The 57,671-nt window shown below is 58.5% G+C and carries 49 protein-coding genes, 1 tRNA gene and 4 pseudogenes (2 of these 54 only partly in view); 27 read left to right on the top strand and 27 right to left on the bottom strand.

From position 1 onward, the window contains the following. The 3 genes in view from FH041_RS03325 to FH041_RS03315 are tightly spaced (at most 2 nt apart) and all read left to right on the top strand, a layout consistent with a single transcriptional unit that may run on beyond the window. Window positions 1–1,914, top strand: the 3' portion of a protein-coding gene (locus FH041_RS03325) for a T6SS effector BTH_I2691 family protein (protein ID WP_140174176.1). The gene continues 1,074 nt to the left of window position 1, outside the view; the window shows 1,914 of its 2,988 coding nt (coding positions 1,075–2,988); its start codon lies beyond the left edge, outside the window; its stop codon occupies window positions 1,912–1,914. A gap of 2 nt (window positions 1,915–1,916) precedes the next feature. Further along, a complete protein-coding gene (locus FH041_RS03320) occupies window positions 1,917–2,810 on the top strand; it encodes a DUF6708 domain-containing protein (protein ID WP_125922167.1) in 894 nt (297 codons plus the stop codon). Further along, window positions 2,807–3,064, top strand: a complete 258-nt coding sequence (locus FH041_RS03315; RefSeq protein ID WP_088523579.1) for a PAAR domain-containing protein — start codon at window positions 2,807–2,809, stop codon at window positions 3,062–3,064. Before FH041_RS03320 ends, FH041_RS03315 begins: the two co-directional genes overlap by 4 nt. A 354-nt stretch (window positions 3,065–3,418) precedes the next feature. Here FH041_RS03315 and FH041_RS03310 read toward each other — a convergent pair whose 3' ends face one another. Next, a complete protein-coding gene (locus FH041_RS03310; RefSeq protein WP_088523580.1) occupies window positions 3,419–4,669 on the bottom strand; it encodes a glycosyltransferase family 2 protein in 1,251 nt (416 codons plus the stop codon). A gap of 312 nt (window positions 4,670–4,981) precedes the next feature. Beyond that, the gene (locus FH041_RS03305) at window positions 4,982–5,236 is read right to left on the bottom strand and encodes a hypothetical protein (RefSeq protein ID WP_088523581.1); all 255 of its coding nucleotides are present in this window, start codon (window positions 5,234–5,236) and stop codon (window positions 4,982–4,984) included. Window position 5,237: 1 nt separating this feature from the next. Between FH041_RS03305 and FH041_RS03300 the strand changes: the two are divergent. Further along, a pseudogene (locus tag FH041_RS03300) lies at window positions 5,238–5,528 on the top strand (IS5/IS1182 family transposase); the annotation flags it as partial. A 619-nt stretch (window positions 5,529–6,147) separates the two neighbouring features. On the opposite strand, the gene FH041_RS03295 reads toward FH041_RS03300, so the two are convergent. From FH041_RS03295 to vasI, 5 genes are all read right to left on the bottom strand, one after another. Then, window positions 6,148–6,411 (bottom strand): HPr family phosphocarrier protein, encoded by a 264-nt coding sequence (locus FH041_RS03295; RefSeq protein ID WP_088523582.1) that lies wholly within the window; start codon window positions 6,409–6,411, stop codon window positions 6,148–6,150. Between the two features lie 1,646 nt (window positions 6,412–8,057). After that, the gene (locus FH041_RS03285; protein WP_088523583.1) at window positions 8,058–8,504 is read right to left on the bottom strand and encodes a hypothetical protein; all 447 of its coding nucleotides are present in this window, start codon (window positions 8,502–8,504) and stop codon (window positions 8,058–8,060) included. Between the two features lie 10 nt (window positions 8,505–8,514). Next, window positions 8,515–12,132: a type VI secretion system membrane subunit TssM gene (gene tssM, locus FH041_RS03280; RefSeq protein WP_125922164.1), complete on the bottom strand. Its 3,618-nt coding sequence runs from the start codon at window positions 12,130–12,132 to the stop codon at window positions 8,515–8,517. Window positions 12,133–12,140: 8 nt separating this feature from the next. Beyond that, window positions 12,141–13,589, bottom strand: coding sequence for a type VI secretion system protein TssA (tssA, locus tag FH041_RS03275; protein WP_088523585.1), 1,449 nt, complete (start codon window positions 13,587–13,589; stop codon window positions 12,141–12,143). Further along, a complete protein-coding gene (vasI, locus tag FH041_RS03270) occupies window positions 13,577–14,158 on the bottom strand; it encodes a type VI secretion system-associated protein VasI (RefSeq protein ID WP_080992829.1) in 582 nt (193 codons plus the stop codon). Before vasI ends, tssA begins: the two co-directional genes overlap by 13 nt. A gap of 368 nt (window positions 14,159–14,526) precedes the next feature. On the opposite strand from vasI, the gene tssB reads away from it, so the two are divergent. From tssB to FH041_RS03210, 12 genes and pseudogenes are all read left to right on the top strand, one after another. Further along, the gene (tssB, locus tag FH041_RS03265; protein ID WP_140174175.1) at window positions 14,527–15,030 is read left to right on the top strand and encodes a type VI secretion system contractile sheath small subunit; all 504 of its coding nucleotides are present in this window, start codon (window positions 14,527–14,529) and stop codon (window positions 15,028–15,030) included. Between the two features lie 17 nt (window positions 15,031–15,047). Next, window positions 15,048–16,538, top strand: coding sequence for a type VI secretion system contractile sheath large subunit (gene tssC, locus FH041_RS03260; protein ID WP_049695720.1), 1,491 nt, complete (start codon window positions 15,048–15,050; stop codon window positions 16,536–16,538). Continuing rightward, window positions 16,535–16,945: a type VI secretion system baseplate subunit TssE gene (tssE, locus tag FH041_RS03255; protein ID WP_049695719.1), complete on the top strand. Its 411-nt coding sequence runs from the start codon at window positions 16,535–16,537 to the stop codon at window positions 16,943–16,945. Before tssC ends, tssE begins: the two co-directional genes overlap by 4 nt. A 3-nt stretch (window positions 16,946–16,948) precedes the next feature. Then, a complete protein-coding gene (gene tssF, locus FH041_RS03250) occupies window positions 16,949–18,715 on the top strand; it encodes a type VI secretion system baseplate subunit TssF (protein ID WP_140174174.1) in 1,767 nt (588 codons plus the stop codon). Continuing rightward, entirely contained in the window at window positions 18,679–19,695 is a 1,017-nt protein-coding gene (tssG, locus tag FH041_RS03245) for a type VI secretion system baseplate subunit TssG (protein WP_049695717.1), read from the top strand. Before tssF ends, tssG begins: the two co-directional genes overlap by 37 nt. Beyond that, window positions 19,692–20,249, top strand: a complete 558-nt coding sequence (locus tag FH041_RS03240) for an FHA domain-containing protein (protein WP_049695716.1) — start codon at window positions 19,692–19,694, stop codon at window positions 20,247–20,249. The genes tssG and FH041_RS03240 overlap by 4 nt, the downstream gene beginning before the upstream one ends. After that, entirely contained in the window at window positions 20,246–21,040 is a 795-nt protein-coding gene (gene tssJ / locus FH041_RS03235; RefSeq protein ID WP_049695715.1) for a type VI secretion system lipoprotein TssJ, read from the top strand. The genes FH041_RS03240 and tssJ overlap by 4 nt, the downstream gene beginning before the upstream one ends. Window positions 21,041–21,086: 46 nt before the next feature. Continuing rightward, on the top strand, window positions 21,087–22,424 hold the full coding sequence (tssK, locus tag FH041_RS03230) for a type VI secretion system baseplate subunit TssK (RefSeq protein WP_104926354.1): 1,338 nt from the start codon (window positions 21,087–21,089) through the stop codon (window positions 22,422–22,424). A 1-nt stretch (window position 22,425) separates the two neighbouring features. Then, window positions 22,426–23,280 (top strand): type IVB secretion system protein IcmH/DotU, encoded by an 855-nt coding sequence (icmH, locus tag FH041_RS03225; RefSeq protein WP_049695713.1) that lies wholly within the window; start codon window positions 22,426–22,428, stop codon window positions 23,278–23,280. A gap of 134 nt (window positions 23,281–23,414) precedes the next feature. After that, the gene (locus FH041_RS03220) at window positions 23,415–23,930 is read left to right on the top strand and encodes an Hcp family type VI secretion system effector (RefSeq protein ID WP_049695712.1); all 516 of its coding nucleotides are present in this window, start codon (window positions 23,415–23,417) and stop codon (window positions 23,928–23,930) included. 72 nt (window positions 23,931–24,002) lie between these two features. Then, window positions 24,003–25,049: pseudogene (locus FH041_RS03215) on the top strand (type VI secretion system Vgr family protein); the annotation flags it as partial. Window positions 25,050–25,355: 306 nt separating this feature from the next. After that, complete coding sequence (locus tag FH041_RS03210; RefSeq protein WP_176417803.1) at window positions 25,356–25,523, top strand: hypothetical protein; 168 nt, start codon at window positions 25,356–25,358, stop codon at window positions 25,521–25,523. On the opposite strand, the pseudogene FH041_RS03205 reads toward FH041_RS03210, so the two are convergent. Beyond that, window positions 25,488–26,196 (bottom strand): annotated as a pseudogene (locus tag FH041_RS03205) (IS5 family transposase); the annotation flags it as partial. The gene FH041_RS03210 and the pseudogene FH041_RS03205 overlap by 36 nt on opposite strands. Before the next feature lie 63 nt (window positions 26,197–26,259). Between FH041_RS03205 and FH041_RS22890 the strand changes: the two are divergent. Beyond that, window positions 26,260–26,460 carry a conjugal transfer nickase/helicase domain-containing protein gene (locus FH041_RS22890; RefSeq protein ID WP_257225316.1) on the top strand — a complete coding sequence of 67 codons (201 nt, stop codon included), beginning with the start codon at window positions 26,260–26,262 and terminating at the stop codon, window positions 26,458–26,460. Here the strand turns inward: FH041_RS22890 and FH041_RS03195 are convergent. Then, window positions 26,429–26,956 carry a hypothetical protein gene (locus FH041_RS03195; RefSeq protein WP_049695709.1) on the bottom strand — a complete coding sequence of 176 codons (528 nt, stop codon included), beginning with the start codon at window positions 26,954–26,956 and terminating at the stop codon, window positions 26,429–26,431. The two genes, FH041_RS22890 and FH041_RS03195, sit on opposite strands and share 32 nt — an antisense overlap. Before the next feature lie 549 nt (window positions 26,957–27,505). Here FH041_RS03195 and FH041_RS03190 point away from each other — a divergent pair. Then, window positions 27,506–27,748, top strand: coding sequence for a hypothetical protein (locus FH041_RS03190; RefSeq protein ID WP_104926356.1), 243 nt, complete (start codon window positions 27,506–27,508; stop codon window positions 27,746–27,748). A 145-nt stretch (window positions 27,749–27,893) separates the two neighbouring features. Beyond that, window positions 27,894–28,052 carry a hypothetical protein gene (locus tag FH041_RS22635; RefSeq protein ID WP_157852853.1) on the top strand — a complete coding sequence of 53 codons (159 nt, stop codon included), beginning with the start codon at window positions 27,894–27,896 and terminating at the stop codon, window positions 28,050–28,052. A 115-nt stretch (window positions 28,053–28,167) separates the two neighbouring features. Here FH041_RS22635 and FH041_RS22885 read toward each other — a convergent pair. The 9 genes and pseudogenes from FH041_RS22885 to FH041_RS03135 all read right to left on the bottom strand — a co-directional run. Next, window positions 28,168–29,451: pseudogene (locus tag FH041_RS22885) on the bottom strand (tyrosine-type recombinase/integrase); the annotation flags it as partial. Window positions 29,452–29,690: 239 nt separating this feature from the next. After that, window positions 29,691–29,766 (bottom strand) — tRNA-Gly (locus FH041_RS03170). 64 nt (window positions 29,767–29,830) lie between these two features. Then, complete coding sequence (gene pgsA / locus FH041_RS03165; protein WP_023534788.1) at window positions 29,831–30,391, bottom strand: CDP-diacylglycerol--glycerol-3-phosphate 3-phosphatidyltransferase; 561 nt, start codon at window positions 30,389–30,391, stop codon at window positions 29,831–29,833. A 33-nt stretch (window positions 30,392–30,424) separates the two neighbouring features. Beyond that, window positions 30,425–32,248 (bottom strand): excinuclease ABC subunit UvrC, encoded by a 1,824-nt coding sequence (gene uvrC / locus FH041_RS03160; protein WP_027916238.1) that lies wholly within the window; start codon window positions 32,246–32,248, stop codon window positions 30,425–30,427. A gap of 5 nt (window positions 32,249–32,253) precedes the next feature. Beyond that, the gene (gene uvrY / locus FH041_RS03155; RefSeq protein WP_027916239.1) at window positions 32,254–32,892 is read right to left on the bottom strand and encodes a UvrY/SirA/GacA family response regulator transcription factor; all 639 of its coding nucleotides are present in this window, start codon (window positions 32,890–32,892) and stop codon (window positions 32,254–32,256) included. Window positions 32,893–32,955: 63 nt separating this feature from the next. Then, window positions 32,956–33,345 (bottom strand): helix-turn-helix domain-containing protein, encoded by a 390-nt coding sequence (locus tag FH041_RS03150; protein ID WP_110606571.1) that lies wholly within the window; start codon window positions 33,343–33,345, stop codon window positions 32,956–32,958. Between the two features lie 109 nt (window positions 33,346–33,454). Continuing rightward, window positions 33,455–33,898: a GNAT family N-acetyltransferase gene (locus FH041_RS03145; protein ID WP_027916240.1), complete on the bottom strand. Its 444-nt coding sequence runs from the start codon at window positions 33,896–33,898 to the stop codon at window positions 33,455–33,457. A gap of 37 nt (window positions 33,899–33,935) precedes the next feature. Continuing rightward, window positions 33,936–34,433, bottom strand: coding sequence for a PaaI family thioesterase (locus tag FH041_RS03140; protein ID WP_027916241.1), 498 nt, complete (start codon window positions 34,431–34,433; stop codon window positions 33,936–33,938). A gap of 57 nt (window positions 34,434–34,490) precedes the next feature. Further along, window positions 34,491–35,873, bottom strand: coding sequence for an amino acid permease (locus FH041_RS03135; RefSeq protein WP_028686566.1), 1,383 nt, complete (start codon window positions 35,871–35,873; stop codon window positions 34,491–34,493). A 333-nt stretch (window positions 35,874–36,206) separates the two neighbouring features. Between FH041_RS03135 and FH041_RS03130 the strand changes: the two genes are divergently transcribed. Continuing rightward, entirely contained in the window at window positions 36,207–37,457 is a 1,251-nt protein-coding gene (locus FH041_RS03130) for an aspartate aminotransferase family protein (protein ID WP_088523595.1), read from the top strand. Between the two features lie 135 nt (window positions 37,458–37,592). Here the strand turns inward: FH041_RS03130 and FH041_RS03125 are convergent, their stop codons facing one another. The 5 genes from FH041_RS03125 to FH041_RS03105 form a co-directional block, all read right to left on the bottom strand. Further along, window positions 37,593–38,450 carry an Ig-like domain-containing protein gene (locus tag FH041_RS03125; protein WP_128610359.1) on the bottom strand — a complete coding sequence of 286 codons (858 nt, stop codon included), beginning with the start codon at window positions 38,448–38,450 and terminating at the stop codon, window positions 37,593–37,595. A gap of 62 nt (window positions 38,451–38,512) precedes the next feature. Then, entirely contained in the window at window positions 38,513–42,403 is a 3,891-nt protein-coding gene (locus tag FH041_RS03120) for a hypothetical protein (protein ID WP_140174171.1), read from the bottom strand. A 106-nt stretch (window positions 42,404–42,509) separates the two neighbouring features. Next, window positions 42,510–43,811 carry a hypothetical protein gene (locus FH041_RS03115; protein ID WP_140174170.1) on the bottom strand — a complete coding sequence of 434 codons (1,302 nt, stop codon included), beginning with the start codon at window positions 43,809–43,811 and terminating at the stop codon, window positions 42,510–42,512. Between the two features lie 113 nt (window positions 43,812–43,924). Continuing rightward, window positions 43,925–45,232, bottom strand: a complete 1,308-nt coding sequence (locus tag FH041_RS03110) for a DUF2599 domain-containing protein (RefSeq protein WP_088523599.1) — start codon at window positions 45,230–45,232, stop codon at window positions 43,925–43,927. Window positions 45,233–45,372: 140 nt separating this feature from the next. Beyond that, window positions 45,373–45,675, bottom strand: a complete 303-nt coding sequence (locus FH041_RS03105; RefSeq protein ID WP_023534858.1) for a hypothetical protein — start codon at window positions 45,673–45,675, stop codon at window positions 45,373–45,375. A 177-nt stretch (window positions 45,676–45,852) separates the two neighbouring features. Here FH041_RS03105 and FH041_RS03100 point away from each other — a divergent pair, with 177 nt between their 5' ends. Further along, the gene (locus FH041_RS03100) at window positions 45,853–46,278 is read left to right on the top strand and encodes a hypothetical protein (protein WP_028686568.1); all 426 of its coding nucleotides are present in this window, start codon (window positions 45,853–45,855) and stop codon (window positions 46,276–46,278) included. A gap of 36 nt (window positions 46,279–46,314) precedes the next feature. Here FH041_RS03100 and FH041_RS03095 read toward each other — a convergent pair whose 3' ends face one another. Beyond that, complete coding sequence (locus FH041_RS03095) at window positions 46,315–47,757, bottom strand: SulP family inorganic anion transporter (RefSeq protein ID WP_049695699.1); 1,443 nt, start codon at window positions 47,755–47,757, stop codon at window positions 46,315–46,317. An 85-nt stretch (window positions 47,758–47,842) separates the two neighbouring features. After that, window positions 47,843–49,549, bottom strand: coding sequence for a S8/S53 family peptidase (locus FH041_RS03090; RefSeq protein WP_140174169.1), 1,707 nt, complete (start codon window positions 49,547–49,549; stop codon window positions 47,843–47,845). Between the two features lie 208 nt (window positions 49,550–49,757). On the opposite strand from FH041_RS03090, the gene FH041_RS03085 reads away from it, so the two are divergent. From FH041_RS03085 to FH041_RS03075, 3 genes are all read left to right on the top strand, one after another. Further along, window positions 49,758–50,492, top strand: coding sequence for a secretin N-terminal domain-containing protein (locus tag FH041_RS03085; protein WP_028686571.1), 735 nt, complete (start codon window positions 49,758–49,760; stop codon window positions 50,490–50,492). Between the two features lie 484 nt (window positions 50,493–50,976). Further along, window positions 50,977–52,302 (top strand): isocitrate lyase, encoded by a 1,326-nt coding sequence (gene aceA / locus FH041_RS03080; protein WP_023534769.1) that lies wholly within the window; start codon window positions 50,977–50,979, stop codon window positions 52,300–52,302. 240 nt (window positions 52,303–52,542) lie between these two features. Then, the gene (locus tag FH041_RS03075) at window positions 52,543–53,814 is read left to right on the top strand and encodes a hypothetical protein (RefSeq protein ID WP_140174168.1); all 1,272 of its coding nucleotides are present in this window, start codon (window positions 52,543–52,545) and stop codon (window positions 53,812–53,814) included. A gap of 176 nt (window positions 53,815–53,990) precedes the next feature. Here FH041_RS03075 and FH041_RS03070 read toward each other — a convergent pair whose 3' ends face one another. After that, complete coding sequence (locus FH041_RS03070; protein WP_140174167.1) at window positions 53,991–54,254, bottom strand: DUF3077 domain-containing protein; 264 nt, start codon at window positions 54,252–54,254, stop codon at window positions 53,991–53,993. Between the two features lie 153 nt (window positions 54,255–54,407). After that, complete coding sequence (locus tag FH041_RS03065; protein ID WP_140174166.1) at window positions 54,408–54,650, bottom strand: hypothetical protein; 243 nt, start codon at window positions 54,648–54,650, stop codon at window positions 54,408–54,410. A gap of 900 nt (window positions 54,651–55,550) precedes the next feature. Here FH041_RS03065 and FH041_RS03060 point away from each other — a divergent pair. The 3 genes from FH041_RS03060 to nuoC form a co-directional block, all read left to right on the top strand. After that, window positions 55,551–55,964: an NADH-quinone oxidoreductase subunit A gene (locus FH041_RS03060; RefSeq protein ID WP_008096178.1), complete on the top strand. Its 414-nt coding sequence runs from the start codon at window positions 55,551–55,553 to the stop codon at window positions 55,962–55,964. Window positions 55,965–55,973: 9 nt separating this feature from the next. Continuing rightward, window positions 55,974–56,651: an NADH-quinone oxidoreductase subunit B family protein gene (locus FH041_RS03055; protein WP_023534774.1), complete on the top strand. Its 678-nt coding sequence runs from the start codon at window positions 55,974–55,976 to the stop codon at window positions 56,649–56,651. Between the two features lie 79 nt (window positions 56,652–56,730). Next, window positions 56,731–57,671, top strand: partial view of an NADH-quinone oxidoreductase subunit C/D gene (gene nuoC, locus FH041_RS03050; protein ID WP_023534867.1) — the 5' portion only. The gene runs 841 nt beyond the window's last position; only the first 941 of its 1,782 coding nucleotides appear in the window; it begins with the start codon at window positions 56,731–56,733; the stop codon falls past the right edge of the window.

Below are 57,671 nucleotides of genomic sequence, written 5' to 3'. Positions count from 1 at the left end.
GGGGCACGTCTGGGCCTGCGCATCGATACCCGAAAATACCTGCAATTCCTCGATGAGCGTGATGCGCTGGAGCAGCGCATGGCACACCTGCGTGACCTTGCCCTGCAAGCCAGCCACGATCACGACGCCTGGCTGGCCACTGCTGAGCCAGGGCATCTCGATGACCCTTACAGCCTGGCTGCCGCTTTGGCCTGCTACGACCGGGACGATCTGACGTCCGCCCGTGGACTGGAAATCGTCCTGGCGCTGTTGATTCACCCCATGGGCCAACCCACACCCGGTACCGAGGACCAAGACCCGCGGTTCAGGCGCCTGGAGCAGTGGCTCGATAGGCACGATAGCCCACTGTACACCGCCGTCACCCCATTTAACCCGTTCAAGGACAAAGCCGATGCGGTCGGCAGCCTGTTGGGCGCCGCCGACAACGTGATCGAAGGCCTGGCCGGCCGCTTCCCGGCGAGCGCCGGCATCACCGAACTCACCGCACAAACTGTCACAACCGTGGTGCTCAAGCGCCTGCGTGGCAATACGCGCTGGGACGCCAGCAAGGGCTTGCGTCAGCAAGTGCTGGCAGCGGCGCGTGAGGCCAATGCCGAGAAGGCACTGGGGTTGCTGGCGGCGCGATATCAGATCACCGATAAGATCATTCGTGATAACCCGTTCAGCAAAGCCGTTGAACAGTACTTGAACAAAGGCATGGCTCAAGTTGAGGAGATCAAGCAACTGCGCATCTCAGGCAGCCGCACGATAGCGATCGAGTTGACCACCAGGGCGCATCTAAAACCCAACATTATTGGCTTGCTCACGTCGGGCAGTGGCGGCGTGTTGAACGCGGGGATGTTGTGGTTCAACGTGATTTCACTGAAAGCCGCTTATAGCAGCTTGCAGAAGAATGCTGCGCCGGAAGACGCGCTGGGGTTTGCGTCGTCGATATTTGGAGTGATGGGGGCGGCTGCAGCGACGGTGGTCAGCGCTCGGGCGATGCAGAAGGCGGTGATGCTGAGATTGATGCCGACGGTGCCTGGGATGGCTTTTGGGAACAGCTTGATAAAATTCTTGGGCAGTAATCTTTTCGCGCGATTAGTTGGTTATCCTGCAATAGTCTCGGGGATAGTCTCAGACAGTCTCAAGATAGCGCGCCAAATTTCAAATGGCAGCTTAACGGCAGCCGGATATACAGCTGCTGCAGCGACCAATACGGCAATCGGATCCATTATAGTTTTAGAGGCTGGACTTGCGGTTGCGGGAGCTACGTCTCTGATACCTTTCGCTGGGTGGGGCGCAGCTGCACTTGTGCTTGCGGGTATAGCCATCATTGCTGGAGGCGTCTATCTACATTCAAAAGCATATGCGCAGCTCCATAGCCCGATTGAGCTATGGGCAGCCCGCAGCATCTTTGGCAACCGAATCAATGATGGAGAAATTCGGCCTGATATAGTCTTGGATAACGAAAAAAAACTTCCTAACTTCACGACGTTATTGGCGGAAATTGCGGCGTGGCACAATGAACATTACGCACCTAAAGCTATATCAAATGAACAAGCCTTGAAACTCGGCATAGCCAACCTTGACACTAAATGGCACAACAACCTTCAATCAGTAACTGTAAATCCAATTACCACCAATACCAACGCAAGCCTAATTGGAAGGATAGCAGAATTCACAATTTATTTACCGGGCTTTTTAGTAGGAAGCAGCGAATGGTCGGCGACCTTGAGCTCCACCCGCAATGATTTAGGAGTAGAGGTGCCTGCAATAAATCCAGTTGTTTACCTAGTCAAAAGCGGCTTGATACTGAATTTCAAACATTCGGCAGCAAATCAGAAACGCATTTCACTTCGTCTAGCCTATCGCGTCAATGGAGAATTGATGAAAGATATTGAACTCAACTCAACCTTCTATCTCGAGCCCTGACCATGGCAACCTTGTGGATATTTCAACCCAACTCAAAATCCGGCTATCAATCAGCTATAAACGGACAACTTTTAAGTAAGTCTGAGCGTGTATTGTCGCTACGCAACCCATGGGTGACGGACTCTGTCTTCATGGGAAAACTTTATTGCGCAATGACAATTATGGTAACGACCGGCTTTTACCCACCTCTATTCTCCGCTTTAAGCTGGAGTGACTTCAGATCTGAACCCTTATTAGTTTTCGGGATAGCGCTTATTCCCTTCATTTTCCTCCCATTTCTTTGCTATAGAGTATGGTTTATCAAAGGCTTATCAAGTATTTACTTTAATCGCTCCACAAAAAAAATATATTACAAACGCTTGAGCAAGACTTTAGTTTTTGACTGGCACAACACGGGCGGGGGCGTTTTCCAACGCACCGAATTTGGCGGCTCGTCTTTCAGCACCAGCTACGCACTTGCCTTCGCCCCCCGCCGCGCAGACGGCAGCCTCCATCAGAAAGATTGCCTGTGGGTCGACAGCAATGAACCAACCGACCCAGACATCAAGCACGTCGCAGAAGTGTGGGAATACCTGCGCCACTTCATGGACTACGGCCCAGACAAACTACCGCCACCCGGCGAGGCGAACTGGTGGCACCGACCACTGCATGCTATCTGCCTGACCCCGGCAGAGGCCTGGCGTCATTACGCGCCTTGGCGAACTGGGGAGCCCGGGGAACTACAAGGCAAGAAAAACTGGCAGCTGCCGTTCTGGGCCGTGCTGTTCCCCTACAACCTCACGGTCGCTCTCTGCTGGTGTGGCGTCTGCTGGTTGTTCAACGTCCGGGCTGCGCCGCCACCGCCGGAGGCGTTCGAGCAAGCCCCTCCACAGCCAGATAAAAGGAGACCCAATTGAGATCCATCGTCCTTATCGGCCATGCCCATGACTGCCCACTGCATGGAGCCGGCACGGTAGAAACTGGTGCAAGCGCGACATTCGTGAATGGCAAGGCCGTTGCGCGGGTGGGCGACCGCATCAGTTGCGGGGCCATTATCGAGACCGGCGCAAACTGCACGCTCATCGAAGGCCAACCTGCTGCCAGAGCGGGCGACACTACCAGTCACGGTGGGACGTTGGTCGAGGGGTATCCCGGTTGGCTTATTGACTAACTGTAAAAAGCGGACATTAGGCTAGCCGACTCTGCGCTTGGCCTCATAGTCAAATTGAATGCTTCGTCGGCGGCCTGTCAAGAAACCCGGAACTGTCTGGAAACGATAGAGGGGGAGACCTAGGTACTGCACGAAATAGGGCGATGTCGACACCGCATGGAGCAAGCCAGCGAGACCATCGCTGGCATCAATTTCTTGCGCGCTTGTCGAAACGCGTCACGCGGGGGCGATTGTCTTTAAGACGGCCGAACAACCTAGGCAGCCTGGCTTAGGCTTGCGCTTCATCGAGCGCATCGGAATGACGGGGCCTCTGCGGAAGCGGCCGCAATCGAGCACAAACGCGCTTTGCACGACCTACTCTCGCCTGACATTCGACAACTGCACATCACCCCGTCGGTTCAACTTGCCCCAACCCGTCGTCTTACCGAATAGAAACCGTAACAGTCCGTTCCATGTGGCGATGCACCCAAGCATCGATATCAGCGTATGCACGACTCCACCGTTAAGATGCCCGCACCATGATTCGGCACATTGACTATCCCCTACCCGTGCAGCGTATCTTCTGCATCCCCGCCAAACTGACCAGCAGCAGCCAAACACAAAAAGCGATAGCAGGAACAGCCAATTGAACACACCAGCACGGCACACTTCGATAACAAGGCAAGATAAAGCCACCGCAAAAGTCGGAATGATCAGCAGCGGAGCGATGCAGTGGCTGATTAATACATAAAGCCATATCTTGAATGCCCACCCCCCTTTTCGCCAGAATTGTCGAGAAAGCAAAGCGACCACTTGCAGCTTTCCAGTACTCCATCGCAACCGCTGCGCATATAGCTGGGACCATGCCGTAGGAATCTCCGTCACTGCTAACGCCGCTGGCTGATAGAGCGTTCCGTAGGCTTGCGAAAGAAGGCACATCGTAAGCTCTGTATCTTCAGCCAATGTTTGCTTACTGAAACCTCCTACTGCCCTTACCCGATCAGTTAAAAACGCCGATATTGCACCAGGTACAACGGGCACACTGTAAAACCTGGAAAACGCACGCCGTTCAATCTCATTTGCAATTTGATATTCAATGCGCTGACCTCGGCAAATGAGCGCATCACTGAACCCTCCTCCTCCAGCAATCATATTCCCTGAAACCGCTGCAATATTTTGCACAGAAAGAGAATTCACCAAGAGCTTCAGCGTATCAGGAAAAACGAGCGTATCAGCATCAATGCAGACGAAGCTGGCTGTATGAACTTCCCTCAAACCTCGATTAAGCGCCATTGCTTTTCCTGCATTGCTTTGAGAAAGAACCTTGAACGCGTCGCCATACTTATTTTTTAATGTTCGAGCGAGATTTAGCGTTCTGTCGGTCGATCCGTCATCGACGCAGATTACCGAATGAAACTTAACGCCACGGGAGTCAAAAATCGCAGCGACCGTTGCTTCCAGAACCCGCTCCTCATTGAAGCAAGGTATCAGAACACTCACGAGGGGCGACGGGCTCATATCAATGTCTTCAGCCTGCCCAGTGCCGGCCCACATCAGAAGCACAATACTTTTAACAGAATGCGCCATCAAAATCACAAGAGAAGCAGCCAACATCCACTCGTTCATAACTCACCCTGATCGGTTCAACAATCTCCTCTTGCAGTAAATCAAAATTCAAGAGACTACTCACCTAGCAGAATTGATAGGCACATCTAAGGCTGTAGTCCAAACAATTAATACCCTGAGACAATCCACAGAACTCCCTACATAACATCACCGGCTGTACGGCTCCGGAGTGCAAGGGTGCAGATTAATGTTAAAGGGCGTGCCATCGTTAGGCCGTGAGGTGTCTGGCTAAATTGTAAGCCGTCACGAAGGCACAGTATGTGCGCCTCCATCCCAGCGTAGTCGGGATCGTGGTATCGTTGATCGCTTGGTTTAGGTCTTGGTCAGTCGATGTTTGATGACGCGCTCGTGGCAGACGCGATTGAGAATGGATCCACCAGACCGATTGGCCGCGCCGTTGCGGCACCTGGGCTGCTCGGTGAAAGCCTCACCGTTGTCAGTCAGGGCGGTGTAGATCTTGGATGTAAATGCCTGCATGACCTGACGTAGATAGACGGCGCTATTACGCTTGGTCGAGGCGGCGGAGAGCGCGACATAGGTGAGCGTTGTGACGCGATCAATCGGCATGGACAGGTGCTATGACGCCGAAGCGCTGCGCCTTCACCGCGATCAATATCGAATACAGCCCGTTATCCCACTGCACTCAATTAAGCGCCAGCCCAAGCCTGGCTTACCCAGACTGTTTAACGGGCCCCCAAAAAATCGACGGCGCAACATCATCAAGCGCATGTTTAGCTGGCTGGAAGATAACCGCAGGATCGTGACACGCTTCGACAAACTGGCGACAAGCTATGCCGCCATCGTCTCACTGGCTTGCTCCATGCGGCGTCTGCGACATCTCTTTTCGTACAGAGCTTAGCCTTGGCCATTACGGAACCATAAGAAAAAGCCGCCCGTCATGTGGCAATACGGCATCAGCTAACCCAATGCTGCTATCCGCATCGCCTAGGACATTGATCAGGCCCGCGGCATTGAACCGCTGCAGTTGGACCTGCCAGGAGGGGCATCATGCGCAAATGGATAAGTACAACCGCCGTGAAGTGTGCGGTATGGGGCGTTATCCGATTCCAGTTGCGATACTGGCTCGACTGGCTGTGTCGCTAACGGATCAGGGACGAGGCATTGGTATAGGTCTTCGGAAAGATGCCATCCGTCATACATTACTTGCCGCGGATCAGGTAGGGTTCGACCCAGACTGACTCATCCGATTGATAAGAGCCAGTGCGCTTCTAATGTTAGACTCGGCTTTGAGCCATTGGGCGATCACCAGCTTTCGCTTTTGCTCAAAGATGCCCGAAAGCTCTTAGTCTCATCACACTCTCAATAAGCGCCCTAGTGGGCGCCTGTGTTTTTGACCAACATTTCTTCCTCGACTCCTGCCGGCCCGTTTCACACGAACCACAGCGCTCAGCACCCAAGCCACATGAGTGATAGTGTAGATGGATATAAAGAGATGGCCTTCAAGTGTGCGCCAGCACTCACGCAACGAATTCAGACTTTACCATGTTTGCGAGCTCTTCTACCGCCTGTTGTTCGTCATCCCCGTCCGCGATGATTCTTATGATATCATTTTTCTTAATCTCTAGACTTAGGACACTCACCAGATTTTTTCCATTAACCCTTCTTTCTGAGCGCTCAATCCAGACTGACGATGAGTAGTCATTTGCTTTATTTACAAATTGAGTGGCCGGGCGGGACTGCACACCCACAATGTTTGTTACGGTAACCTCAGAATAGAACATGTCAATAACCCCTATGAAGTCGTGGCTTATCCAAAATCAGGCTAACGTTCAATGCGGTGTACGTCTACTGGTAAAAATACCAGGGAATTAAAAGTGCCTTCACCTGATATGCAGGGCGAGGTGGCACTCCGTTTGCGTAGCACCTTAAAAATACAGAATCCTGACTCATTCGAGAATAAGCGTAGGAAATGCTTGCATCCCTGTCCAAACCCAAGTTGGATGGAAAAATACTAATGATTGGCCCTCTACACTGGCAAAAATAATAGCCTACCCGCGCAGGTTCGCGACCTCCACTGAGATTCCGGTGGGACACCTGCCAAGAATGTAAAGCTTGTCCGTGCCTATTGTTTAATCTTCGCCTGATCCAATCGCCAGCATCCACGTTCGCAGGATGTGATCATGGTCGCACTTCGTTCTCTCGCCCTTCGCCGCAGTCTACTGGCAGGGTCTTCTCAGCCTCCCAGCCGCTTCGATGGCGCTCAGCACAGCTGACATCACAGCTTCGACTACCTCCCCCGAATGTCTGGCCTACCGCTTTGTCGGCATCTGCCAACGCGGTGCACCACCACTACGACAACCTCTGTCGCCTGATCAGCGTCAACGACATTCGCAAGGGAATGTGCGAATTGCGTTATAACCCGCTGGATCGGCTTATAGCCGCACGTGGGGCTGGGCGGAAGGTGGTGACCGAATACCGGTGTGACTGTCAGTCACCTATTGAGTGAAGTGCTGCTGCCAAATGGGCAGGTGGCCAAGCATAGGTGCGACAACCGACGGAAGGCGATCCACTAATTGAATACGGCCTCGAAGGCATGATCACTGGAGAAGCGAACTGCAAGACGCTGTTACGTGCGTTGCTCGCTCGGATGGGTGCCTTGGGCTATCAACGCTCGTGCTTCATCCCGCTTGGTGTGGGCCTCCCGGAGCCCGAGCTGAGAACTAACTGCCGAACGACATGCGCTTCTGCTTGCCAGCCTAGTCGTACCCGAAATGCCAGACCTTTCCGGTGACTCGGGCGCGAAAAAACCGGTACTATCCGGGCATTTTTAGGGCCAGATTTGAGGCCAGAATTGGAAATGCCCCAATTCGCTTTTCCGGTGGAGCTTGGTGGGGTACGAGACGAGCATTTGGTCTCTGACAGGTCCAGGAGGTCACCATGGCACTCTCGGAGCTGGCGATTCAGCGCGCTTCCCACTGGAACGAAAGAAGGCCCTAAGGGCCTTTTTTCGTCGACTTACAGACTTCCATGGAACTCTGTGGATCTATAACTGAAGCGGGAAGCGAGACACTTGATAGGCATCTATCCCCCTGAAATTATTAGCTTTTTTTCAGGCTAGCCCCGCTTCAGTGGATGAGCTTATGGACTGCATGCCAGAGCGTGGCAAGCACCATTTTTCACTGTACTCCATCAGCGTTCACGAACATCCGATCACGCCCGTTGACAGGCATCTCCAAGTCTCGTCGCTCCCCCTTCCTCGTAGATTTGGACACGGGCTGCCTCTCTCCAGGACTGACCAACATCTGGCGCCCCCGGCGCTTAGGTACAGTCATCGAGCGCATGCTCAGGCACCAGCGGCACCACCACCGACACCTCGCTACGAACGGCCGCACGAATCTCTTCCAAGACCTTCTTTGAAAGGAGGCGCTTAGCATGGCGCACGAACAGCGCTTGCTCGGATAGCTGAGTCAGCAGCGTCAACCTGCGCCGCTCCTCCTTCTGCTGATACTGAGCCAAACCACGATCCACTCGAAGGCCGGCTAACGCTTTTATTGCGCATGATGATGGCGTAGTTGAGTCTCCTGAGCCATGGAACGTCCAGCTTTTTACGCCCTGCGTGAGCATCCTGCCGAGCAAGCTTGAGCTGCGCCCTCATAGAAGCAATTTCCGAGACCAAGGTGGCTTCTCGGCTGAGCATTTCCTCCACTTGAATACCTCGCGCCTCCAATAGCCCGAAATCCGCGAATTCATTCTTGTGGGGAATAAACAACCCATCGCCGGGCATATCCTTATGCACCGTACGCATGCCCCCCTCCAGCTGCTCGATGGCCTGCCTGCAATGGTGCAGGGGCTGAACTCGCTCTTCCTTTGGCATCACCCCTTCCTTATATAGTTTGTCCGTCGTCCTGCCTGGCCTTCATCGCCTTGAGCGGCTGCTGTAGCAACCCACGAGGCAACCGGAAACCCTTGAACGGTTCTTGGGTAATGGGGTTAAAGGCCTTCTCAGCGCTTAGCCGGTAACGCATCACGCCATCCCCGGTCCTGAAGCTAAGGTCTACACTGGTAGCCGTCCGTCCATTGAGCGAACCGCGGCTGAGCAAACGGAACATCGACCATGGGCCTCGGTACTCCAGGCTGCTGCTGTTGCCGTTCTGCCTGAGCAGGGTCAGGTTGCTCCGCACGTGTTGCCCAAGCGTATTGGGCCAGATGATGCCGGTGATCTGGCGCGGGCCATGGGTGTAGGAAATCAGCTGGCCATCAAGGTCCAGCAGGCTGGTGCGTTGGTTAGTACTCAGGCCCAACGGCTCGATACTGAACTGAACACTCAGATTGCCGCGCTGATCGAAGAAGGTTTCGCGAATGCGGTCTGCCAGCTCCAACTGTTCGATCACATCGTTGCGGATCAGCGACTGTCCCTGCTGCCCGGCTTGTAGGGCTTCGAGGTTGTCCTTCAGGAACACGTTCAAGTACTGATCATTGAACTGCCGCAACCGCCCCTTCGGCCCGAAGAACGCCTCGAAGTCTTCCAGGGACGCGTCGGGTGCTCTGGCCACAAAGGGATAGCGCCCAGCAAGGCGCTGCTGGAAGAAGCTGTACACCTCGGCGTCCCAACGCCGCTCCAGCTCGCGCAAGGCTTCAACGTTCAGCACCTGTGCCGTTTGATCAGCCACTTTTCGGACCTGCTGATTGATCGGCTCAGGCAAGCCAGACGAAACCCGCTGCAAGGTGCCGATGGGGTCATGCCCTGTCATCGCGAAGCGCTGATGCACTGCCTGCAACGCGGCCTTGCCTCGATCAGGGCTACCCTGTACAGACTTGGCATAGTCGTGCACTGCCGCTATGGCGCTAAGCGTCTCATCGTAATAGCTCGACTTCTCACCCGCTGCCTGCAACATGGCGCTCATCCCTGCAAAGGCACGCTGGATAGCCCAAGCCGGTTGTTGCTCTGCCTTGCTGCCTTTGGGCATCACCGCCTTGGCTTCGTCTCTTTCGTCGAAAACTTCAGTCGATGAAAGCGAGGTATTGTCCTTCACCGTATCCAGCAGCCGATGCAACGGCGCCGCAGGGCCGCTCAACTGCTGCAGGATCGTGACACCGTGATCCAGGTCGCGAAAGTCTGCTACCGAGAAGGCATTCAAGGCACGGCGCCAACTGTCAATGTAATCGGCGCTGTACAAGTTGCGCAGGCGTTCACTCAGTGCCTCCCGGTCGGCGTCCGAGTAATCGAGCTGGCTACGCTCGCCCAGCGCCCATTGGTCGATCATCGCCATATCAGCGAAGCTCTGACTGCGCGGCTCGAAGTACTCCTTGAACCCTTTGGCCGTGAGCATCGCTGCCAACCGGACATCATCGCCCTTCCTAGCACCCATGGACGGCTGATACACCACGTCGAAGGCCGGCCCGACCTGATGACGCAAGTCCAACCCGGTGTGCAATTGCTCCCCCGCTTGCTGTTTGAGGGCAGCATAAACCCGCTCGGCTAACGGGACTTTGCGTAAAGCCTCCTGCACCACGGCGATACGCTGGGTGTACTGCGGCAGGTCGGCATCGGCATAGGCCAAGGCGTATCTCAGGTGCCGCATGAGATCGCGTTGCAGTTGGCCCTGGCCAGGAAACTTCTGCTGCCATTGACGGGCCATCCACTCTTCGACCCATGCTGGGCGGCGGTTCTGGCGGTCCTCCAGCATGCGGTAAACCCTGAGGGCAGCCATCTGCTGCTCGCTGCCTGGCGGCGCTGAATCCATGGCATCAATCACGCCACTGGCCAAGGCAGGCAAAAAACGCTTGGAGAGTAAGCTCAGGTAGGCCTCATCGACGCGCGGGCCGATAGCACGGCCCTGATACAGGCCAAAATCGGAAACACCTGGCCATGCCGCACGATAGTCGCCAAATACTGATACCGCATCGCGGATCTGGTTCAGCGGCTCCAGTAGGTTACGCCCGGTCGGATCCAGGCGCAGATCCACTTCGTGATGGCTGTACTCCCTACTTTTAGCGAGTACGTTGGCAGCTTTGGCGCCATTGATATCGGAGTAGCGTTGCCAACTGGCAATGGCGACACAAAAAGCCAGAGTGCCTACCCCGGAACCGACCCATAGTAACTGACGCTTGCTGCGCGCCACTTTGATGTTGTCCCCGGCAAGCCCGGCTTCCTTATAGATGACACGCCCGAACGCGTGCTGGATGAAGTACGCCAGCGCCTTGCCTTGTGCCTTACCCTCAAGCAACGGAAGCTCTGTCTTGTACGGCTGGGCTGCCTCGCGCACGAATGCATTGAACATGTCACCTTGCTGAATGACCGAGGACCAGTACACGCCCCGCACCAGAGCCGGCGTGGTGTAGCGATCGCTTGCCAACGCTTCTTTCAAGAACCCCAGCAGTATCGGGCGCAAGCCGATCAACTGGGCCAGTAGTGAGAACAGCCGCGCTCGCTGCGAAGCGCTGCTTAAGGTGTCGAGTCGGTCCACCACCTGCTCAAACAGCTGGCTGATCAACTGCTCGTAGTGATCACCATATTCCTCCAGCCAGGCGTCGAACGTACCGACCGCGTCCAGCTTGAACGTGAAGCCGAGCAGTTTTTCCCGCATGGCTACGGAAAGGCCGGCATAGAGCTGGTCGAAACCGTCCAATAGATCGAACTTGGTCAGTACCACATACAGCGGCAGGCGCGAGCCCAACTGGCTGCTGATCTCGTACAGACGGGTGCGCAAGACGTGCGCTAGTGCAACGCGTTGCTCAGGCGTGCCATGCAGCAGCGCAGGTAGGTCAACAACCAGCAACACGCCGTTGAGGGCTCTCTGGCTGCGGTTGCGCAATAGCCAGTCCAACAGATGCTGCCACAGCCTGGCCGGAGTTTCAGGTGGTAGTTGCGGTGTGCCTGAGTCGTTAGTGGCCGAGTCTGCATTCGACGCCTGCCTGATGAAGGCCCCTGGCGGATCGATGATCACCGCATCGCTGCTGACCCACCAGCCTATGGGAAAGGCCAGCGCCTGCGCCTGCCTGCCCCGCGCCTGCGCCTTATCGATGCGGGTCAGTGAAAAGCTTTGTTCCGTACGGTCGATGAAGCTGGACTTGCCGGCATGCTGGTCGCCTATTACCAAGTACCAGGGCAACCGGTACAAGGCACGCCGCCCTCCTGCGCTGTCAACAAATCGCGAGAGCCCTTGGTCCAAGGCTTTTTCTTGTGCTCGAACCAACGGCAGTACGCTGTCCAGTTCAGCGGCTACCGCGTGCTTGCGCGCTGCCTCCAGGCGAACGTACCGCCTGCGCAGCACAACCAGCCAGCACAGCAGCGGCACCAGCACGAGCACCAGGCTGGCGAGGCTACGATGCGCCATGCTGGCCAGCGGATGCTGTTCGCGCCACGTCCACTGGGGCCCGAGCCACCAGATGGCAAACAGCACCAGTACGGTCCCCAGTCCAAGCAGCAGTGGCATGGCTAGGCCGATCCGAGTCAACAGGGGCAAACCCCAACGTTTCAATAGCTTCCATAGTTGATTCATGGAGGGTTCTAGTCCTTGTTTTGATCGGCCAATGCATGGGGGGAGGCATACTGTTGCAGTCGTTGAAACACATCAGGTTCCCAGGCACTGGCGGTGGTTTGTCGCATGGTCCGAGCGACGCTGGTACACAGGTCCTGGGCCAGCCAGGAGACACCGCGTGCGGCCAGCAGATCGGCCGCAATGATGGTGGTATGGCAGCGCTCGCGCGGAGCACGAAGGTCGGCCTGCATCGCCTGCAGCCTGAGCAAAACCGGCTCTACCCCGCCGGTTTCCAATTGACTGACGAGTTCTTCGCGCAAGCCCACAAACTCGTGGGCAGGTTCGGCTTGGGATTGTTCATCTGTGGCCTTGAGCCAAGCCAGGCATTGATCGTCCAGGAACGCCCGGCCGTCGCTGAAGCACAATTGCTGCAGCGCAGGCATTCGCTGGACGAACCGGGCAGTTGTCGCGCGGATTGCCTCAGCCACCTCATCCATAGCCAGCCGTGTCGCCGCAATGGCCGCGAGGAAACTGCCGCGTATCCAGAAAGGGCAAGCTGTCACGCTCTTTTCGATCCGGTGGAGCAACGCAGCGTCGATCGCGGTGCCGGCAATGGCCTCTTCATAATCGCCGGCGATATCCAGCGGCACCGCCATCAGCTCCGTGCGGTTGCCTTGCTTGGTTTGAGGTGCTGCCTGGATGTGGGCCCACAAGCCGAACCGACGTAACTGATAACCGGTCGGGTCGTAAGGGTCTTGCTGATTGATCATTTCGGCCATGGTCAGCACGGCCCGTCGTGATTCACGTTCGTTGCCCAACGACACGCGGGGCAGTGGCGTGGCGATGACCTCGGCCAGGGGGGCAGGCTTGATGGCTGCCGTCGGCGCCTTCGTAGCAGGCTCCCCACCCCGGCTCGCCAGCTCCGTGTGCTTGCGTAGCAGGCGCTCCAAATCTCTTAGAATGGCTTCATCCAACAGGGCAACGGATTGCTGCTGTTGCAGTCGCTGCAATGCCTCTTGAGCTACAACCGCATGCGCAGGGCTGTAGGTGAAGCGGTCCAAACGCGGCAGCGCCACGTTAAGGCGGTTGAGCACCAGGCCAACCAACTTGCGCTTGCCCAGGAAACCCTTGGGGCCAGGCTTGGGATGAGCAACCTCCCAGTAGCGCTCGACCATGCCGGCAAGCAAGGTCAAGGTCAAACCCCACCGCTCCCAACAACCACTGCGAAGCCATGCCGCACTCAAGTGCGCAACAATGCGCAAGTGCTTGCACTGCTGCCCCAAGTACTGACGCGACGCTTCCTCGATATAGGCCCAGTCGATACAGGACTCCTGCAGCCCTCCCAGCTTGACCATTTCCTGGTCGATGGCCTGGTAGGTTTCGTCCTCCACATCAAACAGGCCGGCCGGTGCCTGGGCATCGATGGGTGCGAGCAACCGGGCAATTTCCTGCGGGTCGACTTCGGCTACCAGCGACATAGCTTGCGTGCCTCGTCGATAAGCGGGTCCAGCCCCTGAGCGTCGAAGACCAGCCCGTCAATGGAAGGGTTGTCGCTCTGCACCTGAATGCGGTGGGCCCCAATCAGCTGCTTGATCTGCTCAATGCCCGGCAAGCCCCTGCCGGCATCGAGCACCTGACCGTTCTCGGTCACCTGCCAGGGCGTTAGGGCAGTCGCACCCCGCTCCCCCAGCAGTCGCATCGCCACCCGGCCGGCATCAACGGGTTGTGCGGCGATCAGCTGTAGCCGGGAGATGTTCTGCAAACAGCTGATCACCAGATAGGGATGCGGTACAGCCGAAGCGACTGCGGGCGCAGAGATTGTCAGCCCCTCGTCTTCACGCGTGAGACGAAACGTCAAGTCGTCGGAATTTCGCCCTGCTTCATGGGTCAGCACACGACGCACCGTAGGTGAATCCTGCTCCGGTGCCGACCAGTGCACAGCCACCAGGTGCGCAGGTGTTCCGGCTGATTCATCGAAACATGCCAAGCGCTCAACGTTAGATACGATCCGCGAGCAATCCTGATCGGAATACACAGGTATTGGCATGCCGCCAAGTATCAGAAGAAAACCTACGCCATATGCATTCTTTGCCAAGCATCGCAAGTAAATTCCCCCTCATTATTACATATGACCTATATCGAATCAGCAGATCCAAGGTGCTCTAACGGACACCTCGACACCCGATAACGGCAAGAGCCTAGCGCACAAAAAACAGTCGGCAAAAACAAATATTTTTTTACATTTTTGCACTCGACGGGAAAACAGTTCCAAGCGCATGGTTTTTACGCGAACAACAAACAACCCCGCAGTTTTTTTATTCCGCAGACAGACATTAGGGAAGTTTCCTACAAACTAATTCGGAACTCTGGAACAACTACCGGGAAAAATTCCTACAAACAAGGAGGGATTCTGCAATGGCAAAGTCCACAGGATCGGTTGCACCTAAAGAGCGCATCAACATCAAGTACGTACCGGCCACCGGCGATGAACAGGCCGAATTAGAGCTGCCACACAAGATGTTGGTGATGGGCGACTTCGGCCTGGATGATACCCGTGCGCTGGAAGACCGCTCGGTCATACGTATCGATAAACACACCTTCAACAACGTGTTGAATGACGTCGATGTCCGCTTGGCCATGTCCGTGCCCTCCACACTCAGTGCGGCGCCGGAGGCGGAGCTGGCGGTCAACCTGCAGTTCAGGTCAATCAACGACTTCGGACCAGACGGCATCGCCCGCCAAGTACCAGAGCTGAGCAAGCTATTGGAGCTGCGCGAAGCACTGGTGGCCCTGAAAGGCCCACTGGGCAACGTGCCCACGTTCCGCAAGCAATTGCAGCACCTGTTGAGCAACGAGCAGGCCCGCAAACAACTCGCCGAAGAATTGAATCTGGTGCTTGAGGCGCCAAAAGAAGACTGAGACAAAGGAGCGTCCCCATGCCAAAGTCCAACACCACGACCCTAACGGCTGAACTCACTACCGATACATTGAGTAATGCCACCCTGCTCGACCAGATCATGGCCGAGACCAAGTTAGTCCCCGCCCAAGAGGGCTATCAAGTCGCCAGGCAGGGCGTATCGGCCTTTATTACCGAGATCCTCAAAACCCCTGACCCAGATCAATTAATCAACAAGCACCGTGTTGATCAAATGATTGCCGAGCTGGATCGGGCACTCAGTAACCAGATGGATGCCATCCTCCATCAACCGGCCTTCCAAGCGCTTGAGTCTTCGTGGCGCAGCCTCAAACTCCTGGTAGACCGCACGGACTTCCGCGAGAACATTAAGCTCGAAGTCCTGCATGTCAGCAAAGAAGACTTGCTCGACGATTTCGAGAACGCTGCCGATATCACCTGCAGCGGCATGTACAAACACGTTTACACCGCAGGTTACGGTCAATTTGGCGGCGAGCCGGTGGCGGCCATGGTTGGCAACTACAACTTCGGCCCCTCCTCACCTGATATTAAACTGCTGAGTTACATGGCCTCTGTCGGTGCCATGTCGCACGCGCCCTTCCTGGCAGCCCCGTCTCCCGAGTTCTTCAATTTGAGCAGCTTCGAAGCGCTGCCCAACCTGAAAGAGATCAAGGACATCTTCGCGGGGCCACGACATGCCAAATGGCGCGCATTCCGTGAAAGTGAAGATGCCCGCCACACCGCGCTGACCGGGCCGCGTTTCATGCTCCGCTCGGCCTATCATCCGCAAGAAAACCCTGTCCAAAGTTTTCACTACTACGAAAACATCGACGGGCGACACGACAACTACCTGTGGGGCAATTCCGCCTTCCTGCTGGCCAGCTGCATCAACGACAGCTTCGCCCGCTACCGCTGGTGCCCGAACATCATCGGCCCGCAGTCCGGTGGTGCCGTAGAGGACCTGCCAGTGCACCTCTACGAGGCGCTGGGGCAGTTGCAAGCGAAGATCCCAACCGAGGTGCTGATTTCCGACCGCAAGGAGTTCGAGCTGGCCGAAGAAGGCTTTATCGCCTTGACCATGCGCAAGGACAGCGACAACGCCGCGTTCTTCTCGGCCAATTCGGTGCAGAAGCCGAAGAACTTCCCCAAGACCCCCGAAGGCCTGCAGGCCCAGACCAACTACAAGCTGGGCACCCAGTTGCCTTACCTGTTCATCGTCAACCGCCTGGCCCATTACATCAAGGTGCTGCAGCGCGAGCAGATCGGCAGCTGGAAAGAGCGCAAAGACCTCGAGTCCGAGCTGAACAAATGGATCAAGCAGTACGTGGCCGACCAAGAAAACCCTTCAGCAGATGTGCGCAGCCGTCGCCCATTGCGAGCCGCGAAGGTCGAAGTCTCAGACGTTGCCGGCGATCCGGGTTGGTACCAGGTTTCGCTCGCCGTGCGCCCGCACTTCAAATACATGGGCGCGAACTTCGAAATTTCGCTGGTCGGCCGGCTCGATACCCAATGACCGGCTTTTTCGACCGTTTGACTGCGGATCAGTCCATGGCTCGGGAGGCGTCCAGGCAAGAGCGCGCGTCCCATAAGTTCGCCGCCATCAAGCGCCATTTGGAAACACTGCTCAACGCTCGCCAGGGTTGCTCACAGAGCAGCCCTGAGCTGGGCCTACGTGATTTCAATGGCCACGAAGTGAGCAGTGGCGACCTGCTGAAGCAAGTGAGCGCCGATATTCGCCGCACCATCCAGCGCTTCGAGCCCCGCGTGCACGTGCGCTCGCTCAAAGCCATGCCCGATTGCCACGCCCCGCTGGAGCTGCATCTCAGGCTGGACTGTCACGTGCAGGTCAACAACCGCAAGGAGCAGCTACAACTGGAGCTGCTGGTCAACGGCCATAGCCGCCATACCCAAGTGAGGTGACCAATGTCACTCAAGGATCGATTCAGCGAAGAGCTGCGTTACCTGCATGAGCTGGGAAACGACTTCGCCCAAGACAACCCACAACTTGCCCGACTGCTGGGCAAGGGTGGCAGCGACCCGGATGTCGAACGCCTGATGGAGGCCTTTGCTTTCCTCACGGCCAAGCTGCGCCTCAAGCTTGAGGATGACCTGCCAGAGCTGACGCACCCCATGCTGCAGCTGCTGTGGCCCAATTACCTGCGGCCGCTGCCGAGTGCCACGATCATCCAGTTCACGCCACTCAAGCAAGCGCTCAGCCAATCGCAACTCATTCCCAAAGGCTCACAGCTGTTCTCCAAACCTGTGGATGGCGTGCCTTGTGAATTTCGCACCTGCACGGCAGTGGATATCCATCCGTTTGAGATCCAATCGGTGAGCGCTACCCAGACGCTCGACAGTTCGGTGGCACGCATCGAGCTGCGCCCCCTGGTCGAGCGACCAATGAACACCCTCGGCTGCAACAGTCTGGATTTCCACCTCAGCGGTGATACTGAAACTGCGCGCACGCTGTACCTCTGGATCGCTCAATACCTCAAGCATGTCGCTGTGACGATCAACGGCGAGGCCCGCAGGCTACCCGTCAGCAGTATCGTCTTCCCAGGCTTCAGCTCAAACGAAGGGCTGCTGCCTTACCCGCAGAATGTCTTCGACGGTTATCGGATCCTGCAGGAGTACTTCGTCTTTCCAAAGCGCTTCCACTTCTTCAGCATCACCGGATTGCAGAAGGTCTGGCCCGATCAAGCGACTGAGCAAGTGGGCATTGAACTTCATTTCACCCGCCAGCTACCTGATTCGTTGGGTATCGGCATGGTGGACTTCAGCTTGTTCTGCACGCCGGCTGTAAACCTGTTCAGCTACAGCGCCGAACCTATCGACCTCTCCAACCGGCACGCCCCTGCTGACCTCACGCCCCGAGGTAAAGAGCGGCATGCTTATGAAATTTTCAGTGTTGATCGGGTGATCAGCACCCGCACGACCACAGACGGCAACACCGGCGAACACCTGCGCACCTTCCGCCCCTTCGAGTCGTTCGCCCATGAGATCGAGCATGCTCAAGGGCGCACGGCGCTGTACTACCGCTACACCCTCGAAGATTCCTTACGCGGCGATGGCGTCACGCACCGCATCGCCTTCGTGCGTGCCGACGCCAACGCCTACACCGGTGAGCTGGAAACGGCGTCCATCGACCTGACCTGCACCAATCGCGATCTACCTCTGGCATTGGGCGTCGACGACATCAATGTGATTTCCGAAGTCACTCCTCCGCTGACCACCTACACCAACATCTGTACACCGACACGCCCCTGTCGGCCAGTGCTCGATGGCCAGTTGCAGTGGGCGCTCATTTCCAACATGTCGCTCAATTACCTGTCGCTGCTTTCTTGCGAGCCGCTCAAAGCGGTCATTCGCGCCTACGACTTCGTGGCGCTGCACGACCTGCAGCAGACCCGTACTACCCATAAGCGCCTCGAAGGCATCCGGGATATCCAGACCGAACCTCTGGATTGGCTGATCAAGGGCCAGCCCATTCGCGGGCTACGCACACGACTGAAGCTGGATCAGGCCGCATTCCTTTGCGAGGGCGACCTGTATCTGTTCGGCTGCGTGCTCGCGCACTTCTTCGCCCTGTACGCCAGCATCAATTCCTTCCATCAACTGGAAGTGATCAACACCACCAACAACGAGCGCTACACATGGCCCATCCAGACCGGCAAACAACCGCTGATCTAGCCGACAAGATGCTCGCCGACGCACACCGGTACAACTTCTACCAGTTGCTGGAGCGCCTGCACGGCTTGCACGGGGATGACCTGGAACCGCGTTGGCCGGAACGGGCCGCTCGGCTGCGCGTGCGTCTGGCCTGCGATCCAAGGCTGACCTTTCCGGTTTCCGACGTGTACAAAGCCGAGCGCATGCCCGAAACCGAAGACCGCTATCGCGTGTGCACCACATTCATGGGCCTGCATGGCACTGACTCGCCGCTGCCGTCCTACTACCTGGAGCAGGTGGCCTACGAGCATGCACAGGGCATCGGCGTGCGCCCGGCCTTTTTCGACTTCTTCAACCACTACCTGCTCAGCCTGCTGCACCGCATCTGGCGCAAGTACCGCTACTACATTCGTTTCCAGCCGGGTGCCAGCGATGGGTTCTCCCAGTACATCTTTGCCCTGCTCGGGTTGAATGACAAACAGCTGCGCGGCGACACGGCGTTGCCCTGGAGCCGGCTGCTCAGCTTCGCAGGAGTGATCGCCAGCCGCAGCCGCGCACCGGGCACCGTCGCCGGCATCATTGCCCACTGCTTCGACCTGAAACAGGTGCAGATTCGTGAGTTCGAAACCCGCTCGGTGCCTACGACAATCCAGCAACAGGTCAGCCTTGGCCGCAACAACGGTGAGCTGGGCAGTTCTTTCATGGTCGGCAGCCGCACGCGCACGCGCAGCAGCAAATTCACCATCGTGATCAGTGAGCTTGACCAGGCACAGCTGCGCGACTTGCTGCCCAGTGGCATCAACTTCAACCGCCTGCGTGCCCTGATCGATTTCCTGTTGCGCGACGGGTTGGCCTACGACCTGGAATTGCGGCTGCAACAGAACGCGCTGTCGCCATTCTGCCTGCACCCGAGCCAAGGCGCCCACTTGGGCTGGACCAGCTTCGTCGATGACCGCCACGGCCAGATCAGCCCCGTCGTACGGTTCCGGGGGCGCTCATGAGTACATTGACCTTGAGCATCACCAACCTCGCTCAGTTACAGCACAACGTCACGGCCCAGCACGAATTCGATCGCGCAGGGGGCACCGTCGGCAGCGCGCAGGCCACGTGGCGGATCAATGACCGTGTGCAGAGCGTGGCACCGATCCACTGCGAGATCCGCTGGATAGAAGGCAGCTTCTGCGTGATCGACCGCTGCGGGCGCACTTACCTGAACGACAACCTGGACAGCCTGGGCATGCGAGCAGTCAGGCGTCTGCTTGAGGGTGACCGGCTTCGTGTTGGCGCTTACCGACTGTTGGCTCAACTCTCACAAACGGATGCACGTTCGCTGGAGCAGTTGTTCAACGCTGATTCGCGAGTACTTGACCGACTTATTCTGGATGCACCCGCAGAGCGTTGGCTTGTAAAGCCCACGACGACCCCAGAAGTCGCTGAGATCTGCTCGGTATTCGACCCGGCTACAGGCAAAGATCCGTTGGCAGCATTGGATGCGGTGACCGAAGCCACGCAAGAGAAACCGCTGGACCGTTTGATTGCAGGAGAACGCCCATGACGCATCATTCACTCGTGGCCGGCGTTCTGGCGACGCTGATCGGGCTCTCAGGCTGCACTGCCCTGAGCAAAATGGGTCAGGTGGCGATGGACCCCTCGATCCCCGTCGGCCCGACCAAGGATCAACCTACCGAAGTCGCGTTCAGCATCAACGCCAGCCCTACGCTCAACAGCAACCCCAACAGCGTGGATGTAGCAGTTGAGCAAGAAATCAGTCTGGAGCCCAGCCCCTACGCAGTCAGTTTGAGTGCGGGAGACCCCTACGCGCTGACCGAGAAAGTCGGATCGCTGTTCGAATTTCTGCAGGCGCAATTCCCGGCAATCTCTCCCGTCGAGAGGCAAGAGGATGAGGCCGATTCCCCCCTTCGCTCACCCTTCGAAGAAAGCACGCCCGGCCGCTATGAAGATTCGAATGTGGAGCTGACCTTACCGCGCGTGACCACGGCTACCCCTGAGCCGGTCGCCACTCCGATGGCCATCAAGATCCTGCAACTGCGCGACGACACGCTGCTGCGCAACAGCCTCTATGACCTGTTGGACAAGGACCCGGCCAAGGCGCTGCGCAGTACCTACATCCGCGATGACGACTACCTGCTACGCCCTGGGCAGTTCAAGTTCATCCCCTTTGCCGCCATCGAGCCAGAGACTCGGTTCGTTGCAGTGATCGCCGATTACCGCAATCAGGAAAATGCGAACTGGAGCCAGGTGCTGCGCATTCCACCGCGCGGCCAACACATCATCCTGTCGATATTGCTCAACGACACGCAGGTTCTGCTCAAGGAAGAAGACTGATGGTTGCCCAACCCTTCTCACTTACTCACGCTGACACGGAGCGCTCATGAGTTCACGCAATTCCGTTCTCTGGCCTGAAGGCCTGTTCGTCAAACCGCAGCACTTCCAGCAGGCTGCCCGCGCCGCAGAGGCAGCCCTGCATCAACGTCTCGGCAGCCTCAACGCAGCCTTCTATGGCTTCAGCGAGCTGCAACTGAACGACGAATACCTGAGCCTGGGCAAGATCGCCATCACCCGTGCGCGTGGCATCATGCCGGACGGCACGGTATTCGACATCCCGGCAGATCTGCCACCGCCGCCCCCACTGGAAATCGAGGACGACGGTGCGAAGGACAGCGAAGTCTACCTTTGCCTGCCGCTGCGTACCGAGGGTGGCCGAGAGGTGAGCTGGCCGGACAACGCCGCCAACTTCCGCTATAGCGCACAGCCTCTGGAAATCAAGGACACCCATAGCGCCGATGGCGACCTTGCCCAGGTCGATCTGGCGGTGCCCAACCTGCAACTCAAACGCAGGGCCGACGACAGCAGCGCTTACACCCGCCTGGCCATGGCACGCATCCTGGAACGCCGGCCCGATGGCAGCCTGCAACTGGATGAAGGGTTCTACCCGACCAGCGTCTCGGTACGGGCGGTGCCGGCACTCCAGCGTTACCTGGAAGAGATCACCAACACCTTGCGCGAGCGCTCACGCAACATGGCCAGCCGAATAGGCGCCTCGGGCCAGTCCGGCATCGCCGACATCCGCGACTTCAACCTGCTGCAGGCCATGAACCGTTGGTGGCCATGCTTCCAACACTTGGCCAGGCAGGGGCAGACACACCCTGAACAGTTGTACCTGCACATGAGCCAGGCCTGTGGCGAGTTCGTGACCTTTACCGACGAGAGCCGCCTACCGCCAGAGTTTCCCGCCTATCAGCACACCGCTTTGCGCACGTCGTTGAAACCGCTGCAGGACACCTTACGCCGCGCCCTGGGTACGGTCCTGCAACCGCGGGCTGTCTCTCTACCGCTGGACGCGCTGGACTACGGCGTAATGACGACAACGCTCGAGGACCGCCGCTTGATCGATGACGCCGACTTCATCCTCGCCGTGCGTGCCGATCTGCCACCGCCGACGCTGCGCCAGCTGTTCATGCAGAAAGCCAAGGTCACCTCCCTGGAGACCTTGAATGACCTGGTGCATAAGCAGCTACCCGGCATTGCGCTACAGCCACTGCCGGTAGCGCCTCGCGACCTGCCCTTCCATGCGGGCTTCAGCTATTTCGAGCTCGACCGTCGCGACCCGACCTGGGCCTGCATGAAGACAGCCAACGGCTTCGGGATTCATATCGCAGGGGAATTCCCTGGGCTTGAGTTGCAGTTCTGGGCGATCAGGAGTGAATGAGATGCGAGAGAACAATCACGCGGACAATGATACCGCCTTTGCTCAAGCCGAGCTGTTGCAATCGATGCTTCGGAAGTCTTTTCCGAGTAACGCCAGAGCATCCGACTCCACTGCTCCAGAGCGAGGACCTGCCTATCAAGGATACGCAGCTGATCCGGACTTCCAGTTGCGGGGCGGCTACGACAACCTGATGCTAGATGCCGCGTCACCGCTATTTGGCCTGGTAATACGCCTGCGCACTCTCGATACACTGCCAAACATCGAGGAAGTGCACCAGCAGGTACGCAACCAGATTGGAAACATCCAGCAAGAGATGCGCCAGCACGGCTACGAGACCACGCAAATTCTGGCGTATTCCTACGGCCTGTGCCTGTTCATCGATGAGGCCGTGATGGAGCGGCCCTGGGGTCAGGTCAGCCTCTGGAGCCATGAGCCCCTGCTCAGCATTTTCCACGGTGAAACGTTCGGTGGCGCAAAGATCTTCACTGTGATCTCACGCCTGATGCAGGAGCCCAAGCGGTACAAGGACGTGCTGGAGTTCATGTACTTCATTCTGTGCCTTGGACTCAAAGGCAAGTACGCCCTCGCGCCCAAAGGCGAAGAAACGCTGAACGACCTTATTCACCAACTCCACGGAATCATTCGTGAGCTACGTGGACCCACGCCGACAACGGTCTGCGACCCCTACACCAACGTCGCCCCGCGCAATTTCCGCATGAATCGGCAATGGCCCTGGTGGAGCCCCTTGTTGATTTCCGCAATTGCGATGGCCATAGCCTACGGCATCTACAGCTACCGCCTGCACCTGATCACCAATGAGGTGCTGCAGTCGCTCAACGGCATCTTGCAGCATTAAACCGCCGACAGTCGGCACACCCGAACTCAATGAATTGACGGGGCATTTGCCTCGTTGAAAAAGCCCATCGATTTCGATGGCCACGCTGCCCTTCGTGCGCGTGCTTATCCACATGGACGCAGGAGAAAACTGCCATGCCAACACCCGCTTACATCAAGATCGAAGGCCAGACCCAAGGCAACATCACCGCGGGCGCCTTCACCTCCGATTCGGTCGGCAACGTGTTTGTCGAAGGTCACGAAGACGAAATTCTGGTGCAGGAGATCAAGCACCAAGTGACCGTACCTACCGACCCGCAGAGCGGCCAGCCTGCAGGCCAACGAGTCCACAAACCCTTCATCTTCACCAGCGCGCTGAACAAGGCGACACCGCTGATGTATCAGGCACTGTCCAGCGGCGAAATGCTGCCGACCGTTGAAGTCAACTGGTATCGCACTTCCGTGGAGGGTAAGCAGGAGCACTTTTTCACCACCAAGCTGGAGGACGCCACCATCGTCGACATCAACACGGTGCTGCCGCATGCGCAGAACCAGAAGAACGCGAACTACACCCAACTGATCGAGGTGGCGATGTCCTACCGCAAAATATCTTGGACCCATGTAGTCGCAGGCACCGAAGGCTCCGACGACTGGCGTAAACCGATCGTGTAACCCGGCTGAACACGCCTGGCAGGCAGGCCCTGCCGGGGGTGTTGGAACTCTCAGACGGCGGAAGGATTTTTCATGCCTAGCCAATCTGATTTGCGGTACACCTTCGAGCCACTCGTTGGCAATGCCGAATTTGAAGTGGTGTCGTTCGAACACAAGGAAGCGATCAGCACGCCCTTCACCCTCGAACTGGAACTAGTCAGCTTCGAACCAAACATCGATTTCGGCCAACTGCTGGATAAACCCATCCTGTTCACGATCTGGGATGGCGAACGGCCGGTGCGCTACGTGCACGGGTTGGTCAGCCGATTCAGCCAGGGCGAAAGCGGCTTTTACCGTACCTACTACCACGCCTTGGTCGAACCCACCCTGGCTCGCGCCGGACTGCGCTCGAACTGGCGCATCTTTCAGCAAAAGACCGTCCCGCAAATTCTTGAGCTGATGCTCAAGCGTCAGGGCATCGATCAGTACGAGCTTCGCGCAAGCTTGGACCACCAAGTGCGCGAGTTCTGCGTGCAAGCGGGCGAAACCGACCTTGACTTCATCGCCCGCCTGGCAGCTGAAGAGGGCTTCGTCTATCGCTTCGAGCACAGCGAAAAACTGCATAAGTTGATCATCACGGATCAGCTGCTATCCCTTGGGCTGATCAGCCATGGGGCGCTCAAGACTGACAAGGATGACGAAAGGTTCGTTGAAGGCGAAGATGTTATCGACCCCAACACCGTGCTGTATCAGGCCAACAGTGGCGGCGATCAGGCCAGACCTTGCCTACGGCGCCTACGCTACAGCGAGCAGGTCCGAACCTCACGACAGGTCCAGCGCGACTACACCTTCACCCATCCGGCGTATCGCCAGGAGCACCGTGCTTCGGGCTCCTTCCTGGAACAACAGTCCAGCGACTACGAGCGCTTCGATTACCCCGGCCGCTACAAACGCGATGCCGTGGGTAAACCATTCACCGAGAACCGGACCACCGCTCTGCGCCACGATGTTCGAATAGTCGATGTTCAGGGAGATGACGTCAGGCTGCAACCTGGCCTAAGCTTCACACTCACAGGCCACCCACGTGATGATTTGAATGCGCATTGGCGTGTGAACAGCGGGAAAGTCGGCGGCGGCAAGAACGACCTGATTGCCGGCGACTATGAAGTGGAAGCCGGCAACACGATACGCCTGAAGTGCAGCAAGACACTTATCGAAATGCATGCCAACGGCACGCTCAACATCACCTGCGAAGCCTTCAACCTCACCGGCCAGCACAGCGGGCAGATCAATACGCCCGCCGCGAAGCTTGATCTTAACCCTGAGGGCGGGCAAGCCGGCGCTACTGCAAACGGCCGAGCGAGCGGTGGGCTAAAGGCCGACGTAGATGGGCATTTCGAATGATGCAACCGGTGGCCACGAAAACTCCAGAAAGGACTTCTGTGCATGACTGAATACCTGACTCAAGATGTGCTTCTCGATCTGGGCGAGGAAGCACCCGAAGACCTGACACTGAACATGCTGCGCTTTGCCAACCGGGGAACGATATTAGTAGTGGCTCGCAGCCCGGTTACACACCTGTCGGTACTTGGGTCGATCAAACAGCCTGGGTAAGCCAGGCTTGGATTTGCGCTTCATTGATCGCAGCGGGATGACGGGCTGCATTCGATATTGCTCGCAGTAACGGCGTAGCGATTCGGCGTCGTAGCCCTTGTCAGCAAGCAGCCATTTACAGCGTTTGCGGGGGCGGCCACATTGGTTCGATGGAATGCTGACTTCGCCCAGCAGTGGCTGGGCATAGCTGATGTCACTGGCTTGATCGCCAGAGAGAAGGAAGCGCAACGGTGTCCCGTTGGCGTTGCAGGGCATGTGGACCTTAGTTGTCAGGCCGCCGCGACTGCGGCCTAAAGCGTGATCGGCAGGCTCGTCAGGCCCCCTTTTTTCCCGGCGCCAGAAGAGGCTCGGGTTGCGCGCATTGCGCTGGATTCGATCACCCAAGCTTGCAGGTCGATCAACCCTTGCTCATTCAATCTCAGGTCCATGCGTTTGAGCATCTGATCGAACGCCCCCCCTGATTTCGCCAGCCTCGGAACCGTTGATACACCGTTGACCACGGGCCGAAACGCTCCGGCATATCTCGTCACGCAGCGCCCGAGCAGAGCACCCAGAGCACGTCATCAAGCATCAGGCGATCGCTCAGGCGCTGCCGCCCTCGGCCATAGGTTTCCATAAAGAGATCGAAGACTACGCCGCAGGCTTCGTCCGAGAGTTCGTAACGCTTTGCCATCACAGAATTCTTCTCGTCGATGGCGGGGAAATCTACAAAATCTCAGCGCTCAAGGCGCGGAAATTGGATTTCTCAGGATTTCATACAGAGCCTAACATCTGGATCTGCCAAGTCGCCGGTCCGCGCAAGACGCGGCGCTCCCACGGTTACCTGATCAAAGATCCCAAGGATTTGATGGACGACATCGCTCAGGCCAACCCGTACCTAGAACTTAAATCGATGAGCGAAGAAACTAATCGTTCTCCACCGACACACCCTCTTTGATCAACATCAGATACGGTACTTTACCGTCAGCCTCTTCGCGATGCTCTATAATACAAACCTGCCCCTCCCCACTACCCTCAGCCATAGTTTCCCCTACAAAAAACTGCAAATTCTTAAATCGCTCTTTATTTGAAAGCCCAACCACCCACCTCTGAAGTCTCTTCTTGAAATCATCAATTTCCACCTGTGTACGCTTAGCACCCTCAAGATACTCAACAACGTTCTTGGCATAATTTTTTATATAGCTCTTAAAAACCACACTATCTTCATAACAATCCATTTCTATGAGGCGATGACTCAGGACTATATCAATCCCCCGCTCCACACGCTCATCACCACCCCCGTCTTCATCAACGGACAGATTCAAAACCTTTTCCGTCTCCTTCCAAGCTACATGCCTTCCTCTAAACTCAAAAATCAGGTCGTCGACAATTTTAACTGGAAAAGAATCAGACGCCAACTCATCACCTGTAAATACATCTTTATAAATCAGCATATCAAGCACTCCATATAAATGGCCCTTTAAATATCATCATACGCCAAAAAACACAGAGCACACCTGGCATTTTTGATAGATTTTTACCCTAGATCCATAACAACACCACGCTCAACGATCATTATCTATGGAAGCTGACGCTGCCCCTGTCCCCCAACATCGCACCCGTCACCTGATGCAACAAAACGAAGTGTCGCGAACGCTTTGCTCCGTTGACATTCAGACCTGCGCGGTTGACTGTGGAACCTGTGACGCTGAGGTCTTCAGCACACGCCCAGGCCATCTGGATCCTCAAGATGGCGGTGCAGTAATTCACTTCATTGGTCCAGCCCCTGATCGCTTAGCTTCCACTCCCGTGATCAATCGAGCCCCAGGTCGATGGAAGCACTGTCATCCAAATCCTCGACGGGTCCACCCGTCGAGGGAGGGCCTTTTTCCTTTTTTGGGGACCCTCTCATGAACACGGAACTGGCTCAGTATCAGGCGTTGATCGCCATCAACAACTAGGAGCCCAAAGCGACCGCTGTAATCCAAGTACTGGAGTCGGATATGACCAATCTCCGTGCAGCTAAAGCTGACCTGGCAGAGCTGCGCAAGGATATGGACAACCTGGGAACGGATCTTCGTAAAGATCCCCAGACGATGCGTAATGACCCTCTAAAGGACACGAACACCTTTCACGCTCAAAACCAAACCCAGTTCTCGCAGCATGACAATAAGTTGCTGGTTCGCCTTGGCGTGATGTTCTCATTTGCCGCAGGCACCATGATCGCAGTTCTGAAATACCTGTAATCCCCACAGTCCTGGATCGCACTGCAGCAACTTCATCCCGGGGTTGCTGCAGATCCTCACTTTTCACGCTTCACTATCTATCGGATGTCAGTGCTCCGGCGAGCCGGACCGCATACTCCGTCATCCCTCAGCACTGGGAGATCTCATGTCCGAATCTCGGATCACGCAATCAGATTTGAATTTGTTACGTGCGGAGTTGAAGCTTGAAGTTGTAACTCTCCACACCCAACTCATTTCCGACCTGATCGATACAGGGCTCTGGATTGCAGCAGTCATCGTCTTTGTAATCCTGCTGGTCGCCTGAGCACTGCAAAATCCACAGGGCCTGCTCAATATGAGGGCCTGTGATTCTTATTTCGCATGTTTTAACAAGCGCTTGCCCTGGACGACGAAAGCGCCAAGTACCCATTGGGCTGAAACTCGCTCTCCAACGCGACACCCTCCAGATAGATGGTCAACTGCCTGGTAGCCGCTTCAATTTCCCCTTGCTGACACAAGTCCAACCGATCGGCCCAATCCTGCATCATGCGCTGGCGCTGCTCCACGTACTCGGCATGGTTGTAGGCCGATCTGATTCTATCGGGGGCTGCATGGGATAGCTGGGCATCGATCCACGCCTTGGGATAGCCGAATTCATGCAACGCCGTAGAGAGCGTACCGCGCATGCCGTGACCGTTCAGCAACCCCGCATACCCCATACGGTGCAATGCCGTATTGAGGGTGTTCTCGCTCATAAGGTCCGTCAGATCGCGTCGATTGTATAATACGTATTTCTGTGCCGGCCCTAATCTACTGCAGCAACTGCCGAACAACGTCCTTCGCCTGCCTGGACAGTGGCACGGAGTAAGGCGCAATTTGTTGGTTACGACGGCCTTCCATGCGCATTTCAAGCTGCAACTGTTTGACCACTTCGGGCGGAATCGTCCATAGGCCCCCGCCGCAGGTCGAACTGATCCGGGGTAGCCAGACGCAGCTCGCTGGTGCGCACGCCCGTCAGTGACAGCAGGCGCAAGCCTAGACGGATCTGCAATGCACCACCGTACCCCCGACAGCCTCAAACAGTCCAGGAAGCTCTGACACCCGCAGCAAGGGGTTGTGGACCACAGGCGGCTTAGGCGCGACCACCACATCGAGATCCGGCGCAGGGTTCTGCTCCAGCCCTCGTGCTTTGACCGAAGCGAAGCGAAACAGCTGCTTGAACCACATCCGGACCTTCGGCCACGGTGTAAGCTCCACGCCGCTCGATCTTGGCCAGCACTTCCAGCAGGTCATGCCGCTTGACCGCAAAGATGGAAAATTTGCCCACTACAGGCAACACGTCGTTATCAAAGATGCGCTGGATCTGCTACACCGTGCTCTGCAGGCCCTTCTTGAGCACACCACTGCGGTGCTTGAATCACAAGCCGTACATCGCCTGGAAGGTGTTTTGCTCTGCGAGGTTGTGGGTGCGGCGCTGGTGGGGCCGGTGCATACAGGGATTGGGATCTGGGGCGATCAGCCGCCGCGCTTCGTCGCGCAGTGAGCGTGCCTGCCCAGGCCGACTTCGGGGTAGGTACCGAGGGGCATGCGTTTTTGCTTGCCAGCCCATGAATAGCGAAAGTGCCAAGATTTACCGCCAGCCCGCTCACGCCAAGTGACAGGCCGTCGCTATTTCCGAGGGTGTAGTCCTTGCCGGTGGAATTGGCTTGGCGAAAGGTTGCATCTCAAAGTGCGATGTACGAGCTCCTGAACATGAAATTCAGGGCTAGATGCTCGTGACGCTCGACGCTCCTCTCCAGCACAAACCGCCACAGTGAGAGTCCGAATTTCATGGACTAATTTGTGGACTAAAAAAGTCCGGATGCCCATGGATCGGCGCGGCTTTGACTGAAACGAAAAAAGACGCCTAAGCGTCTTTTTTCAATGACTTACAGACTTCCATGGAACTCTGTAGATCGATATTTGGAGCGGGAAACGAGACTCGAACTCGCGACCCCGACCTTGGCAAGGTCGTGCTCTACCAACTGAGCTATTCCCGCGTCGTGATGGGTGCCATTTTAGCGATATCCAAAACCGCGTCAACCCCTTGATTCAAAAAAACTTTTATTTCTGCTCCGAGCCTTCGCGCAGGTGCGGCCAGGCGGCCACCAGGTAGTGCACCATCGACCAGAGGGTCAAACCCGCTGCCACTAACAATAACCCGTAACCCAGAATGACCCAGAAAGTCACCGCTGGCGGATTGCCCAGCAGGATCACCAACGCCAGCATCTGTGCAGCCGTCTTCCACTTGCCCAGGTTGGACACGGCCACATGGGCCCGCGCGCCCAGCTCGGCCATCCACTCGCGCAGCGCCGACACCACGATCTCGCGACCGATGATGACTGCAGCGGGCAATGTGAGCCAGAAGTTGGCGTGGGTTTGCACCAGCAGTACCAGCGCAACGGCGACCATCAGCTTGTCGGCCACCGGGTCCAGGAACGCACCGAACGGGGTGCTCTGCTGCAACCGACGCGCCAGGTAACCATCCAGCCAGTCGGTGGCGGCGGCGACGGCGAATACGCTGCTGGCGGCCATGTAGCTCCAGTGGAACGGCATGTAGAACAGCAGGATGAAAATCGGGATGAGCAGAACGCGTAGAACGGTGAGCAGGTTTGGAATATTCATCGGTACGACTGGCTGCGGGTTGAACCCGGCATTCTACTCGCTATGCAGGCTGGCATAAATCGACTCGGCAAGCTTTTTACTGATGCCCGGTGCCTTGGCAATCTCGTCGACACTGGCGCGGTTGAGCTCTTGCAGGCCGCCGAAATGTTTCAGCAAGTCGCGCCGGCGCTTGGGCCCGACGCCTGCCACATCCTCAAGGCTCGACACTCGCCGGGCCTTGCCGCGACGAGCACGGTGACCGGTGATCGCGAAGCGGTGAGCCTCGTCGCGGATCTGTTGGATCAAGTGCAGCGCCGGCGAATCGCCCTTGAGGGTGAATTCGTTGTGCACATCGTTCAGGTAAAGGGTTTCGAAGCCGGCCTTGCGCGTAACGCCTTTGGCCACGCCAAGCAGGGTCAGCTCACTGAAACCCAGCTCCTGCATCACATCGCGCGCCATGTTCAACTGGCCCTTGCCCCCGTCCACCAGCAGCACGTCCGGCAGCTTGCCTTCGCCATCACGGATGCGCCCGTAACGACGGGTCAGGGCCTGGTGCATGGCGGCGTAGTCGTCGCCGGCAGTCACGCCTTCGATATTGAAGCGCCGGTAGTCCGACTTGATCGGCCCCTCCGGCCCGAACACCACGCAGCTGGCGACCGTGGCCTCGCCACTGGAATGGCTTATGTCGTAGCACTCCAAGCGCTGCGGCACTTCGTCCAGGTCCAGCACTTGAGCCAGTGCGTCGAAGCGTGCAGCCATGTGTTGGCGGTTGGCCAGGCGTGCGTTGAGCGCCTGCTCGGCATTGGTCACTGCCAACTGCTGCCAGCGCGCGCGGGTGCCACGCACTCGGTGACTGATGGTCAGCTCACGGCCGCGCAGGGCGTTGAGGGCTTCGGTGATGGCCTCGAAGTCCTCGTGCACCACGTTGACGATCAGCTCCCCCGGCAACTCACGCTCCGGGTTGCCGACGTAGTACTGCGAAACGAAAGCCGCCATCACCTCGGAGACGTCTTCCTCGATACCCACCTGCGGGAAGAAGTTCTTGCTCCCCAGCACACGCCCACCACGGACGCTGATCATGTGGACGCAAGCGCCACCAGGGTTGACGAACGCGGCGATGACGTCGACCTCGCCGCTGCCCCCTTCGATGTATTGCTGGTCCTGTACGCGGCGCAGCAGGCCAATCTGGTCGCGCAGTTCGGCCGCCTTTTCGAAATTGAGGTCCATGGCGGCCTTTTCCATCTCGGCATTGAGCTCGTTGCCCAACTGCTGGCTGCGCCCTTCCAGGAACATCACCGAGTGGCGCACGTCTTCGGCATATTCCTCGGCGCTGACCAGGCCGGTACAGGGCCCCTTGCAGCGCTTGATCTGGTATTGCAGGCACGGGCGGGTGCGGTTGGCGTAGTAGCTGTCCTCACATTGCCGTACCAGAAAGGTCTTCTGCAGCACGCTCAGGCTCTCGCGGATGGCCCCGGCACTTGGGTAAGGGCCGAAGTAGCGCCCCTTAGCTTTCTTCGCGCCCCGATGAATGCCAAGCCGTGGAAACTGACCGTCGGAGAGGAATACATAAGGGTAGGACTTGTCGTCACGCAGCAGGATGTTGTACGGCGGGCGCCACTCCTTGATCAGGTTCTGCTCCAGCAACAGCGCCTCGGTTTCGTTGGCGGTGATGGTGGTTTCCACCTGAGCGATGCGGCTGACCAGCGCAGCGGTCTTGGGCGCCAGCCCGGACTTGCGAAAATAGCTGGCAAGGCGCTTCTTGAGGTTCTTGGCCTTGCCCACGTAGAGCAGCCGCGCATCGGCATCGAACATTCGGTACACACCCGGGCGACCACTGCAGGTCGCCAGGAATGCGCTGGCATCAAAGACTTCAGACATGAGGTTTACAGGCTTGCGTCAACCATACCGTGGCGAACGGCCAGCAATGTCAGTTCGACGTCACTGGTGACCGAGAGTTTTTCAAAGATCCGGTACCGGTAGGTATTGACGGTCTTGGGTGAGAGGCACAACTTGTCGGAAATGATCTGCACTTTCTGGCAGCCGACGATCATCAGGGCAATCTGGATTTCACGCTCGGACAACGCATCGAACGGCGAGCCCTGTGGCTGGAACGATTTAAGCGCCAACTGCTGGGCGATCTGCGGGCTAATGTAGCGTTGGCCGGCGAATGCCAGGCGAATGGCCTGAACCATCTCATCGAGCCCTGCCCCCTTGGTCAGGTAGCCGGCCGCCCCGGCTTGTAGCAGGCGCGTGGGGAACGGGTCTTCTTCACACACGGTCACTGCCACCACCTTTATGTCAGGGTGACTGCGCAGCAACTTGCGTGTGGCCTCAAGGCCGCCGATGCCAGGCATCTTGACGTCCATCAGCACAACGTCTGGCTTGAGCTCGCGCGCAAGCTTGAGCGCCGATTCGCCGGAGTCCCCTTCACCTACCACCTGCAAGCCGTCGATGTCGGCCAGCATGCGCGTAATACCGGTTCGTACCAGATCGTGGTCGTCGACCACTAGGACCCTAATCAAGCACACACCTCTTCAGCAGGGCGATTGGATGCCGCCACCTTAACAAAATTTTTCACAACCGGCCTAGCGCATTGCTTTCGTCAGAAACGGCTGACGACCGGCGTCCGAACTTATACGCCCCGGATGCTCATGCCTGTCGTCGGACAGACGTTTCAACAGGTGATAAATCGCCGCCCTGTCGGCTTCAGCGACGCGCCGAAGCGCGTTGAGCACGTCCGACTCCTGCGCACTAAGCCCGTGCAAGGGTACAGGGGTACGCACCCCGTTAAGCACATACAGCGCATCAACCCCCCTGGCCGCTACGGCGGCCAGGTAATCGACACGTGGCGTGCGCTCCCCACTCTCGTACTTGCCCTGCGCGTTGGGTTCCACCCCGCCGATATCGCCGAATACACGCTGGGTCATGCCCAGCCGTTCACGTTCTTCCCGCAGCCGGGGGCCGATTCCATTCATCCGGGCGTCTCCTTGTCCCTGGGTATCTCCGAGCAGCGCCACGTCCGCACTTACCTCCGCGTCGCTCACACAGGGCACTATGCCGCTGCCAGCCGGTTGGGACAAGGCATCATTGTCCTGAGCAATCGATCGTGCGCTGCATGCGCACAAAACAGTCATCCTCACCCATTTCGACGAAGCCTCGTCGCTGGTAAAGCCTGCGCGCCGGATTGGTGCGAAACACCATCAGCCTGAGCAACGCCAGGCGCCGTTGGGCTGCCCAATGCGCAAGCGTTTCGAGCACCCAGCTACCAACGCCCTGCCCTTGGTGGGCGGGAAGCAAATGCAACTCCCGGATGAACAGCGCCTGGCTATCCTGGCTGAGGCTGCAGAAACCCAACACGGCGTCGGTATCGGTCACAAGCCACTGCTCGCGCCATTGCCAGGCCTGATCGAACGCCTGCTCCACCCAGAGCAGGTCGTAGCGGTGGTAATACGGCAGCATGAGACGGCGCGTCAGGTCGCGGGCGAACGCAAGGTCACTGTCAGTGGCAGGGGTCAGTTGCAGCATCAAGCGTTCTCCCGCTCAGGCAGGCTTGGCCGTAAGGAACTCACGCCCTTGCATGGGCCTGGCGCTGCAACTTATCGGTATCGACACGGACGAACACCGAATCGGCCCTGACAGTGAGCACCCCATCGGCCCACACCTCGCAGATCACCCGGCTTTTGCGTGCTACTTCCCCCTCAACCCGAGCCTTGAGCAGCAGCTCAACCCCCATAGGGGTTGGTTTGAGGTACTCAAGCCCCAGGCGGCCAGTGACGCAGTCGATACGCGGTAAGCTGCCAGGCGCCCGGCCTTCGTTTCGATAGTGGTAGGCCATGGCCGTCCAATTGGAGTGGCAGTCCACCAGCATCGCGAGCAATCCGCCGTAGACCAGCCCCGGCCAGCCGGTAAAGGTAGCGTCGGGGGTGTGCCGGCAGATCAGATGAATGCCATCTTCGGCCCAATGGCTTTGTACATGCAGCCCGCCCGGATGGGCGCTGCCACAGCCATAGCAAATGCCATCCGGGGCAGCCACTGCCTGCAGGCTCAAGGCTTGATCGTTCATACGCTTCCTGTGCTTGTTGTAATGAGGGCGCGCTACGCCCTCATTAAAGCAGAGAGGTCACGCGGTTTGCAGGCTCGCCTTGCCGGGGCGCCTGGCCAGCGCTACTACAAGGATGAACGTCGTGACCCCGGCTGTCATCAATGTTTCGTATCGGTAGGCATCGCTGACCAACATGTATCCCAGCACCAGGACGATGGTGGCGATCACCAGCCAGGTCAGCCATGGGAACAACCACATCTTGAGCTCCAGCGGGCGCCCTTCCCGCTCTGCGCGGGCGCGCATGCGCAATTGCGACACGGCGATGACCAGATACACCAGCAGCGCAATGGCACCGGTGGTGGACAGCAGAAAGCCGAACACCTTGCCTGGGAACACGTAGTTGACCAGACACCCGGCAAACCCTGCCAACGTCGAGAGGATCACCGCGACCGTGGGCACGCCGGAGCCTGAGATACGCCGGGTCATGGGCAGGGCCTGCCCGCGAGCGCCCAGCGAATACAGCATGCGCGAGGCGGTATACAGCCCCGAGTTCATGCAACTGGTCACGGCTACCAACACCACCAAGTCCACCAGCAGCTTGGCACCAGGCACGTTCAGCACTTCAAGTACGCGTTGGAACGAGCCGACTGCCTTGAGCCCTGGATCATTCCAGGCCACCAGCGAAACCACCAGAAAGATCGAAGCCAGGTAGAAGATCGCGATGCGATACACCACCAGGTTGGTGGCACGCCGGATCTTGTCCTTGGGGTTGGCCGTCTCGTCGGCAGCGATGGTGACGATCTCCGCGCCAAAGAACGAAAAGATGGTGATCAGCACGCCGCCCAGTACGGTGCCAAAGCCATTGGGCATGAAGCCCCCAGCATCCCAGAGTCGGCTGACCCCGGACACCTCGGCCAAGGGCCAGAACCCACTCACCGCCAAGGTACACACGACGATGAAGGCAACGATGGCCACGACCTTGATCAACGCGAACCAGTATTCGAACGCGCCGAAGTTCTTGACACTGATCAGGTTGGTGCCCGATAGCACGAGCATGATCAGGAAGGCGAACAGCCAGGACGGCACCCCGGGAAAGTAGGCATGCAGAATATCAGCGCCGGCAATGGCTTCGACCGGAATGATCAACACCCAGAACCACCAGTACAGCCAGCCGATGGTAAAGCCTGCCCACGGGCCGATGGCTTGCGAGGCGTACGTGGAGAACGAGCCGCTGTTAGGGTTGGCAATGGCCATCTCACCCAGCATGCGCATCACCAGCAACACCAGCAGCCCGGTCATGGCGTAGGAAATGAGAATGGCCGGGCCTGCCGTGGCGATGGCGTTGGAGGAGCCAATGAACAGCCCGGCGCCTATGATGCCGGCAATGGAAATCATCGATACCTGGCGCGAAGTCAGGCCATGTTGCAAGGAACGCTGTTTCTTGTTGTTCGTGGAAGCCATGTTGAACCCTCTGACTGGATCGCACGGTCATTTTTTGATCCGAGTCAGTATTGGGGCTTGGCCGGGGCGTCACAAACGACGTTTTATCACTACGTGATTCCCTCAAGGAATGATCACGTGCTCTTACACATAGGAACACGTTCTCTAAACTGGCCTGCAGGCCTATGTCGTGAAGGTCAGTTCATAAGGCTCCGAGTTCATCGCTCGCAGGGCGTTGATGACTGACTCGAATACATCAAGAATCAAAGGAATGAAAGCAATCCAATAATTCGTTTGCACCCCCTGATGACACGCGCTTGGATTGGCAGTACATCGCCCATAGGTCCCTGCCCCATGAACCACGACTGCATCAGCCAATCCATCGCCATCGTTCATCCCATCACCCTTTCACATGGCCGCAACGCCGAGGTGTGGGACGAGCAAGGTAAACGCTACATCGATTTCGTAGGCGGCATCGGCGTGCTGAACCTGGGCCATTGCAATCCCGCGGTCGTTCAGGCCATACAGGCTCAGGCCAGCCGCCTGACTCACTACGCCTTCAATGCAGCGCCGCATGCCCCTTACCTTGAGCTGATGGCGCAACTGAGCCAATTCATCCCGGTCGATTACGCGCTGGCCGGCATGCTGACCAACAGCGGCGCGGAGGCGGCGGAAAACGCCCTGAAAGTCGCCCGTGCGGCGACCGGCAAGCGCGCCATCATCGCCTTCGACGGCGGCTTCCACGGCCGCACACTGGCCACCCTGAACCTCAACGGCAAGGTGGCCCCTTACAAGCAGCGGGTCGGCGAACTACCGGGGCCGGTGTACCACATGCCCTACCCCAGCGCCGATAACGGGGTTACCTGCGAACAGGCCCTCAAGGCGATGGACCGCCTGTTCAGCGTCGAACTGGCAGTGGAGGACGTGGCGGCGTTCATCTTCGAGCCGGTGCAAGGCGAAGGCGGATTCCTCGCCCTTGACCCAAGCTTCGCCCAGGCCCTGCGCCGCTTCTGTGACGACCATGGCATCCTGATCATCATCGACGAGATCCAGTCCGGATTCGGCCGCACCGGCCAGCGCTTCGCCTTCCCGCGCTTGGGGCTTGAGCCCGACCTGCTGCTGTTGGCCAAAAGCATTGCCGGCGGCATGCCGCTGGGTGCGGTGGTCGGGCGCAAGGAACTGATGGCAGCGCTGCCCAAGGGCGGCCTGGGTGGCACCTATTCAGGCAACCCAATCGCCTGCGCAGCGGCCCTGGCCAGCCTGGCGCAGATGACCGACGAGAACATCGCTACCTGGGGCGAACGTCAGGAGCAGGCAATCGTGCGCCGCTTCGCACACTGGCAGGCGATGGGCCTGCCGTTCCTCGGCCGCCTGACCGGCGTCGGTGCCATGCGCGGGATCGAGTTCGTCAATGCCGACGGCAGCCCGGCACCGGCGCAGCTGGAAAAGGTGATTGAAGCGGCACGCGCCAGGGGGCTGCTGCTGATGCCCAGCGGCAAGGCGCGGCACATCATCCGCCTGTTGGCACCGCTGACCATCGAGGCCCACGTGCTCGAGGAAGGCCTGGATGTGCTCGAGAGGTGCCTAGCAGAGCTTGGCTCCTGAGAGGAAGAGGATATAGAGACTCAGCGCTTGCAGAGTAAGCCTGTCGAACTCGAAGGCAATTAAGCTGCCTTCGAGTTCGAATGGCAATTGACGACCAAACCGCAGTAGACCAGGCCGTTTACACGCCGGCTTGCCTCAGTTGATTCCCGCCGCCTGACGCAATACCCCGTCCTTGCTGGACTCGCCGGTGATCACGCCGGTGTGGGGGTGGAAAGTCCAGGCGCTGTCGGCACCGATCGTCTCACCCCAGATTGCCAGGTCCGGCAACCACTGGCCGAGCTGATCGCCGTAAACATTCTTGAACAAGATGAAGTCTGACTTGCTTGGCATGCGCATGCCAAGGGACTTACACAGCTTCTCGGCACTGCTCCGTGTCGAACTGGCGGCAAGGATTTCCAACCCGACCAGGCCGGTGACGGTCAATTGATACTGCTCTGTGCTACCTGAGGCCAGAGTAGCGGTAATGGTGGTACTACCGTTTCGCAAGACCCCGATATTACCGGCGCCGTCCACCGTCGCGACGCTTGCATCACTGCTTTTGTAGCCAGTGGCGCCGAGCAAGGGACGAGCGAACTTCATCTGTGCCGGCAACTGCTTGGGCAGCTTGATCTTGCCGTTGTGAAGGAACACTGGCAGCCGCTGGGCTGAGAAGTCCACCTCATGACTGCCGGTGAAACCATCGCTGATTCCGAACTCCAAGGCCGCGCTGGGCCCATCCTGGCCAACTGTGTAATAGACCTTGAGCTTGCCGCTGCCCTGGGCGAACAGCTGCTTTGGGAAGCGCAAGGTAATACGTTGATCGTTGTAGTTTACTGGCAGGCTCTTGCTTGCCAACTTCGTACCATCCACCTTGGCCAGAACGACGGTGAGTTCCTTGCCTGCATACATCGCATCGAGCTGGATGTCGACCGCTGCGCCTTGTGCGGGCAGGCGGTCCGGGTTGAGCCATCCGGCGATGGCGTGATCCGAGGTCGGGGTGTTGAGGTTGCTCATGAGGCGCTCCTATTGAGGGCCGTGTTGGGAGTGTCCGCCGGCCCTGCCATCGAGGTTGATAATCAGATGCGCTGGGCGCGAACCTTCTGTACCAGGTCGGCCTGGACGGACAGACTGGATCCGCCGTATCGACTGTCCCCCCAAGTCAGCACGCGGCCATCATGGGTCAACGCAGTGAAGGCATAATAGTTGGCGTAGATTGCCCTCACGTTGATCAACTGGCCGGCTAGGTCAGTTGTGTAGCCGCCATACGAGTTACTGCCCCAGCATCTGACCGAGCCATCGGCGAACAATGCGGCGAACGCTGCGCTTGTAGCACTGACTTGCATTACATCAGCGCGTTTGGCGATGTCAGCGGGCAGATTCCCCCCTTCCGCCGCGCGCCCCCACGCCACAACGTGCCCGTTACTGCGCCTGGCACAGAATGCCGAAGAGGTTGCAGTTACCTCGACAATGTCGGTCAAGCGCGCGATCTCGACGGGCACGACCCCACCGTAGGCCGCACCACCGAACGCAATGACCTTGCGCTGACTGGTCAGCAAGCAGTGAGCGGCAGCTGTATGCGCCTCGATCGACTCGATATCATCGCGCTGGGCAATGTCCGTGGGCAGGCTGCCGACATGGCTTAAATCGCCCCATACGAACACTTTCTTGCGCCCATCGGTAGTGACACGTCGGCCGATGAACGTGCGAACGCCACCTTGCACCTCGACTACATCGTCAAGAATCTGAAGGTCTGGGGGCATGACACCGCCGTAGTTCGGATGACCCCAGGCAACCATCCCCCCATTGCTGCGCAGCGCCGCGAATGCGTAGAGGGTAGCTACGATTTCATCGACGTCCCGCAGGTCGAGAATGTATTGCGGAATCTGCCCACCTGAGGCGATAACGCCCCATCCGGTCAGATACCGATCGCCAGGATTGGTGCCGTACAAGGCGACGAAGGCCTCGTAGTTGGAGCGAACCTTTAGGAAATCCCGCCGCACCACATCTTCCGGCCGCATGGTCGCACCGTAATTGGGATGACCCCAGCAGGTAATCGCGCCATTCGAACGTCGGGCCGCCATGGCCAGGTTGGTGACCGAGAGGTCGACCACATCATCCAGCGCAGGTGCAGCGGCGATACTACCCCATGATTTAAGCCCGTAAGCGCCAGGCACCGGCGTATCGGTCAGCGCAGTGAAGCCCCTGTCATTACCCATCACATTAGGGACATTGAGCACAATCTGCTGCGCGCCTGTGCGCACTTCGAGCAGGCGCTCTGGCTGGGTATCGTGCCAGGTCTGCGCGGGTGTCCAAGTGGCGTCGCCCCTGTAGCGCCACTCGGCGATGATCGGGCTGGAGGTCACCCCATGTACGGCCGTCAAACGCCGCGGCGGGGTTATGGCGGCTCTGCCATCGACGTTGAAGCGCGCTCCCATGACTCGCAAAGGCCCAGCACTGACCACCTGGTTGACCGAATAGAGTTGCTCCGGCGACTGCTCCACCCGGCCATCGGCAAAGCGTTTGATTCTGTAGCTGAGTTTCAGCCCATGGTTCATGTGGGCGACGATGATCGCCGAGGCGACCGGGACGTGCAGTGCTACCCCCTGCTCACCGGCCTGCACAGTATGGGTGATGGTGTTCACCTGTCCGCCCTGGAGGCCCTCGATATCGACCAGCACCTCATCGCCGATCTCGAGCCTGGCCGCAGCCGCGATCACCACCGTGGCCTGGCCGTTGAGGTCGAATGGGTTGATATTGCCCTGCAAAGCCTCGGCGATTACCGCATCCGGCAAGGGGCCGCGCTGGACGCGGAACTTGATGAGGCCTGACCAATCCGAAGGGCGTTTATCGTCGAAACGGATGATTTCGTATTGCACATCGACTTCGCCGTTCTCGCTGGCCAGAACGTAGCGCAAGTCGATCGGCACTGTGCGCGCCGCACCCTCCTCGCCTCTGGCCACCGAATCGTGAACTTCGATAACGCTGTTGGGGTGGTCGCCATTCCAATACACCACCACCTTGTCACCAGCAGCCAGCCCGGCCGCAGCCGGAATCGTCACCGTCGCAGCAAGGCTCAGGGCGCTGGGGTCAAGCACGTCCTCCTGCACCTCGTTGACCACTGGCAGAGGCAGGTCATGCTGCGGCTGTTCACCGAGCACCAGCTCAAGGTCGAAGGACACCAGGTCGATTTGCCCAGGCCGCATGATGCGGTAGTAGACCGTCACATTCTGGGTTTGGGTCAGACCCGGATCGAGCTGCGCGCGCGGGATCTGGAACTTGATGCTGGTGCCGCCAGAGGCGGGTACATTCTGAGTGTCAAGATAAACCCCGCCGGATGAAGTACTCCATTCGATTTCAACCGTATAAGGCGCGCTGATGGTACCGGGCAGCGGCACGACCAGGTCCACACCCAGGGCGTATTCAGCCAGCGCGGGGTCGAGCACGCCGTTGGCGGGATCTGGATCGAGCGTCGGTGCAGCCAAGGTTTCCAACGTTTCACCGACATCCAGCAAGGCGGATTCGGACAGCAACTGCGCCTTGCCCCGGGTAACTGTGTAGGATACGTCCAGCGTACCACCGTCGAGCGGTAGCAGCAGCTTGCTGCTATCCAGACGAAACACCGCATCCTGTCCGGCCTGGGCAGTGCTGATGCGCAACGGCGCGGGTTTCTCGAGCAGCAGCGTGGTATCTGGGCGCACACCCCGCCATGTAAGCGTCACCAGGTCGTTGGCTTGCAACTTGGCCGCGGCTGGCACGACCACTATGACGGGATCAAGATCGGCTTCTGTGTAGCCCTGACTGATACCATTGAGCTGCGGCGGCGGCAATTTGAGCGCAGCGCCTACGAACTTCACCCGCGTGCGCTTGGAATATTCAACCTTGGCGCCCCGGTAGCATTCGTAGCTGGCTATGCCCTGGCCTCCCCATAAAGGTTGCAGGTGGCGCACCGGCAGGTCGAAGATCAGGGTGCGGGTGCCACGTACCACCACCTGCGTACCAAGATCGATCTCCGACCTAACCCCCTGAGCATCCTCGCCAGTCCATAGCGCATGAATCTGATCGCCGACCTTGAACCCTCCCGCAGGTGGATCGATCTCGACACTGAGCCCCGCCGCACCTGGCGAGCCCGGCTGCAAGCGCGACACGCTCTGGAGGGTCTGCGGATCCACCACGTGCGGCGCCGGCAGGCCTTTGGCCAGATCGTTGGTGATCACCGTGTTGGGCGACCAGTCATCGGACTCGTTGCCCACCTCGTCAATGACGTAGTAGCTGATTTCCACATTGGCATCGCTGGAGCCGTCGACCACCGAATCGGGGATATCGATGGTGATCGCCTTGCCGACTTGGCGGCTGGTCACCTCATGCTCGAGCATGTGCCCCGACCAGCTCAGTTGGATGCGATCATAGCGGCGCATCTTGGCGTAGGCAGGCACCGTCACTTGCACGTTCTTGCTGTTGAGGTCGATCTTGGCATGCGACACCGTGGCTGGCGCAAGTTGATGGTCCAGATTGGGGTCTTCGCCCGGATAATTGAGCCGCACCAGCACGCTCAGTCGCACCGACTGCTCCTCGACACTGGCGCTAGGTGCAGTGACGCTGAAATAGAGTTCGGTAATGCCCGCTGGAATATCATCGGCCGGGATGTTCAATGTCAGCGGTTGGCCTTGCTGGCCGCTGCGCACTTTGTGGGTCCAGACCTGATCGTCGTCCCAGTAGACCTTGATCACATCGTCCACTTGCATGTTCGAGTAGGCCGGGATAACCACAGGCAGGCCGGCAACGCCTTCATTGATCAGGTCGCCGCTAACCCCGACGTCGGCGCCTTTGGTCTTGAGTGGGTAGACGCTTTCGGGGATATAAACATGACCGATACTGCCTGCCGGAGCACGGGTGGGGTCGAGTTTCAATAAGTAGGCGTTGAAATCATCGATATCGTTTTGCAATGCATTAGCCAGGGTCGTTGGCATTTTATCCTCCGCTGCTGAAATCAGCACATACTGAAACGCTCACGATAGATAGCTAGTATTATCAATTCAGCTTGCGCACGAGTACGCACCGTCATGTTTTCACTGATCATTCGAAGTATTGATCTTCAGGGCGATACTCTACCAATTGCCCATTGGCCGCATAGGTATCCAGCGCCAATACAGGGAGGTATCCGCCAGCGGTATCCTGATTGAATTCTCGCTGATAGCGTCTCGCAGTATCTTTGGCTGTTGCGGTGTTCCGATAATAAAATGCCTCCAACGGAAGGTCCGCCGGCACATTGTCGGGCCAAACGTTCATCACCGCTTCGTTCCAATCGTTGGCGGAACGCAGCTTTCGGACTTCCGCCGCCAACTGAAAGCCCGCCTGGTCTGCATCAAAGGCACAAGTGCCGTTCCGGCCGCCGTTATAGCGGTTATTCCACTGTGTAGCCGTAGTGATGCCTAAGCTTCGGCAGACCCCCTGATGAGAGCAAGGATTATTTCTGCGTGACGTTGCCGCATTCTGCGGATACATACAACGCAACGTGATGGGCTGAGCTGCCGGAGCGCCCGATGCTTTCAATATATAGCCCTGGGTGTAGTTTGACGATTGAACAACCTGGGTATCGGCTGCATAGAAACTGAACGAAACAGCGTTATTGAGTTTAGAGTCAGGCGTATTATTCCAAACACGAAAGTTCCCGGGGCCGGCCCCACGCACCCATACGCCATTGCAGTTGTAACGGGCACTCCCGTCCGGGCAGGCAGGCGCCGTATCCACATATCGAGCGTTGATTCGTGCTGCTACAGCGTAACCTTCGTTTAACTGCTCAGACTGAGCAAAACCGAAGACAAGGGAGTCGCTCGGCTGGTAGCGAACAAGGGGTAACCACTCCCCCGTGGCCTGATACCAGCTCAATTGGTGTCTCTGCCCGCGCCACAACGCGCCCGGTACGCCCAAGCGGTAATACAGTGCCTGGACGGCTACTTTCGCCGGAGTCTGGGCATCCCAGTTACTCACTTCAACGGTTTCGGGCTGCGGCCGCATGCTCACATCGTAAGCCTTGTCCTGGGCCAACGCTTCGAAACGGTTCATGAGGATGAAGCCGGTATTCTCCGTAGCCGTCGCCGCCGGCAGATCGCTGCGCAGGTAGACAAACTGCTCACTGCCTCGCTGGCTGGCTGCCGAATCATGCTCCCAGAAATTGTAAGGATGGTTCTGCGCCATTGGCCTCGCCAGCACGCCGCTACAGGCATAGTCGGGTTGATTGGCAGCGCATTTTTCGGGCGTATCAGCCAGGCGCATGTTCAGTGCATCGGCAACTTCGGGACCACTCATGGCCCAGATACTGGAAGTGGACAGGCATAGCAGGGCTATACCGCAAATTTGCAGCGCTAGGCGATTCATGGGTGACTCCTGAAAAGACCGCGGCACACGTACTGCCACCACCGGTACTCTGGGCAAAGCCATGCACGGGTGGTGGCAGGGTCATTCAACCAAGGGGATATCCCGCCGGACCACTAGAGATACGGTACGGCCGGCCACACATTGCAACCCTCGGCGAGTGCTTGCTGTTGCGTGGCATCTGGGCGTATGGGCTCCATGTTGTAGACCGGCTTGTCACGTATGGCACGCCCCTGGTCGGTGCCATTCAGATGGCAGACCAGTTGCCTGCGCATGCCACCCCCGTACCGATCCCCACTCCAACGCGGGTCATCGCCATATTTTCTCAGCAACTCGGCATACATCGCTTCGGTCTCGTTCGCAGCGATGCGCCGGCCGTGCGCCGTAGGCGTGACCGCCAAAGACCATACGTCTTTCCCTAAGTGCGGGTCGTCACGCTGGATCCACTCAGCGCTTTGAATATAGGGCTTATTGGAGCTTGCCTGAATGCGACGCGGCAGGTCTCGATGTTGCGCATCGGCCTCACAGGAGAAGCGCGCCGCACTGTTGGCGGACTGCGGAAAGTCGAACCTCACCACCGGGACCCATGACCCGGTGTGCTGATAATAATCAAACTGGTTCTTCATGGCTTGCTTGCGACCGGCATCAAGACTATAGAAAAAGGCCGCCACCGGAACTTTATCCTTATCCCAAGTCGCCACGCGCAACTCCGTTTGAGTCTCCAACGCATCAGACGTATTGGCGATCGCCTGGCGGGCACTGATAAAGTCCTTGAACGCCTCAGTGCGTTGCGCACGGCCAAGGCTTCTTTTCAAACTGAAACCACATAGTCTTTGGTGGCGGTTGGTGCCAGCGAATGCCTGCAAACCGTTATAATGACCGACCCATCCTGTTGCGTCGGTAATCCCGAGTGCCTGACAACTGTTCTCCACTTCAGCGGTGTTGGCATTATCCAAACAGCCACGTTCTTGGCGGAAGTCGGTCCAGGCGTCGAGTGGAAACGCACAGACGACGTTCAGCTTTTTATCAGCATCGTTCACGAACTGACGAGGCGTGATGATGTAGCCGTTGTTCGCCGCCATGCCAGGATCTCGATAAGCGATTTGGTCGGCACGCATCCAGGAGACCGAAACGCCACCCGAAGCTACCGACGCCGGGCTAGGGTTCCAGACATAATATTTAAGAGGGTCGTTCGGTGTGGGGATCTTTTCCGGATTGCCAACTTTTTCATCCCAACGATGCGTGGCCCTTAACATCACCCCACTGCAGTCGACGGCCGGATCCAAGCCACAATCGGAACGCGTATCGGAATACCAACTTTCAATCTGCTTGACGACACCTTCACACGTGGCGGCGTCTGCTATCCCAGTAAAAGTCGACAGTGGAATCAAAACACAGGCGACTCTCGCCTTCATCCTGATCATCGCGGCATCCTCTTGTCGGATATATTTCCGACTTCGATGCTAAGGATGCCCACGGGTAGCAACAACTAGCAGAAATACTAGTTTTTAACTTACTCGATCTATGGAAGTTGCAGTGAATTTTTATCGCCGTGCTGCAGTACTTACAGCCCAAGCTCTTCGGGTGTCAGCATATCGGACTCGAAGGCAATCCAGCCGCCTTCGAGCTCGGCGTGGCCGTTGACGATCGGGCCATAGTAGGTCAGGCCGTTTTCCAGGGTCACGCAGATGTGCGTGGCGTTCTTTTCCGGCGCGGCCAGCGTACCGACGAAATGCACCTTCTTGAGGGTCTCGGTCACCGCCTCCAGGCCCACGCGCATGCTGGCGTTTTCCGAGGCTTCGATGTCGCCGCCTCGGTCTTCGGCGCTGATGGTGATGGTGGCGATGTACGGGTACTGGTTGCTCAAGCGGGTCTACCTCGAAACGTGGGTGGGCATAGGGGCGCGTAGAGTACGGCAGCCGTCACGCCTTGTCTCTAGCGTTCGCCTGCTGAGCCCGCACGGGACAGGCCAACACAGGTGATCTGCTCGCCATGATCTGTTAGGGTGCCGGCCGATACACGCCCTAGCATACGAGGATCCCGAGTGAGCGCCGAAGAACCCCTGATCGCCGACCTGTTCGACGTCGACAAACGCCTGTCCCTCAAGCCGGTCGTGGATTTCAACAGCTACCTGCGCAATGCGTTTGGCGAGGGACCCTGCCGCTGCCACCGTTGCCTTGAAGGCGCCGACCAGACGGCCTACGCCCTGGCGCACACGTTTTCGTTCGACGGCCGGCAATGGCATCGCCGCTTCGCCAGTACCGCCGCCAGCGACATGGCCCAAGTTCTGAAAAAGGCTTGGCTGTCCTACACCAAGGCTGATCTGACGCTGTCCGGCATGCTCGACCTGAGCACCGTACAGACCTTTACCGATGCAGCGCTGCACCCGCGCCTGCTCGCCCTGCTGCCCGCCAGCGGGCTGGCCCGTGAAGCCGACGGACAGTGGCACCTGCAGGCCCCGACCGACTGAGACCCTGGCCTGCGGTACCCTCGGCGGGCCGGCGCTTCAGTGCTGTTCGCCGGCCCGCTTGAGCAGCTTCTTGCAACGCTCGGACAAATGCACCACCCGCAGGTGCTTGCCGGCTTTGGCATAGCGCTCGCGCAAGGTTTTCAACGCGGCAATGGCCGAATAGTCCACAAAGCTCAAGTGCTGGCAGTCCAAGGTCACCTCGGCCGGATCATTGGCCGGGTCGAACTGGTTCAGGAACGGCGCGGTCGAGGCAAAGAACAACGTGCCGTGCACCTGATAACGCTTGTGCCCGTGCTCGTCTTCATGACTGTCGGCGTACAGTTCGCGCGCATGTTGCCAGGCAAAGTTCACCGCCGCGATCACGATGCCGAACAGCACGGCCATGGCCAAGTCGGTGAAGACCGTCACCACGGTGACGGCGATGATCGCCAGCATGTCGTTCACCGGCACCTTGTGCAGCACCCGCAGCGACGCCCAGGCGAACGTCTGTTGCGCTACCACGAACATCACACCCACCAGAGCCGCCAAGGGGATACGCTCGATCAACGGCGAAAGGAACAGCACGAACAACAGGATCATCACCCCGGCCATCACCCCGGACAGCCGCCCTCGCCCGCCGGAACTGAGATTGATCACCGTCTGGCCGATCATGGCGCATCCGCCCATGCCGCCACACAATCCCGACACCATGTTGGCCGCCCCGAGCGCCACGCACTCGCGGTCCGGAAAACCGCGGCTTTCGGTGATCTCGTCCGTCAGGTTGAGGGTGAGCAGCGTTTCGAGCAGGCCCACCATGGCCATCAACACGGCGTAAGGGGCGATGATCTGCAGCGTTTCAAGGGTCCAGGGCACCGCCGGCCAAGCCAGCTGCGGAAGGCCACCGGCAATGTGGGCCATGTCACCCAGGGTGCGCGTCGGCAGGTCGAACAGGTACACCAACAGACCTACGCCTAGGATCGCAACCAGCGCCGGTGGCACAGCGCGGGTGAGCCTGGGCAGGATGTAGACCACCGCCATCGTCAACGCCACCAGGCCGACCATCAAGTACAAGGGCGCGCCGTCGAGCCAGCGCTCGCCTTGCTTGAAATGCTCCAGCTGGGCCATGGCAATGACGATCGCCAGGCCGTTGACGAAGCCGAGCATTACCGGGTACGGCACCAGCCTGACCAGTTTGCCCAGGCGCAGCACGCCGAACAGGATCATCACCACGCCCCCGAGCAACACCGTGGCCAGCAGGTATTGCGCGCCGTGCTGCACCACCAGCGCGACGATCACGACGGCCATCGAGCCCGCGGCACCGGAAATCATCCCAGGCCGACCGCCAAACAGCGCGGTCAGCGTGCAAATGACGAATGCGCCATAAAGGCCCATCAATGGATTGAGGTGTGCCACCAGGGCGAAGGCAATGCATTCGGGCACAAGAGCAAACGAGGTGGTCAAGCCGGCCAGCAGGTCGGCGCGTAGGCGAGCGGGTTTCATGGGTTTCCTGGGTGACGGTCCAGAACGGACGGAGCGCGAAGGTAAAGGCGCGATGTTACGGAATTTGTCAGGCAGGAGCCACCGATCAGCGCACCCGATCGCGACTCTGCACCGCCAAATCCAGGGCACGCTGCATGTCCAGCCGTGCAGACCGCCCAAGGTCCGGATCATCCAGGCGCCCGCCTCGCTCCGACGGCAAGATGGGGGCAGTCAGGTCCTCGGCATCCATCGCCTCGAAATCCTGCTGCTCGCCAAGGGTCAGCGCACTACGCCGTAGCAACATGCGCACCTGCGCTGGGGTCAGCGCCGGATTGATCGCCAGCATCGCGGCCACGGTGGCCGCCACTAAAGGCGTGGCATAGGACGTGCCGCAATGGGGCTTTGCGCCGGAGGGCCGCAGGCATGCAGCGGCACTGACATCCACGCGGCTGTCGATGTTGGAGCTGTGGCGCTTGCGCACATGGCGCGGGTCATTGACCGGGACAGCGTGTTCACTGCGCTGATGGCCGCCCACCACGAGCAACTGTTCGGTGACGAATGACGACGGTAGCCGATATTCGTCCGTGCCCGACCACGAAGCCCCATTACCCGCCGAATTCACCACGATGACATCCGGATGCTTGGCCCGCAGCCACAGGAAGAACTCCTCGAGCAGCTCCTCGTAACCGCTCATGGCCAGCCCGGAACGGACCAGCGAATCGACCTCATCCCCTTTGATGTTACGCGCACCTACTCGGTGGATGCCCCAACTCCAATTCAGCACCCGCACACCGTCCTGCACCAGGTTGACCGATGCAGCGATATTGGCCGTGATACCGGCATCGGAATTACGGTCGACGATCACATCGAACCCCGGGCTGGCCTTGCCCAGGCCAGCGAGAAACCCCTCGTCCTGGGCGGCGAAGATGCCCGTCACATGGGTGCCATGGCTAGCAGGCTCGCTGCCGTCCCTGGCATACACGCATGCCTGCCCGTGCTGGCAGGCGCCGCGATAACCCTTGAAGCCAGGCGCATCGAAGTCCACACCCCTTTCGATCACCCCCACGCGCACAGGCTGGACGGGAATTCTGGATGCAGGGATGCGGCGCTGATAGTAGTACAGGGCGTCCATGAAGCGGTTGGCGGCCCATTCGTCCGCCTGGGTGATGGCCGGTTCGGCGCGCCCGTCCCCCTCCTCGCCCCGCTCGGGAGCCGACTCTTCAACGATCACCGCATCGACACTGACCTCCGTGCCCATGCGCAGGATCATGGCGTCCCGTTGCACCAGATCGTGCACCGGCAAGCGCAATTGGTAGACGTTCAGTGGCGCTATGGCACCCACCACCTGCGCCCCGTACTTGTCGGCAATGCGCCGCGCCTCCTGCAGACCGTCGTATCTTTCCTCTATCAGCACACTGACCAGATTCAGGTAGGTGGTCAGGCCGTCCATGTTCTTGGCCACTTCATCGGGGCCTGCGGCGACCACATGGCTGCGCTGACGGGTCAACCACACAGGGTTGCTGGCCTGCCCGTCGACCTCCAGCCACAACGGCGCACTTGGCCCAGACGGGTGTTCAAGGGTCAGCGTGAGCGTGTCCCCCTGGCGCTCCAACGCTCCAGCAGGTACCGCCACACCCCCAACCTTGAGTGTTGGCGCCTGTCCACCCAGGCCGGTCACGCGCAGGCACCACTGCTGGCGCTCGGCACTCAGTCGATCACCGCAGCGTTGCAGTTGCTGGATGCGCAGCGTATCAGGCGCCGCCTGCAGACCGGCGCTCCACAAGCACGCCCATACGATGAACCAGCGTTTCATGACAGTCGTCCTCGGATAACCTGTGATTGCGACCCACGGCCCCTGCCAAGGTTCAGCCGTTACCCTGCCCTTCAAGACCCTCCTTGTGGAGGCCGAGCCACAGGTGGGCACTACTGAGGGCCCAGGCATCAATTGCTGCGAAATGGCTCAGGAAGTTCGGGTGCTGCCGATGCAGCGATTACACTCACCTTTTACGGAGACCCTGCCCATGTCCACACGCCCGCTTTTCATCTCGCTGGCACTGCTGGTCAGCCTGACCGCACAAGCCCAAACTGAGGTCGTGCCACTGCAGCACCGCAGCAGCGCCGAGTTGCTGCCGCCCGCGCAAGCCTTCATCGGCCAGGACGGTACTGTCAGCGCCTTCGAGAACAAACTCATCGTCAATGCCAGCCCGCAACGCATTGGCGAACTGCGTGAGCTACTCAAGCAACTGGACACCGCCGCCAAACGCTTGCTGATCAGCGTCGATACCAGCGACAGCCAATTTCAGGATACGCGCGGCAACGCGAAGATCATCCGCCGCGGCACCTCCAACCGCGACGGCGGCGTGCAGCAGATCCAGGCCAGTGAAGGTCAGCCAGCGCTGGTTCAGGTCGGCCAGAGCATCCCCGTAACCAGCTCCAGTACCGATGGATATGGGCGGGTGCAGAGCGATACCCAATACCGCAATGTAACCCAAGGCTTTTACGTAACACCGACGCTCACTGGAGACACCGTTCGCCTGCAGATCAGCACTAATAATGATCGCATCAGCCGCGAACGTGCAGATGTAGTGGATGTTCAAAGCACCGACACAACCCTCACCGGCAAGGTGGGTGAGTGGATCGATATGGCCGGGTATAACCAGCAGAGCCAGGCCGGCTTTAGTACCGGAAGCCATACTTACAGCACTGAACGGGGAAAAAACATGACAGTGCGGGTAAAAGTCGATGTTTTGGACTGATCCGAGACAGTCTGCGGCCTCGACCAAAGGCCTCTGAACTGACTGATGAGTCGTATTAGACCAAAGATGTAGCAGACCTAAAAAAGCACTACAAAACGTTTGACAGGCACTTTTTAGCGAGGGCATGATGGCCTCGCTCCCGCTAATCAGGGGCCCTGGCAAGGGCCTTGGGGCGCCCTCCGTCACCATGGAGGCGCCCCGTGTCCGTACAGCCCATAAGGCCGTTCGACGAGGTTGCGACTGCACCGAGCAAGTGGTTTCGAGGGACTCAAGTGCGTCACCGCCGTCACAGCATTCGTGTAGCACCGCAGCGAGGCATCCACGAGCCGACCTGCAGGGGCACTGATGCACATGACTGCCCGCCTTGCACCTCATCCTTGCCCGCTGCCGCCGTACCCGCTTGAACAGGACTGCCGCCAGCGCCCTGATCTGCCCCGAGCATCCGCACAACTAATCCAAGATCGATGCGACGAGGTTTACTTCCATGGCACTGACACGCGAACAGCAAATTGCAGCCCTTGAGAAAGACTGGGCCGAAAACCCGCGCTGGAAAGGCGTGACCCGTACCTACACCGCCGCCGATGTCGTTCGCCTGCGTGGCTCCCTGCAGCCGGAGCATACCCTGGCCCGCCTGGGTGCTGAAAAGCTGTGGAAACTGGTCACTCAAGGTGCACATCCATCGTTCCGCCCGGAAAAAGACTTCGTCAATTGCATGGGCGCCCTCACCGGTGGCCAGGCCGTGCAACAGGTCAAGGCAGGCATCCAGGCCATCTACCTGTCGGGCTGGCAGGTAGCTGCCGACAACAACTCTGCCGAGTCCATGTACCCCGACCAGTCGCTGTACCCTGTCGACTCGGTGCCGACGGTGGTCAAGCGCATCAACAACTCCTTCCGCCGCGCCGACCAGATCCAGTGGAAGGCAGGCAAGAACCCTGGTGATGAAGGCTACATCGACTACTTCGCGCCTATCGTGGCTGACGCAGAAGCAGGCTTTGGCGGCGTGCTCAATGCCTACGAGCTGATGAAGAACATGATCGAAGCGGGCGCGGCTGGCGTGCACTTCGAAGACCAGCTGGCCTCGGTGAAAAAGTGCGGCCACATGGGCGGCAAAGTTTTGGTACCTACCCAGGAAGCCGTGCAAAAACTGGTCGCCGCGCGCCTGGCAGCCGATGTTTCGGGCGTGCCGACCATCATTCTGGCCCGTACCGACGCCAACGCCGCCGACCTGCTGACCAGTGACTGCGACCCATACGATCAGCCGTTCGTGATCGGCGAGCGCACCCGTGAAGGCTTCTACAAAGTACGCGCCGGCCTCGACCAGGCCATCGCCCGCGGCCTGGCTTACGCCCCCTACGCCGACCTGATCTGGTGCGAAACCGCCAAGCCGGACCTGGACGAAGCCCGCCGCTTCGCCGAAGCGATCAAGAAGGAGTACCCGGACCAGATCCTCTCGTACAACTGCTCGCCTTCCTTCAACTGGAAGAAGAACCTGGACGATGCCACCATCGCCAAATTCCAGCGCGAGCTGTCGGCCATGGGCTACAAGCACCAGTTCATCACCCTGGCCGGCATCCACAACATGTGGCATGGCATGTTCAACCTGGCGCACGACTACGCCCGCAACGACATGACCGCCTACGTCAAGCTGCAAGAGCAGGAGTTCGCCGACGCCAGCAAGGGCTACACCTTCGTGGCGCATCAGCAGGAAGTGGGTACGGGCTACTTCGATGACATGACCACTGTGATTCAGGGTGGGGCTTCGTCGGTGACCGCACTGACCGGTTCGACTGAGGAAGAGCAGTTCCACTAACCAGTGGGTTGCGGTTGAACGAAGGCCCGGAGCTTGTGAAGGCACCGGGCCTTCGTTTTGCTGAAGTTGGCCAGATCAAGCCACACCAAACCTGCACGCGGTCCGGGGTTTCTTGGCAAAGAACAAGGGGCTTCGCAAAGCGCGATGAGTTTTTCTGCAATCGACGCCTAGCAGTATTACCAGTTTTTTGCAGCAGCCTCTTCTGTAAACCTTGCGACTGGCCCAATCAGGAGTCGCATCATGCCAACGATTTCCAAAGCCGGTGAGCTGGACCCTACGTTTGCTTCAAGAGGCCGCTTTTGGCACAACCACTACAACCACGCTGGCCCAATGGCCTTGCTCGTATCAACCGGACACATCCTCCTGTCCTCGGCCCACAGGGCTGAGCAATACATCAAACTGCTACGGCTAGGAGCTGGCGGAGCGCCTGACCGAGAGTTTGGAACCGACGGGGTCGCCACCGTTGAATACACCGGTGCCTTACGGGTCTATCTGTCCACGATCGTTACGGACGAAACCGAGGGAATCTATGTGGTAGGTGACTACAACGATGCCCCGAATTCGTTTTGTCCCGTCGTCTTTCACGTGCTCCCAGATGGTAAGCCCGACACGCAATTTGGCGAAAATGGACAGGCCTACCGTGTTTATCGGTCGATCAGCTCCATGCGCCAGGAGCGGCCAATCAAGTCAACCCCCGCCTCCAAGCACCGCAGTTCCAATGTCCAGCAAAGCGCCAGCGGCAGTATTCGGGACGGCGTCCTCTACTTTCATTCGCGCGATCATATTGTTGCCATTTCGCTGAACGGGGATTTGGCTACCGAGTTCAATGGCACCGGCTTCTGGCGCGCTGAACACCAGGGGCAGCCCGTGCTACTGGGCACGATAGCGGTAAATGAACAAGGTATTTATGCCGCGCACGCGCCTATGCCTACCGAGGATTACCACAGCCACGTCATCGTGACCCGCCTTGATAACCGAGCCAACGTTGACGAGACGTTTGCCGCGCGCGGCCATTTGCAGTTGAGCACGCCCGGGCACACGCTGCTTGCAGCGCGTCTTGAACAGTCCACCTCCAACACTGACTTCGTGCTGGCGTGCCGGACCGACATCAATACCTATGATGAAGGTTCCGCGCTCATGTCTTTCAAATGCGACGGTACGCCCAACACCCATTTCAATGCAGGGCAACCTGTCATTATTCAAAAGAACCCATTGGTCATGGCTTCCGCGCTGGACCTGGCCTTCGATGGGCAACCAGGCGATCACGAAAAAATTTACCTGAGCGTGCTGTATGAAGACGAAGCAGCACGCGACCCATTTGCCCTGTTGCGCTTCAACGGTGATGGCACCCTGGACGCTGATTTCGGTACTGCAGGCTGGGCATTTGTCGGGGAGAGCGGGACGGCCCTGGAGGTCAGCTGTCAAAGCAATGGCCAGCCGCTTGTCGCCTGTAACCTGAAGCTTGCAACAGATCCTCGTACCGGCATCTATCTGGTACGCCTGACGCAGTAGCCGGTCGGAGGCCATCGGTGATAAAGATGTAGCAGTCAAGGACGGGGCCAACGCTTCATGGCTTGTGGGCCTTCACCTGAGTGCACTGACCTACCACTGGTACGCCTGCCCTGTAGCAGCGGCCTTGCGCGGCGCCAGACCACGCAAGTCGCTAGGCCAGGCCATCTGGCCGAAAATCACTGCGCCATGCCCAGCTCGGCGTCGTCCATCAAAGCTTTGGCCATGGCGCTGAGGTAGTGGGCCGCCCAGATCATCATCGGCCTCTCTTCCGTCAGGCCGATGATGGTCAATTCGCGAACGTAACCCATCAACTCCGACGACTGCTCGCGAGCATCCCGACACGGTATGCCGGGCTCGATGCGAAACAACGCGTGGGTGCCGTTTTCGCCTTGGCAAAAGGTGGTTTGACCGACGGTGAATTGGGTCTCTTCTATGGTCATTTTCAACTCCCCTGGAAATTTCCGATTGCATGCCCGGCCCCTGACGCAGCCAGATCCGCTCCCACCGTTGATGTGGAACCTTGCGAGCTGCGGTGATCGGGAAGGCGTGGGCGTACCCGCCAAAGGCCGGCTGTAGCTGCACATCGATCAGCTTCAATGCAAAGGCTTGGCACTCGCCGGGATCTGCACCTGGATCAAGGCCGACTCAAGCAAAGCTCGAAGCGCTTCGAGTTCATGCATCGTGGTCATCATCAGGATCGATGCCGGGGACCTGGGCTGTAGGAGCAAGACCTGATGCACCACGGTAGCTGCGCAGAGTGCGTGGTCGGTGGCCTGGGTCAGGGTGTCTTCGAGGGAATGGGAGTTGCGGGGTGGATCGGGGACTATCTTCAACATAGCTATTTACCTTCTAGGGCTGGCCACCCACCTGCTGTCAAACAGAAGGGCGGCAGCTGTGCGTGGGTTGACAGACCGGCGGAAATAGCTAAGTTCCGGCGCACGCAAGCGTGCCCGCACGCACAGCCACCATATAGGAAAGCCGCGCACTATTTACCGTCACAGCCTGTCAAAGCTGTGTCGTTGATGAGCAACGACAGGCCGAGACTAGAGCGCCACCCGGGCAGCCGCAACGGAAAACAGGCGGCAAGAGTATGTTTGGGAAATGCCCTACAGGGAAGGGGTTAAATCCGACATTCCAGTGACCTTGCGCCCAACTGCACCTGGCGCCTAGCCACCTCCTTTGCGTAGACGGTGTCGCAGAAAGCGCGCGCCGCCCACCTAGCGCCTGCCCCAAGGTCAGGGCAATCAGAGCACCCTGGTCTATGCTACAGACCACAGCGGCACATGACCCAACCACCGCGCTCACGCTTTAGTATTGATCCAGAGCGGTACCCAGCGTGTCGAAAACTGCTAGAACACGCGCTTTTCGAATTTGCAAGCACAGGAAATCTGCAGATGAACTTTACACGGCGCAGAACGGACCAACTAAGAAGCGCAGCGCTAAATGATATTAATTATCATTACTCAATTCGTAATTCGTTACCACTCGCAAGAAACATAATTAACAAAAGCGCGCGCAATGCCCGAATCTCAAGGCTTTCAGCCAGTTACAAGCCGAATGTGTTGTTGACCCTGCGAATAAATTTGCTACGGAAATTTTACTTGCACCGGGTTTACCCATAAAATCAGCAGGATTGATTCAGCTGCGACATTTGGTCACTGCAAGTGCGACACCACGTCGCCGCTCTACACTTATTTCAGACTGCAGAGCTGGGTCTCTGTATAAGGATTTGAAGCATGTCCGATTCGGCAGGACTCATCGCCCACAACTGGGGCTTTGCCATTTTCCTTCTGGGTGTCGTCGGCCTGTGTGCCTTCATGCTCGGCCTGTCCAGCCTGCTCGGCAGCAAGGCTTGGGGTCGCGCCAAGAACGAACCCTTCGAATCCGGCATGCTGCCCACCGGCAGCGCTCGCCTGCGCCTGTCGGCAAAATTCTATCTGGTCGCGATGCTCTTCGTGATCTTCGATATTGAAGCCCTCTTTCTCTTTGCATGGTCTGTGTCCGTCCGCGAAAGCGGCTGGACCGGGTTCGTCGAAGCACTCGTTTTCATAGCAATTCTGTTGGCAGGTCTTGTCTACCTATGGCGCGTCGGGGCCCTTGACTGGGCTCCCGAAGGTCGCCGCAAGCGGCAAGCGAAGCTGAAACAATGAGGCTTTGGCATGCAATACAATCTCACCAGAATCGATCCGGACGCACCCAACGAGCAATACCCGGTCGGTGAACGGGAAACCGTCACCGATCAACTGCTCGAAGACCAGGTCCACAAGAACATCTTCATGGGCAAGCTCGAAGATGTGCTGCGTGGCGCCGTCAACTGGGGCCGCAAGAACTCCCTGTGGCCGTACAACTTCGGCCTGTCCTGCTGCTACGTGGAAATGACCACGGCCTTCACGGCACCCCACGACATCGCCCGCTTCGGCGCCGAAGTCATCCGGGCCTCGCCGCGCCAGGCCGACTTCATGGTCATTGCCGGTACCTGCTTCATCAAGATGGCGCCGATCATCCAGCGTCTCTACGAGCAGATGCTCGAGCCCAAATGGGTCATTTCCATGGGTTCGTGCGCCAACTCCGGCGGCATGTACGACATCTACTCGGTCGTTCAAGGGGTCGACAAGTTCCTCCCCGTGGACGTCTACGTGCCCGGCTGTCCGCCACGCCCTGAGGCTTTCCTGCAAGGCTTGATGCTGCTGCAGGAGTCGATCGGCCAAGAGCGACGTCCGCTTTCCTGGGTCGTGGGCGATCAAGGCATTTACCGTGCCGAGATGCCCGCCCAGAAGGAGCTGCGTCGTGAACAGCGCATTGCCGTCACCAACCTGCGCAGCCCCGACGAAGTCTGATCCAGCGACCTGCCGCCGGCGCCCGAGGGTGCCGGCGGCCTGGCTTCATTCTTAACGTTGACCCAAAGCGACCGAGACCATGACAGCGGACAACGCTATTTACATTCCGCCCTACAAGGCAAACGACCAAGATGTGGTCGTCGAATTGCACAACCGTTTTGGCGCCGAAGCATTCGTCGCCCAGGAAACCCGCACCGGCATGCCCGTGCTGTGGGTCAAGCGCGCCCAGCTCAAGGAAGTGCTGAGCTTCCTGCGCGGTGTGGCCAAGCCCTACAGCATGCTGTACGACCTGCACGGCGTCGACGAGCGCCTGCGCACCCAGCGCCGCGGCCTGCCTGCCGCCGACTTCAGCGTGTTCTACCACCTGCTGTCGATCGAGCGTAACAGCGATGTGATGATCAAGGTCTCGCTCAGCGAAGGCGACCTGAACCTGCCGTCGGTGACCAGCATCTGGCCCAACGCCAACTGGTACGAGCGTGAAGTGTGGGACATGTTCGGCATCGATTTCGCTGGCCACCCGCACCTGAGCCGCATCATGATGCCGCCGACCTGGGAAGGTCACCCGCTGCGCAAGGACTATCCGGCCCGCGCCACCGAGTTCGATCCCTACAGCCTGACCCTGGCCAAGCAGCAGCTTGAGGAAGAGTCGGCGCGCTTCAACCCCGAAGCCTGGGGCATGAAGCGCCAGGGCGCCAACGAGGACTACATGTTCCTCAACCTTGGCCCCAACCACCCGTCTGCCCACGGTGCCTTCCGTATCGTCCTGCAACTCGACGGTGAAGAAATCGTCGACTGCGTACCGGACATCGGCTACCACCACCGTGGTGCCGAGAAAATGGCCGAACGTCAGTCCTGGCACAGCTTCATTCCTTACACCGACCGTATCGACTACCTCGGCGGTGTGATGAACAACCTGCCGTACGTTCTGGCGGTGGAAAAGCTGGCCGGCATCCAGGTGCCGCAAAAGGTCGACGTGATTCGCATCATGCTCGCCGAATTCTTCCGTATCACCAGCCACTT

This window comes from Pseudomonas sp. SWI7 (assembly GCF_006351945.1).
Taxonomy (GTDB): domain Bacteria; phylum Pseudomonadota; class Gammaproteobacteria; order Pseudomonadales; family Pseudomonadaceae; genus Aquipseudomonas; species Aquipseudomonas fulva.
This window is presented reverse-complemented; position numbering and strand designations above follow the sequence as displayed.

Bases quoted from the DNA above. Each gene is read 5' to 3' on its own strand.
- tssF (WP_140174174.1), top strand. From the start codon at position 16,949: ATGTCACTCAAGGATCGATTCAGCGAAGAGCTGCGTTACCTGCATGAG.
- FH041_RS03210 (WP_176417803.1), top strand. From the start codon at position 25,356: ATGACTGAATACCTGACTCAAGATGTGCTTCTCGATCTGGGCGAGGAA.
- FH041_RS03065 (WP_140174166.1), bottom strand. From the start codon at position 54,650: ATGTTGAAGATAGTCCCCGATCCACCCCGCAACTCCCATTCCCTCGAA.
- FH041_RS03140 (WP_027916241.1), bottom strand. From the start codon at position 34,433: ATGAACGATCAAGCCTTGAGCCTGCAGGCAGTGGCTGCCCCGGATGGC.
- FH041_RS22635 (WP_157852853.1), top strand. From the start codon at position 27,894: ATGTCCGAATCTCGGATCACGCAATCAGATTTGAATTTGTTACGTGCG.
- FH041_RS03060 (WP_008096178.1), top strand. From the start codon at position 55,551: ATGTCCGATTCGGCAGGACTCATCGCCCACAACTGGGGCTTTGCCATT.
- aceA (WP_023534769.1), top strand. From the start codon at position 50,977: ATGGCACTGACACGCGAACAGCAAATTGCAGCCCTTGAGAAAGACTGG.
- FH041_RS03085 (WP_028686571.1), top strand. From the start codon at position 49,758: ATGTCCACACGCCCGCTTTTCATCTCGCTGGCACTGCTGGTCAGCCTG.
- FH041_RS03120 (WP_140174171.1), bottom strand. From the start codon at position 42,403: ATGCCAACGACCCTGGCTAATGCATTGCAAAACGATATCGATGATTTC.
- tssM (WP_125922164.1), bottom strand. From the start codon at position 12,132: ATGAATCAACTATGGAAGCTATTGAAACGTTGGGGTTTGCCCCTGTTG.
- FH041_RS03130 (WP_088523595.1), top strand. From the start codon at position 36,207: ATGAACCACGACTGCATCAGCCAATCCATCGCCATCGTTCATCCCATC.
- FH041_RS03090 (WP_140174169.1), bottom strand. From the start codon at position 49,549: ATGAAACGCTGGTTCATCGTATGGGCGTGCTTGTGGAGCGCCGGTCTG.
- FH041_RS03150 (WP_110606571.1), bottom strand. From the start codon at position 33,345: ATGAATGGAATCGGCCCCCGGCTGCGGGAAGAACGTGAACGGCTGGGC.
- FH041_RS03055 (WP_023534774.1), top strand. From the start codon at position 55,974: ATGCAATACAATCTCACCAGAATCGATCCGGACGCACCCAACGAGCAA.
- FH041_RS03125 (WP_128610359.1), bottom strand. From the start codon at position 38,450: ATGAGCAACCTCAACACCCCGACCTCGGATCACGCCATCGCCGGATGG.
- tssC (WP_049695720.1), top strand. From the start codon at position 15,048: ATGCCAAAGTCCAACACCACGACCCTAACGGCTGAACTCACTACCGAT.
- FH041_RS03220 (WP_049695712.1), top strand. From the start codon at position 23,415: ATGCCAACACCCGCTTACATCAAGATCGAAGGCCAGACCCAAGGCAAC.
- tssK (WP_104926354.1), top strand. From the start codon at position 21,087: ATGAGTTCACGCAATTCCGTTCTCTGGCCTGAAGGCCTGTTCGTCAAA.
- FH041_RS03285 (WP_088523583.1), bottom strand. From the start codon at position 8,504: ATGCCAAAGGAAGAGCGAGTTCAGCCCCTGCACCATTGCAGGCAGGCC.
- FH041_RS03070 (WP_140174167.1), bottom strand. From the start codon at position 54,254: ATGACCATAGAAGAGACCCAATTCACCGTCGGTCAAACCACCTTTTGC.
- FH041_RS03135 (WP_028686566.1), bottom strand. From the start codon at position 35,873: ATGGCTTCCACGAACAACAAGAAACAGCGTTCCTTGCAACATGGCCTG.
- FH041_RS03195 (WP_049695709.1), bottom strand. From the start codon at position 26,956: ATGCTGATTTATAAAGATGTATTTACAGGTGATGAGTTGGCGTCTGAT.
- tssA (WP_088523585.1), bottom strand. From the start codon at position 13,589: ATGTCGCTGGTAGCCGAAGTCGACCCGCAGGAAATTGCCCGGTTGCTC.
- FH041_RS03320 (WP_125922167.1), top strand. From the start codon at position 1,917: ATGGCAACCTTGTGGATATTTCAACCCAACTCAAAATCCGGCTATCAA.
- FH041_RS03110 (WP_088523599.1), bottom strand. From the start codon at position 45,232: ATGATCAGGATGAAGGCGAGAGTCGCCTGTGTTTTGATTCCACTGTCG.
- FH041_RS03305 (WP_088523581.1), bottom strand. From the start codon at position 5,236: ATGCCGATTGATCGCGTCACAACGCTCACCTATGTCGCGCTCTCCGCC.
- tssE (WP_049695719.1), top strand. From the start codon at position 16,535: ATGACCGGCTTTTTCGACCGTTTGACTGCGGATCAGTCCATGGCTCGG.
- FH041_RS03095 (WP_049695699.1), bottom strand. From the start codon at position 47,757: ATGAAACCCGCTCGCCTACGCGCCGACCTGCTGGCCGGCTTGACCACC.
- tssB (WP_140174175.1), top strand. From the start codon at position 14,527: ATGGCAAAGTCCACAGGATCGGTTGCACCTAAAGAGCGCATCAACATC.
- FH041_RS03310 (WP_088523580.1), bottom strand. From the start codon at position 4,669: ATGAACGAGTGGATGTTGGCTGCTTCTCTTGTGATTTTGATGGCGCAT.
- uvrC (WP_027916238.1), bottom strand. From the start codon at position 32,248: ATGTCTGAAGTCTTTGATGCCAGCGCATTCCTGGCGACCTGCAGTGGT.
- FH041_RS03240 (WP_049695716.1), top strand. From the start codon at position 19,692: ATGAGTACATTGACCTTGAGCATCACCAACCTCGCTCAGTTACAGCAC.
- pgsA (WP_023534788.1), bottom strand. From the start codon at position 30,391: ATGAATATTCCAAACCTGCTCACCGTTCTACGCGTTCTGCTCATCCCG.
- icmH (WP_049695713.1), top strand. From the start codon at position 22,426: ATGCGAGAGAACAATCACGCGGACAATGATACCGCCTTTGCTCAAGCC.
- FH041_RS03075 (WP_140174168.1), top strand. From the start codon at position 52,543: ATGCCAACGATTTCCAAAGCCGGTGAGCTGGACCCTACGTTTGCTTCA.
- tssJ (WP_049695715.1), top strand. From the start codon at position 20,246: ATGACGCATCATTCACTCGTGGCCGGCGTTCTGGCGACGCTGATCGGG.
- FH041_RS03295 (WP_088523582.1), bottom strand. From the start codon at position 6,411: ATGTTCTATTCTGAGGTTACCGTAACAAACATTGTGGGTGTGCAGTCC.
- vasI (WP_080992829.1), bottom strand. From the start codon at position 14,158: ATGCCAATACCTGTGTATTCCGATCAGGATTGCTCGCGGATCGTATCT.
- FH041_RS03190 (WP_104926356.1), top strand. From the start codon at position 27,506: ATGACCAATCTCCGTGCAGCTAAAGCTGACCTGGCAGAGCTGCGCAAG.
- tssG (WP_049695717.1), top strand. From the start codon at position 18,679: ATGGCCCATCCAGACCGGCAAACAACCGCTGATCTAGCCGACAAGATG.
- FH041_RS03115 (WP_140174170.1), bottom strand. From the start codon at position 43,811: ATGAATCGCCTAGCGCTGCAAATTTGCGGTATAGCCCTGCTATGCCTG.